This window comes from Marisediminitalea sp., from assembly GCF_984433645.1.
Genome location: NZ_CFIDRX010000008.1, coordinates 1 through 52148 on the forward strand (window position 1 = coordinate 1; position 52148 = coordinate 52148).

The 52148-nt window shown below is 44.0% G+C and carries 44 protein-coding genes and 1 tRNA gene; 29 read left to right on the plus strand and 16 right to left on the minus strand.

Going from position 1 to position 52148, the window contains the following annotated elements; genetic code table 11:
- The 3 genes from rpmG to mutM form a co-directional block, all read left to right on the plus strand.
- On the plus strand, positions 1–119 hold a 119-nt coding region (gene rpmG / locus AC4MRN_RS02265), incomplete at its 5' end, for a 50S ribosomal protein L33 (RefSeq protein ID WP_491202405.1).
- An 83-nt stretch (positions 120–202) separates the two neighbouring features.
- Positions 203–679: a hypothetical protein gene (locus AC4MRN_RS02270; RefSeq protein ID WP_491202375.1), complete on the plus strand. Its 477-nt coding sequence runs from the start codon at positions 203–205 to the stop codon at positions 677–679.
- A complete protein-coding gene (gene mutM, locus AC4MRN_RS02275; RefSeq protein ID WP_491202376.1) occupies positions 679–1494 on the plus strand; it encodes a bifunctional DNA-formamidopyrimidine glycosylase/DNA-(apurinic or apyrimidinic site) lyase in 816 nt (271 codons plus the stop codon). Before AC4MRN_RS02270 ends, mutM begins: the two co-directional genes overlap by 1 nt.
- Positions 1495–1513: 19 nt before the next feature.
- On the opposite strand, the gene coaD is transcribed toward mutM, so the two are convergent.
- Together coaD and AC4MRN_RS02285 are read right to left on the minus strand one after the other, a co-directional pair.
- Positions 1514–1999, minus strand: coding sequence for a pantetheine-phosphate adenylyltransferase (gene coaD, locus AC4MRN_RS02280; RefSeq protein WP_073323990.1), 486 nt, complete (start codon positions 1997–1999; stop codon positions 1514–1516).
- A 39-nt stretch (positions 2000–2038) separates the two neighbouring features.
- On the minus strand, positions 2039–2791 hold the full coding sequence (locus AC4MRN_RS02285; protein WP_491202377.1) for a 3-deoxy-D-manno-octulosonic acid kinase: 753 nt from the start codon (positions 2789–2791) through the stop codon (positions 2039–2041).
- Positions 2792–2878: 87 nt separating this feature from the next.
- Here AC4MRN_RS02285 and AC4MRN_RS02290 point away from each other — a divergent pair, with 87 nt between their 5' ends.
- From AC4MRN_RS02290 to glpG, 8 genes are all read left to right on the plus strand, one after another.
- Positions 2879–3937 (plus strand): glycosyltransferase family 9 protein, encoded by a 1059-nt coding sequence (locus tag AC4MRN_RS02290; protein WP_370241178.1) that lies wholly within the window; start codon positions 2879–2881, stop codon positions 3935–3937.
- Between the two features lie 135 nt (positions 3938–4072).
- Positions 4073–4516, plus strand: a complete 444-nt coding sequence (locus AC4MRN_RS02295; protein ID WP_084526591.1) for a hypothetical protein — start codon at positions 4073–4075, stop codon at positions 4514–4516.
- A complete protein-coding gene (locus AC4MRN_RS02300) occupies positions 4516–5703 on the plus strand; it encodes a hypothetical protein (RefSeq protein ID WP_490402214.1) in 1188 nt (395 codons plus the stop codon). The genes AC4MRN_RS02295 and AC4MRN_RS02300 overlap by 1 nt, the downstream gene beginning before the upstream one ends.
- Positions 5704–5705: 2 nt before the next feature.
- Entirely contained in the window at positions 5706–8156 is a 2451-nt protein-coding gene (locus AC4MRN_RS02305; protein WP_491202378.1) for a bifunctional diguanylate cyclase/phosphodiesterase, read from the plus strand.
- Positions 8157–8322: 166 nt separating this feature from the next.
- On the plus strand, positions 8323–9519 hold the full coding sequence (locus AC4MRN_RS02310) for a glycine C-acetyltransferase (protein WP_491202379.1): 1197 nt from the start codon (positions 8323–8325) through the stop codon (positions 9517–9519).
- Entirely contained in the window at positions 9516–10541 is a 1026-nt protein-coding gene (tdh, locus tag AC4MRN_RS02315) for an L-threonine 3-dehydrogenase (RefSeq protein ID WP_491202380.1), read from the plus strand. Before AC4MRN_RS02310 ends, tdh begins: the two co-directional genes overlap by 4 nt.
- 8 nt (positions 10542–10549) lie before the next feature.
- Complete coding sequence (glpE, locus tag AC4MRN_RS02320; RefSeq protein WP_155013262.1) at positions 10550–10861, plus strand: thiosulfate sulfurtransferase GlpE; 312 nt, start codon at positions 10550–10552, stop codon at positions 10859–10861.
- A gap of 2 nt (positions 10862–10863) precedes the next feature.
- On the plus strand, positions 10864–11733 hold the full coding sequence (glpG, locus tag AC4MRN_RS02325) for a rhomboid family intramembrane serine protease GlpG (protein ID WP_491202381.1): 870 nt from the start codon (positions 10864–10866) through the stop codon (positions 11731–11733).
- A gap of 70 nt (positions 11734–11803) precedes the next feature.
- Here glpG and AC4MRN_RS02330 read toward each other — a convergent pair whose 3' ends face one another.
- Entirely contained in the window at positions 11804–12211 is a 408-nt protein-coding gene (locus AC4MRN_RS02330; RefSeq protein ID WP_425435074.1) for a flagellar basal body-associated protein FliL, read from the minus strand.
- Between the two features lie 169 nt (positions 12212–12380).
- Between AC4MRN_RS02330 and ubiA the strand changes: the two genes are divergently transcribed.
- Positions 12381–13265 carry a 4-hydroxybenzoate octaprenyltransferase gene (ubiA, locus tag AC4MRN_RS02335; protein WP_491202382.1) on the plus strand — a complete coding sequence of 295 codons (885 nt, stop codon included), beginning with the start codon at positions 12381–12383 and terminating at the stop codon, positions 13263–13265.
- Between the two features lie 9 nt (positions 13266–13274).
- On the opposite strand, the gene ubiK is transcribed toward ubiA, so the two are convergent.
- Entirely contained in the window at positions 13275–13526 is a 252-nt protein-coding gene (gene ubiK, locus AC4MRN_RS02340; protein WP_491202383.1) for a ubiquinone biosynthesis accessory factor UbiK, read from the minus strand.
- 193 nt (positions 13527–13719) lie between these two features.
- On the opposite strand from ubiK, the gene rep reads away from it, so the two are divergent.
- A complete protein-coding gene (rep, locus tag AC4MRN_RS02345; protein WP_491202384.1) occupies positions 13720–15741 on the plus strand; it encodes a DNA helicase Rep in 2022 nt (673 codons plus the stop codon).
- A gap of 26 nt (positions 15742–15767) precedes the next feature.
- On the opposite strand, the gene AC4MRN_RS02350 is transcribed toward rep, so the two are convergent.
- The 3 genes from AC4MRN_RS02350 to AC4MRN_RS02360 all read right to left on the minus strand — a co-directional run bounded on the left by AC4MRN_RS02350 (position 15768) and on the right by AC4MRN_RS02360 (position 20435).
- Positions 15768–18398 (minus strand): sensor domain-containing diguanylate cyclase, encoded by a 2631-nt coding sequence (locus AC4MRN_RS02350; RefSeq protein WP_073324011.1) that lies wholly within the window; start codon positions 18396–18398, stop codon positions 15768–15770.
- 168 nt (positions 18399–18566) lie between these two features.
- A complete protein-coding gene (locus AC4MRN_RS02355; RefSeq protein WP_155013266.1) occupies positions 18567–18959 on the minus strand; it encodes a c-type cytochrome in 393 nt (130 codons plus the stop codon).
- Positions 18960–19163: 204 nt separating this feature from the next.
- Complete coding sequence (locus tag AC4MRN_RS02360) at positions 19164–20435, minus strand: hypothetical protein (RefSeq protein ID WP_491202385.1); 1272 nt, start codon at positions 20433–20435, stop codon at positions 19164–19166.
- Positions 20436–20593: 158 nt separating this feature from the next.
- On the opposite strand from AC4MRN_RS02360, the gene AC4MRN_RS02365 reads away from it, so the two are divergent.
- The 10 genes from AC4MRN_RS02365 to dpdD all read left to right on the plus strand — a co-directional run bounded on the left by AC4MRN_RS02365 (position 20594) and on the right by dpdD (position 39506).
- Positions 20594–20670, plus strand: a tRNA-Arg gene (locus AC4MRN_RS02365).
- 218 nt (positions 20671–20888) lie between these two features.
- Entirely contained in the window at positions 20889–21671 is a 783-nt protein-coding gene (locus AC4MRN_RS02370) for a hypothetical protein (protein ID WP_491202386.1), read from the plus strand.
- Positions 21672–21888: 217 nt separating this feature from the next.
- On the plus strand, positions 21889–24945 hold the full coding sequence (gene dpdE / locus AC4MRN_RS02375; protein ID WP_491202387.1) for a protein DpdE: 3057 nt from the start codon (positions 21889–21891) through the stop codon (positions 24943–24945).
- 5 nt (positions 24946–24950) lie between these two features.
- Positions 24951–27446, plus strand: a complete 2496-nt coding sequence (gene dpdF / locus AC4MRN_RS02380) for a protein DpdF (RefSeq protein WP_491202388.1) — start codon at positions 24951–24953, stop codon at positions 27444–27446.
- Positions 27446–28408: a protein DpdG gene (gene dpdG / locus AC4MRN_RS02385; RefSeq protein ID WP_491202389.1), complete on the plus strand. Its 963-nt coding sequence runs from the start codon at positions 27446–27448 to the stop codon at positions 28406–28408. Before dpdF ends, dpdG begins: the two co-directional genes overlap by 1 nt.
- Entirely contained in the window at positions 28405–31485 is a 3081-nt protein-coding gene (gene dpdH, locus AC4MRN_RS02390) for a protein DpdH (RefSeq protein ID WP_491202390.1), read from the plus strand. Before dpdG ends, dpdH begins: the two co-directional genes overlap by 4 nt.
- On the plus strand, positions 31482–32282 hold the full coding sequence (locus AC4MRN_RS02395; RefSeq protein ID WP_491202391.1) for a hypothetical protein: 801 nt from the start codon (positions 31482–31484) through the stop codon (positions 32280–32282). The genes dpdH and AC4MRN_RS02395 overlap by 4 nt, the downstream gene beginning before the upstream one ends.
- 18 nt (positions 32283–32300) lie before the next feature.
- Positions 32301–36710, plus strand: coding sequence for a protein DpdJ (gene dpdJ, locus AC4MRN_RS02400; RefSeq protein ID WP_491202392.1), 4410 nt, complete (start codon positions 32301–32303; stop codon positions 36708–36710).
- Positions 36707–37318, plus strand: a complete 612-nt coding sequence (gene dpdK / locus AC4MRN_RS02405; RefSeq protein ID WP_491202393.1) for a phospholipase D-like domain-containing protein DpdK — start codon at positions 36707–36709, stop codon at positions 37316–37318. Before dpdJ ends, dpdK begins: the two co-directional genes overlap by 4 nt.
- Positions 37305–39506 (plus strand): protein DpdD, encoded by a 2202-nt coding sequence (gene dpdD, locus AC4MRN_RS02410; RefSeq protein WP_491202394.1) that lies wholly within the window; start codon positions 37305–37307, stop codon positions 39504–39506. Before dpdK ends, dpdD begins: the two co-directional genes overlap by 14 nt.
- Positions 39507–39619: 113 nt before the next feature.
- On the opposite strand, the gene queC is transcribed toward dpdD, so the two are convergent.
- The 5 genes from queC to queD are packed head-to-tail and all read right to left on the minus strand — an operon-like array spanning position 39620 to position 43953.
- Positions 39620–40297, minus strand: coding sequence for a 7-cyano-7-deazaguanine synthase QueC (gene queC / locus AC4MRN_RS02415; RefSeq protein ID WP_491202395.1), 678 nt, complete (start codon positions 40295–40297; stop codon positions 39620–39622).
- Positions 40298–40300: 3 nt separating this feature from the next.
- The gene (gene dbpB, locus AC4MRN_RS02420; RefSeq protein WP_491202396.1) at positions 40301–41395 is read right to left on the minus strand and encodes a DGQHR domain-containing protein DpdB; all 1095 of its coding nucleotides are present in this window, start codon (positions 41393–41395) and stop codon (positions 40301–40303) included.
- A gap of 4 nt (positions 41396–41399) precedes the next feature.
- Positions 41400–42650 carry a tRNA-guanine transglycosylase DpdA gene (gene dpdA, locus AC4MRN_RS02425; protein ID WP_491202397.1) on the minus strand — a complete coding sequence of 417 codons (1251 nt, stop codon included), beginning with the start codon at positions 42648–42650 and terminating at the stop codon, positions 41400–41402.
- A gap of 3 nt (positions 42651–42653) precedes the next feature.
- Positions 42654–43616 (minus strand): DUF6884 domain-containing protein, encoded by a 963-nt coding sequence (locus tag AC4MRN_RS02430; protein WP_491202398.1) that lies wholly within the window; start codon positions 43614–43616, stop codon positions 42654–42656.
- Positions 43591–43953, minus strand: a complete 363-nt coding sequence (gene queD, locus AC4MRN_RS02435; RefSeq protein WP_119503237.1) for a 6-carboxytetrahydropterin synthase QueD — start codon at positions 43951–43953, stop codon at positions 43591–43593. Before queD ends, AC4MRN_RS02430 begins: the two co-directional genes overlap by 26 nt.
- Positions 43954–44146: 193 nt before the next feature.
- On the opposite strand from queD, the gene AC4MRN_RS02440 reads away from it, so the two are divergent.
- Positions 44147–44329 carry a hypothetical protein gene (locus tag AC4MRN_RS02440; RefSeq protein WP_491202399.1) on the plus strand — a complete coding sequence of 61 codons (183 nt, stop codon included), beginning with the start codon at positions 44147–44149 and terminating at the stop codon, positions 44327–44329.
- A 2-nt stretch (positions 44330–44331) separates the two neighbouring features.
- Here the strand turns inward: AC4MRN_RS02440 and AC4MRN_RS02445 are convergent, their stop codons facing one another.
- A complete protein-coding gene (locus AC4MRN_RS02445) occupies positions 44332–44532 on the minus strand; it encodes a helix-turn-helix domain-containing protein (protein WP_119499503.1) in 201 nt (66 codons plus the stop codon).
- Positions 44533–44694: 162 nt separating this feature from the next.
- Between AC4MRN_RS02445 and AC4MRN_RS02450 the strand changes: the two genes are divergently transcribed.
- Positions 44695–44889, plus strand: coding sequence for a hypothetical protein (locus AC4MRN_RS02450; protein WP_491202400.1), 195 nt, complete (start codon positions 44695–44697; stop codon positions 44887–44889).
- Between the two features lie 80 nt (positions 44890–44969).
- Here the strand turns inward: AC4MRN_RS02450 and AC4MRN_RS02455 are convergent, their stop codons facing one another.
- Positions 44970–45839 carry a hypothetical protein gene (locus AC4MRN_RS02455; protein WP_491202401.1) on the minus strand — a complete coding sequence of 290 codons (870 nt, stop codon included), beginning with the start codon at positions 45837–45839 and terminating at the stop codon, positions 44970–44972.
- A gap of 456 nt (positions 45840–46295) precedes the next feature.
- Here AC4MRN_RS02455 and AC4MRN_RS02460 point away from each other — a divergent pair, with 456 nt between their 5' ends.
- Complete coding sequence (locus AC4MRN_RS02460; RefSeq protein ID WP_491202402.1) at positions 46296–47303, plus strand: hypothetical protein; 1008 nt, start codon at positions 46296–46298, stop codon at positions 47301–47303.
- Positions 47304–47309: 6 nt separating this feature from the next.
- Here the strand turns inward: AC4MRN_RS02460 and AC4MRN_RS02465 are convergent, their stop codons facing one another.
- Entirely contained in the window at positions 47310–48158 is an 849-nt protein-coding gene (locus tag AC4MRN_RS02465) for an LOTUS domain-containing protein (protein WP_491202403.1), read from the minus strand.
- 292 nt (positions 48159–48450) lie between these two features.
- Here AC4MRN_RS02465 and AC4MRN_RS02470 point away from each other — a divergent pair, with 292 nt between their 5' ends.
- Entirely contained in the window at positions 48451–48822 is a 372-nt protein-coding gene (locus AC4MRN_RS02470; RefSeq protein WP_073324045.1) for a hypothetical protein, read from the plus strand.
- 127 nt (positions 48823–48949) lie between these two features.
- On the opposite strand, the gene AC4MRN_RS02475 is transcribed toward AC4MRN_RS02470, so the two are convergent.
- A complete protein-coding gene (locus AC4MRN_RS02475) occupies positions 48950–49651 on the minus strand; it encodes a GntR family transcriptional regulator (RefSeq protein ID WP_370243221.1) in 702 nt (233 codons plus the stop codon).
- A 268-nt stretch (positions 49652–49919) separates the two neighbouring features.
- Between AC4MRN_RS02475 and AC4MRN_RS02480 the strand changes: the two genes are divergently transcribed.
- The gene (locus tag AC4MRN_RS02480; protein WP_490402546.1) at positions 49920–51002 is read left to right on the plus strand and encodes a Rieske 2Fe-2S domain-containing protein; all 1083 of its coding nucleotides are present in this window, start codon (positions 49920–49922) and stop codon (positions 51000–51002) included.
- On the plus strand, positions 50990–51940 hold the full coding sequence (locus tag AC4MRN_RS02485) for a PDR/VanB family oxidoreductase (protein ID WP_491202404.1): 951 nt from the start codon (positions 50990–50992) through the stop codon (positions 51938–51940). The genes AC4MRN_RS02480 and AC4MRN_RS02485 overlap by 13 nt, the downstream gene beginning before the upstream one ends.
- The last annotated feature ends 208 nt before the right edge of the window (positions 51941–52148 follow it).

Genomic DNA, 52148 nt, shown 5'->3' on the forward strand with positions numbered 1-52148 from the left:
CTGGTTTCTTCTACACCACTGACAAAAACAAGCGTAACATGCCGGGCAAAATGGAAATCAAAAAGTATGATCCAGTTGTTCGTAAGCACGTTATGTTCAAAGAAGCCAAAATCAAGTAACAAAACTTGCTTTTGTCTCCACGAAAACCCGGCTTGTGCCGGGTTTTTTGCGTGAACAGAATTCAATGCGGTAGGTAGCGAACATGGCCAGAATGTCGAAGCGAGCATTTAATAACGTGGTAATTTTTGCCATGTTGGGCATGATTTTTTTGTTTAATATTAACAGCTTTCTGCCGTCGGCGACTGCGCCGGCCTCAATTCCACTACTGCCACAAGACGGCTATGTTCTGAAAATTGAACAAGGCAGCCATAAACTTGAGCGGGTGGGCCAGCAATGGCGTTGGAGCGGGGTAAGACAAACCCTGGCCAGTACCCCCGAGCAACATATCGACGTGTGGCGACAGGCCACCATGGACATGGCAAAGCCGCCCAGAAGCGTTTTGCAAACCGAACCCCTTATTACGGTTGTATGGCTGGCTGGTGCAACACAGGGCCGGGTGTACGCTATTGTGCCCGCTGCCAACAAAGTGTGGATCCAGTTTGACAGCGATTGGTACATGCTCAATCAGGTTACTATCGAAGAGTTGCTACCCTGGTTAGGTGATTCGGAGGAAATGTAGTGCCTGAGTTACCAGAAGTCGAAGTCTCCCGCCTGGGCATCGCACCGCACCTGGAAGGGCAAACCATTAGTCGGGTTATTGTACGTGACGCCCGATTGCGCTGGCCGGTGCCAGAGACTATTCAACAAGCCTCGGGCAGTGAAATCCTGGCGGTTAATCGCCGTGCAAAATACCTGCTCATTCAGTTGAGTAATCAGGCCGTCATCGTGCTTCATTTGGGCATGTCGGGCAAACTACGCGTACTACCAGCAACCACGCCGCCGGTGAAGCACGATCACATCGATATTGTTCTGGCTAACGGTATTTGCTTGCGCCTCAACGATCCTCGTCGATTTGGCGCCTGTCTGTATCAGCAGCCCGGTGACGCGCCAATTAAACTACTGGCGAATCTGGGGCCAGAGCCCCTCACCGAAGACTTCGATGCCCAGCGCTTGATCACGCTGTCAAAAGGCAAGCAGGTGGCAGTGAAGAATTTCATTATGGACAACGCCGTGGTGGTGGGGGTAGGGAATATCTACGCCAACGAAGCGCTATTCATGTCTGGCATCGATCCGCGTCGCAAGGCCGGAAGAGTGAGCGCTAAGCGCTATGAAGTGCTTACGGAAGCCATTAAGCAGGTGTTGGCGAAGGCCATCCGCCAAGGCGGCACCACGCTCAAAGACTTCACTCAAAGCGATGGCAACCCCGGGTACTTTGCCCAGTCATTAAATGTATATGGTCGCACCGGTGAGCCTTGCTTAACTTGTGAGACACCCATTAAAAGTGTGGTGATTGGGCAACGAAATACCTTTTACTGCCCAACCTGCCAGTCCTGAGCGCTCGGATAGTGCTGATCTAACGTTTGTGGAGCTTTTGCTCTAACGCGTCTTTTACTACCGGATCGCAAAACTGCCCGACATCGCCATGGTGTAACGCCACTTCCTTCACCAGAGTTGAAGAAATAAACGAGTTTTCTTCCGACGGCGTTAAAAACACACTTTCCAAATCGGGGTTAAGTCTGCGGTTCATGTTGGCCAACTGAAACTCGTATTCAAAATCCGCAACTGCCCGCAACCCCCTGATCAAAATAGTCGCTTGCTGCTGGCGAGCGAATTCTGCCAGCAGGCCGGTAAAGCCTACCACGGTAACATTGTCCAGATCCTGGGTGACGGTGGTAATTAACCGTACGCGCTCGTCCAGCGTAAACAAGGGCTGTTTACTGGGGTTGGCCGCAATGGCCACAATCACTTCATCAAACATACGGGCAGCACGCTCAATTAAGTCGGCGTGGCCATTGGTGATCGGGTCAAAGGTTCCGGGATAAATAGCTCGTGTTTGCATAGTGATTACCAAATGAATATGTAGGGTAGAGAGCCGACACTAGCGGGAATTGGGCGAACTTGCAATTGGCTGCTGATAGCCGTTCAAAAGCGCCTGCCAGTTGTCGTCGTTAAAGTAATACGTTGAGGCTGATTTTGCCTGTTCTTTTAGCAATGAGCGCTGCAGACGCTCCAGGTTGCCAGGTTTCCACTGATGACCACTTTTCTGACCGCACTTATCGAAGTCAATTAGCCAGAGGGCGTCTTCGTCATCAATGAGAATGTTATGGATATTCAAGTCATGGTGATACACCTGAATATCGTGCATGCGGCGGATGACCTCACCCATACCTTGCCACAGTGTATTGGGCATTGCATTGCGCTGAATGCGCTGGTGGACTTCCTGACAGCGCGGGATCTGTTGCATCAGGATGGCGGCTTCATATGCCAGTCCAAAACGACTGACTCTGCCAGCTAATCCCAATGGCACGGGTAATCCCGCCTGGTGCATGGTGTGCAGCAGTTGCAGTTCGCGGAACGGGCGGGTCGCGTCTAAGCCGTTATACATAAACCGGCGCTGAGAAAAATGCCTGACAAGCCCGCCTCGGCAATAGGTGCGAAGCACCATGGGAGCCGGTTCGTTAATAATGACCGCCTCGCCGCGCCCGCTGTCGGGCTTACCATGGGCGCGCTGTGTCCAGTAGTCGGTATGCAGCCACTGCGCATCTGGTGGCGATATACCCACTTCCTCGCATGCCTGCAGGTTGTAAAGTACGACATCGCGGCCTTGTTGTGTGGGTGCCAGATCAATCAAACGGGTTTTTCTCAGACATTAGACTTGTTTCTTGCCCCTGATTGTAATCAAATTACGGTGGTTTATCAGTGTTATGTGGAAGTTTATTTGTCTACCCTCAGTAAAATTACCATCCCGACAAACGGGTCGTTATGCCTGCTACGGCTTTCTGCCATAGGTGATGTCTGTCATGCGGCCGCCATGGTGCATCGCATCAGAACGCATCGCCCGGATATTCGAATAACCTGGATCATTGGCAAAATCGAATACCAGTTACTCAAGGGCATGGACGGGGTGGACTTTGTGGTATACGACAAAAAAACCGGCCGCCAGGGCATGAAAGCCATCAAGGCACAGTTCAAAGACACGCGCTTTGATGTGCTTTGCATCATGCAAATTGCACTGAGAGCGAATTTATTGTCACGGGCAATTCGGGCTAAAGTTCGGTTGGGTTTCGACAAAGCACGCAGCAAGGAAGGACACAGTTTATTCATTAATAAACGCATAGCTGCGCAACATCAGCCTCATGTGCTGGAGGGCTTTATGGCCTTTGCCGACGCCATGGGTATTCCGCCGGCTGAAGAGCTACAGTGGTCATTGCCATTGTCATCCGATGACCTTCAAGTCGGTGTGGCATTGGCCGATAACCTTGGGGACTATGCGGTTATCTGTCCGGCGGCGTCTAAAGCAGAACGCAATTGGACTGCGGAAGGATACGCAAGTATAGCTAACTGGCTTGTAAACCAAGGCCTTAAAGTATTATTGTGCGGAGGACCTGCACCTTTAGACAGGCAAATCGGCGACGCGATTCTGGCCGCAGGTGCAACAGTAGAGCAGGACCTGATTGGTAAAACCACACTAAAAGAGCTGGCGGGCGTGTTGGCCCGTGCAAAAGTGGTGGTTGCCCCTGACACCGGGCCTGCGCACATGGCAACGACGGTGGGCACGCCAGTAGTGGGTTTGTATGCCCACTCGAACCCTATTCGTACCGGGCCGTATTTGAATCGCGACGAGGTCGTGTCTGTTTACGCCGATTGCGTAGCGGAACAACACGGTAAACCGTGGCAGTCGCTGCCTTGGGGTACGCGTGCCAAAGGAGAATCACTGATGGCGCGAATTCAACCTGAACAAGTGGAAAACGTACTTGTAAAAGTACTTAATAAGTAGAATTTCGAAGGCGAGTGCTTTAATTATTGCTGTTCTTTTCTACACTTAGGAAAGTCATTCATCTTCAGCATGATCCGAAAGCCGAACAGGGGATTTTCCAGGCTAACGCAGAGGTCTGTTTGTTAAGGAGCAACATTGCAAAGCGGAGTGAGTCGAACGCTATTAATCGTATTGTTTATCCTGGTGTTTTGCCCGCTAAGGGCCGCCGAGGCGGCAATACATATTCTGGCGAATGAAGCGGTAAAAACGCAGACTCTCTCGCCGGCACAGGTGCGTTTGATTTTTGCTGGCAGAACCCAGTTCTGGCCCAATGGCGAACGGGTAAAAGTGTTCGTGCTACACGCATCAAACCCGATTCACACCGAGTTTTGCCGCAACGTATTACAGATTTACCCTTATCAGTTAGAGCGCATCTGGCAGCGGATCACTTATTCCGGTCAGGGCGATGCGCCTACCATCGTCAATTCAATTGAAGACATGGTGGCAAAGGTTGCCGCCACCCCCGGGTCTATTGGTTATGTGAACACAGAGACCCCTCCAGAAGGAACCTATTTACTGAATATTGGGGAGCGGGAATAATGCAGAAGCACGCAGTAAAAGGGTTTTTCGCTTCACTGGTGTTACTGGCATCCGGTGTTTATGCAGGCGACAATTTGTCCTGGCATGGATTCATTGCCCAAGGGGTAACGCGTTCTCAGGACAGTGCTTTTATTACCGACGACAATGCCTTTAGCCGTGAACTAACCGAAATCGGCATCAATGCCAAATACACGGTGAATTCATCGTTAAGTGTGGCCGGTCAACTGGTGTATCTGGACGGCGGAAATCGCTATCGTCAGGGCTCACGGGTGGACTACTTATTCCTGGACTGGCGGGTTGCCCAGTATTTTGACTGGCAAATGAATCTGCACATTGGACGCTATAAAAACCGTCACTGGCTGTATTCCGCCACCCAGGATGTGCCGCAAACCCGGCCTTCCATTATTTTGCCGCAATCGGTGTATTACGATGGTAACCGCGATATGGCGCTCAGCAGCGACGGTATAGCACTGCAAAGTATTAAAGTCGGTGATACCGGTACCTGGGAAGTGCGCTGGAGCCTGGGGCGTTCACCGTTAGCCAAAGAAGAAACAAAGAAATTCCTGAGCCCGTTGGCGCAGGGACGGGTAAAGCAGGACTTCGTGCATCAGTTCAGCACCTACTGGCAACCCGATTTTTCGCAGTGGGAGCTGGGGTTTAGCCTGCTGCAATCCGACTTTTCTTACAAGCCAGCCGAGCAGGATATTCTGCTAAACGGTTCGTCTTCAGTAGACCGCCTGACTCTGGCGATCCGTTACGACAGCGAAAACTGGGAGTTTAGCTCCGAATTGCTTCGCGACCGCTTGCGCTACAAAGGCGACTTTACACAGGGCGTCACGTTGGACATCGACAAAACCGGCGAAGGCGGTTACGCCCAGTTTCGCTATTTCCTGTCAGATGCTATTACCGGTCTGGTTCGCATTGACACCTACGACGTAGATCGCGACGACCGCAAAGGTACGTTGCTGGACTTAAACCCTTTAGGGCCTATTCCCCGGTATTACGGTTTTATGGACACCGCCACCGTTGGTGTCAGTTGGGATTTTGCTAAACAAATGCGTCTTAGCGGCGAATTCTCCCGCACCCACGGTGCGGGGCGATTGTCTGCGGTACTGTTTCCAAATTCACTGATTCAGGCTGATCCGTACTGGAATACCTGGTCGGTGCAATTGATGTATTGGTTTTAAGTATGCGACATCTGTCCATAAGCTACAAAGTGCTGTTCGTCATGCTGATCATGGTCAGCGTGGTGTGTACTGTAGTGGTTGGGCTACTGTTAAAACAATCCGCATCCCAGGAAACCGAGCTAAACCAGGCTTTGTTTGCCCGGGATGTGACCCGCTATCACCAAATCACCTCGCTACTGGGGGACAGGCTTTCGGTATGGGTTGAGAGTCTGAAACATCAAAGTGAAGGCGCAACGTTAACCGAAGCGCAATTGCTTGAACGCCTTAAGCTCAGTGGTGATTTTCTGTTGCTGCAATGGGATGTTTCCAGCGTCTGGCTTATCGACCACCAGGGGGAAGTGACGTTCAGCGACGGGGTTGTGCTGCCTGACGCTCTGCAGCCTATGGTGGCGCAAACCCTGCAGCAGGGCCGCCCGCAACAAGGTGTGCACTGCCAGACCTATTGCGAAATGGTAGTCAGCACACCGGTTATGTTACCCGGCGGGAAGACCTATGCGGTGGTGATGACCACCTCATTACAGGAAGTACTGGCCTTGCTAAGCGAAGCTTCACAGGCGGAACTGGTGTTGGTTCGTCAGCCCGATACGGAAGTGAAACACCAATCCAGCCGACTGTATTTGAATAGCTCGTTAAGCGAGAAGCAGGCTACAATGATGCGCAGTATTCTGGGCGACATTCCACAGCAAACCACCATAAAGCGCCTGATAACCCGCGGTGTGGAAGTTACCAGCAGCGACAACGCTTACTATGTCATGCTCCTGCCCTTATTTAACAACAGTGCCAACGGACACTACGTGATGTTCGTGCATGATATCGACGACCGCAAGCGCACCTTTCAGATTCAGAAATTAATTATTTTCCTGGGCGGCCTGGGGTTGGTACTGACGTTTGTGATGAGTATGTTTGTATTGCTCAGGCGCTACGCACAAAAGCTGAATGCATTGTCGAATATGCTCCCACTGCTGGCTCAACAGCGCTTTGATGAGTTTAAAGAGCAGAACAAACGCAGCTTCTTTCGAAACCAGTGGTTATCAGACGAATTGGATGTACTGGGCAGTGCGGCAGAAGAATTAGCCGAAAAGCTGGAAACCTTGGATCGCCAGATGAACGTGAACACGGCCAAATTAGAAAAAATGGCCATGTTCGATAACCTGACCGGCCTGCCGAATCGCAATATGATGACCTTCCAGCTAAACAAGCTACTGGCTTCGGTTAATCGCGAAAAAGGCGGCATTGCCTTAATGTTCATCGATTTGGACAACTTTAAAAAGGTGAACGACAGCCACGGTCACCACTTCGGCGATGAGGTTGTCAAAGTAGCCAGTGAGCGCCTGTCCGGCGTACTACGGGAAACCGATCTGATCGCCCGCTTTGGGGGCGACGAATTTGTTATCCTGCTAAATCATGTCGAAACGACCGACCAGGTTGAAAACGTAGCGCAAAAGCTCACTGCAGAGTTCATTGAGCCTATGCGTATCACCGAGCAAACATTCTATATCACCATCAGTATTGGTATTGCCTTCACCGCTGACGCGAAGAGCAGCACCCTTGAGATGATGCGCCAGGCCGACACGGCTATGTACGAAGCCAAGCTGCAGCGAGGCTCTAGCTACCGGTTCTTCGACTCCACCATGAATCAAAAAGTCGTTCGTCAGGTGGAATTAGAAAGTGAAGCGCGTATTGCCATAAAAGAACAACAGTTCTTCCTTGCGGTACAACCACAGATATCCCTTGAAACCCTGAAGCTGGTGGGATTTGAAGCCTTGCTACGCTGGCGTCATCCCGAGCGGGGTCTGGTGTCTCCGGGTGAATTCCTGCCGCTGCTGGAGAATACCCCTATGATGGCCGAACTGGACTTTTGGGTAATGGAGCAGGCTATTATGCTGTTATCCGAAATGCGAAACCAGGGCTACCCCGGGGTGAAAATGGCGATCAATCTGTCGGCAGCGCAGTTTGCCAACGAGTTGCTACAGCCTTACTTAACCGAACTCATCACCAAGTATTCCGTAGACGCGAGTCTGGTTGAACTGGAGTTGACCGAAACCGTACTGGTAGCGGATACCGAACGCGCGGTAGAAACGATCCATCAAATTCGATCGCTGGGCTGTCAGATTGCAGTGGATGATTTTGGTACGGGCTACTCTTCGTTAACCTACCTGCGTACGATCCCCAGCGATATTATTAAGATTGACCGTTCTTTTATAAACGGCATGATGGAAACCGACTCCGACCGAAACATTGTTGATTCAACCATATCCATGGTGCGCAACATGGGTCAGCAAGTGATTGCCGAAGGCATAGAAACCGGCGAACAGCTCAATCAACTTCGCAATATGCAATGTCAGTACGGCCAGGGATACTTCATCAGTAAACCCATCGAGCAGCATGTTCTCTGGCAGGTGCTAAAATCACAGGTAGTAAACGGGCGCTGGGTACTGTTACAAAAAAATTGATCCACCCGAGGTTGAATACGCGATACCGTTCAGCAACGCCAACGTGCGTGCTAAAAAGTTTACACCCTTACCGTTTACGTAAAGTACACAAACCAGTCGCCTTAGGGCATAACCTCAGGCACTTAGGTACAATACGCCGCATATTTTAATCGTTGGGAGTCGCGCTATGTCTGCGTCATTTATTTCTCATATCGAAGCACAACTTACGGCCACAAAAGAAGAAGGGCTGTACAAGGTTGAGCGTGTCATTTCATCGCAACAGCAGGCCGATATTGAAACGCAGGACGGCTCGCACGTAATTAACTTCTGCGCCAATAACTACCTGGGTCTGGCGAATCATCCGGACCTCATCGAAGCGGCCAAAAGCGGTTTGGACAGTCACGGTTTCGGCATGGCGTCAGTTCGCTTTATCTGTGGTACGCAGGACATCCATAAATCTCTGGAAACCAAAATCAGTGATTTCCTGGGTACAGAAGACACCATTTTGTATCCGTCTTGTTTTGATGCCAACGGCGGTCTGTTTGAAACTATTTTGGGGCCGGAAGATGCGATTGTGTCTGACGCGCTGAATCACGCCAGCATTATCGACGGTGTGCGCCTGAGCAAAGCCAAACGCTACCGTTACGCCAACAACGACATGCAGGCGCTAGAAGAACAGCTTAAGCAAGCCAGAGCCGACGGCGCGCGCTTTATTCTGATCGCCACTGACGGCGTGTTCTCCATGGACGGCATTATTGCCAATCTGAAAGGCGTGTGTGATCTGGCTGACAAATACGACGCCATGGTCATGGTAGACGACTGCCACGCTACGGGCTTTCTGGGCGACAACGGCCGCGGTAGCCATGAGTACTGCGACGTAATGGGTCGTGTAGACATCATTACCGGCACCCTGGGTAAAGCCTTAGGCGGGGCGTCTGGCGGTTACACTTCAGGTAAAAAGGCGGTGATCGACTGGCTGCGTCAGCGTTCACGTCCGTATTTGTTCTCTAACTCTATTGCACCACCAATTGTGGCAGCGTCACTGAAAGTGTTCGACATGATGGCCAACGGCCACGAGTTGCGAGAGCAGCTTTGGCGTAACGCGGCGCACTTCCGTATGCGTATGGAAGAAGCCGGCTTTACCCTTGCCGGTAAAGACCACCCGATTATTCCGGTCATGCTGGGCGACGCCAAACTGGCCAACGACATGGCAAATAAACTGATGTCCAAAGGCGTTTACGTGATTGGCTTCTCATACCCGGTGGTACCCAAAGGCCAGGCGCGTATTCGTACCCAGATGTCAGCGGCGCATACCATTGAACACGTCGACAAAGCGGTAGATGCCTTTATTGAAGTGGGCCGTGAATTAGGAGTGATTGCATGAAGTCGCTGGTAAAAAGCCACTCGCAGCAGGGCATTTGGCTGGAAGATACCGCCAAGCCGGTAGTGGGCCACAACGACCTGTTAATCAAAATTCGCAAAACCGCTATTTGTGGTACCGACATGCACATTTACAACTGGGACGACTGGGCTCAGAAAACCATTCCTGTGCCTATGGTTGTTGGTCACGAGTACGTGGGCGAAGTGGTTGATATGGGCCAGGAAGTGCAGGGCTTTAAAGTCGGCGACCGGGTATCGGGTGAGGGCCACATTACCTGTGGACACTGCCGTAACTGCCGTGCCGGACGCCGCCATTTATGCCGTAATACCGAAGGTGTGGGAGTTAACCGCGCTGGTGCATTTGCCGAGTACCTGGTTATTCCTGCGTTTAATGCATTTAAGATTCCCGACAACATCAGCGACGACCTGGCGTCTATCTTTGACCCGTTTGGTAATGCGGTTCACACTGCGCTGTCGTTCGACTTAGTCGGTGAAGACGTACTGATCACCGGTGCTGGCCCTATTGGCATTATGGCCGCTGCCGTAGCACGCCACGTAGGGGCGCGTCATGTGGTGATCACCGACGTTAACCCATACCGCCTGGCGCTTGCCGAGAAAATGGGCGTAACCCGCGCAGTTAACGTTGCCGAAGAAAACCTGAAAGACGTGATGAACCAGCTGGGCATGACCGAAGGGTTCGATATTGGCTTGGAAATGTCGGGCGTACCGGTAGCGTTCCGCGACATGCTAAACAACATGAACAACGGCGGCAAAATCGCCATGTTGGGTATTCCGCCTCAGGATGTCGCCATCGACTGGAACCAGGTTATTTTCAAAGGCCTGGTGATAAAAGGCATCTACGGCCGCGAAATGTTTGAAACCTGGTACAAAATGGCAAGTCTGATCCAAAGCGGTCTGGATATTTCGCCTATTATCACACACCAGTTTTCAATAGATGAATTCCAACAGGGATTTGATACTATGGGCTCAGGACATTCCGGAAAAGTTATTCTTAACTGGCAGTAGCACATATTATGCAAGCGTTTGAACATATCTCTGTGGCACAAGTTGCCGAACAACTCGGCGACGTAGTGGTCGCTGATATCCGTGATGCCGGCTCATTTCAGGCTGGCCACATCGAAGGGGCAGTCAACCTGTCTAACGACAACCTGGCTGAGTTTATGGAAAACACCCCGAAAGCCAAGCCGGTGGTTGTGGTGTGTTATCACGGCGTAAGCAGCCAGCAAGCCGCACAGTTTTTAGTGGGCCAGGGCTATGAGCAGGTCTACAGCATGGACGGTGGATTTGAAGGCTGGCGGTTAGGTCAGCCGGTGGTTACTGACTAACAGTGGCCAAACCCCTGATAGCGATTCGCCAGTTGCGGTATGCCGACCTGCTGGCGAGCTATTTAACCTCTCAACATATCGATGTCAGTGTTGTTCACGATGCTGTGCAAGATCAGTACATTGTGCAGCTAAATAATGAAGCAGACTTCGATAAGGCATTATCCATTTGTCAGGCGTTTGTGCAGTCGCCGAATGATCCCAAGTATCAACAGGCAGCATGGCAGCATTCCGAACGCACCGACATAAAATCGCCTTCAAAGCCGAATCTGGACGTGAAGCGCTGGCTTATCTGGTTGCGTCGCGCGCCGTTTTGCGGCGCCATTTTGTTTACCTGTACGCTGGTTTTTCTGCTGTCGCTAGTCGGCTTATTTCAACCCATTGCCGAGCAACTGATGATCCAGCCGCTAGGCCAATTGCTCGACAATAACCAGTGGTGGCGTTTGCTAGGCCCGGCGCTCATTCATTTCAGCATGGTGCACTTTGTGTTTAACCTGCTGTGGTGGTGTATGTTGGGCGGGCGAATTGAGCATAAGCTGGGCACCAGCTTTCTCATTTTACTGTTTGTGATCACTGCGGTGGTCAGTAACCTGGCGCAACTGATTGCGGCCGGCCCGAACTTTGGCGGGCTTTCGGGCGTAGTGTACGGTGTACTGGGTTTTGTATGGTTTATTGGCTGGCTGCGCCCAAGCTGGGGAATAGACCTGCCTAAGCCGGTGATTGGTTTTATGTTGTTGTGGCTGATATTGGGCTACGCCGACATTCTCTGGGTGAACATGGCCAACGCCGCGCATACCGCTGGTTTGGTGAGTGGGTGTGCGATAGCCTGGTTCCTGCATCTGGGGGCAGGTTCAAAAGACCGTCACCGCGAGTAGACAACAAAAAACGGCAATACCTGGTATTGCCGTTTTGTTATTCGCACACTGCACATCGCCAACCGCGTTGTTAGCTTTGGTGCAGGTATTTGGTAAAGATAATTTCTTTGATGACCGGCGCGCCGGTTTCCTTCGACATTAAATCCTGAAAAGCGGCTAAAATAGCGCGGCGAATATCTTCACGCCCTGTCAGCGACTTCACTTTTTCTTCAGGCTGACGGCCAAAAATTTCAATCGCAGTAGAGCGCAGCAATGGCATATGGTGCTCAACTAATTCCAATTGATCGACATCGCTTACCATGACTTCAATCATCACCCGTACGTAACCGAGTTTAATCGCACTGGTGCCCAGGTAGTTGGTTACAATTTCAGGCTCAATACCAATGTAGGCATAAGACGGCTTGTCTTGGGCAAGCGTTGGGGCAGCGAAGAGTCCGGTACCCAATAACATGACCAGCAGAACGAATTGCTTCATCAAGAAGATTTCCAGAAAATTTAATTGCTTAAATTCTAGTTGAGAGAGCCAGCCCGCACAACCTACTTTAGATTAATGTCGTAGGGCAGAAAGGGTGTTACACTGCGTTTTTTTCGGATTTTGATTTGGTAACCGGCACGGGCCAGCCCCTTGACCGCTTACTAACAGAGTAATGCCTTTACCCAAAATGCAGTTGTCGCTACAAAACATTCCTCATTACAAGCGTCTGATGCGGCTGGATAAGCCCATTGGAATTTACCTGCTGTTCTGGCCCACGTTATGGGCGCTGATGCTGGCTGCGCAAGGTATGCCGCCGGTACTTGAATTGGTTGTGTTTACCCTCGGCGTTGTTGTAATGCGCTCGGCTGGCTGCGTAATAAACGACTACGCAGACAGGCATTTCGACGGCAGCGTAAAGCGCACCAACTCGCGTCCGCTGGTGGCTGGGGATGTGACTGAGAAAGAAGCGTTGCAGCTATTTGCACTGCTGGTTGGCGTAGCGTTTGTGCTGGTTCTGCAGCTTAGCTGGCAAACCATTCTGCTGTCAGTAGTGGCGCTAGGGTTGGCGGCCTGTTACCCCTTCATGAAGCGCTATACCTATTTACCACAAGCGGTACTGGGCGCAGCCTACGGCTGGTCGATCCCCATGGCCATCATGGCGGTATACGGCGACATCCCCGCCTGGGGCTGGCTGCTGTTCATAGCTAACCTGTTATGGACCATTGCTTACGATACGTTGTACGCCATGGTCGACCGAGACGACGACGTGATCATTGGCATTAAATCCAGCGCCATTCTATTTGGCCGCTTCGACAAGCTTATTGTGGGTACGTTAGAAGTGATTGTGCTGGCTATGCTGGCAGTGGTGTTTGAGTTAACAGGGCGAGGAATACTGGCTTATGTAGGGCTCGCGGCCGCTGCAGCGCTGTTTATTCATCAGCACTACAACATTCGCTTCCGCGACCGGGACGCGTGTTTTAAAGCCTTCCTCGACAACCACTATGTAGGCATGGTGGTTGCCTTAGGCTTAGCGGCCGATTACGCCTTCGCGCTATAGCAGCTAGGGTTACTTGTCGGCTTGCTGGGCTTCCAGAGCGGCTATACGGCTTTCCATGGCTTCCAGCTTTTCACGGGTGCGAATTAACACCTGGGTTTGAATGTCGAACTCTTCACGAGTCACCAGATCCAGCTTAGTCAGCTGTGCCTGAAGGACTTGTTTGATTTTCCCTTCCGCTTCTTCCGCCATGTTTTTTACGCCTGGCGGCACTGAATCGGCAATTTGACGGGCAATCTCTTCCAGTTTCTTCGGATCTAACATGTGGGTGTCCTGATATCGCAGTTAGGTTTACCGCTATTCTAGATTGATTACCCCGCGATGCAATACAATCAACACTCGGATTATGTCGCGCGGTCGATTACAATAGCGCCCCTGCGTATTCACCTGCAACAACGGTGAGTGCGATGAACACGAATCCTGAATACACCAAGCCTTTAACGAGCCAATAGCGTACATGAAATTAAATCCTGCCCAAGAATCCGCTGTAACTTATGTGTCTGGCCCCTGTCTGGTGCTGGCCGGTGCGGGCAGTGGTAAAACCCGGGTGATCACCAACAAAATTGCTCACCTGGTGCGTAATTGCGATATGCCGGCGCGCTATATTGCCGCGGTAACCTTTACCAATAAAGCCGCGCGTGAAATGAAAGAGCGTGTGGCACAAACGTTGGGCAAGCCAGAAGCCAAAGGCCTGAAAGTGTCTACCTTTCACACCCTGGGCTTAAATATTATTAAGTCCGAAGTGAAAGCGCTGGGGCTGAAATCGGGATTCTCGTTGTTTGACGACAAAGACACCATGGCGCTGTTAAACGACTTAACCGAACAGACATTAGACGGCGACAAAGACCAGCTAAAACTGCTGCAGTCGTGTATTTCCAACTGGAAGAACGACCTGTTAACCCCGGATGTGCTGCTGAAGAAAGCAACCAGCCAGGGCGAAAAAGAATTTGCGGGTTTCTACCAGCAATACCAGAATCACCTGAAAGCATACAATGCGCTAGACTTTGATGACCTGATCATGTTGCCCACCTTGTTGCTGAAAGCCAATGAGGCAGCGCGCACCAAGTGGCAGTCGCGCATTCGCTATTTACTGGTGGATGAGTATCAGGACACCAACACCAGTCAGTACGAGCTGGTAAAACTGTTAGTAGGTGAGCGAGCACGCTTTACCGTGGTAGGCGACGACGACCAGTCTATTTACTCGTGGCGGGGTGCCCGACCGCAAAACCTGAACCTGTTGCAGGAAGACTTCCCACGCCTGAAAGTCATTAAGCTGGAACAAAACTACCGTTCTTCAGGGCGCATTCTGCATTGCGCCAACATCCTTATTCAGAATAACCCGCATATCTTCGACAAAACCCTGTTCTCGGCATTGGGTTACGGTGATCACCTGCGTGTGCTGGTGGCCAAAAACGAAGAAGACGAAGCCGAGCGGGTAGTAGCAGAACTGCTGGCACACAAGTTTACCAATCGCACCCAGTTTAAAGATTACGCCATTTTGTACCGGGGGAATCACCAAAGCCGCTTGTTTGAAAAGCTGCTTATGAGCAACCGTATTCCCTACAAAATCAGTGGCGGTATGTCGTTCTTTGGGCGCGCTGAAATCAAAGACATTATGTCTTACCTACGCCTGCTGGTGAATCAGGACGACGACAACGCGCTACTGCGGATCATTAACACACCAAGCCGGGGTATTGGCCGTGCCACCCTGGAAAAGCTGGGTAATTTTGCTAACCAGCTTGGCGTGTCGATGTTTGAAGCCGCGTGTCACGACAGCTTAAGCAGCGTATTAACCGGTAAAGGCTATTTGGCCGTGCACAACTTTGCGCGCTGGATTGTGACGCTGTCAGACGAAGCCGTGCGCGGCGACACGGCCGCCACGCTTAGAAGCATGATCCGCGCAATGGGTTACGAAGAATGGTTGTACGAACACAGCCCCAGCCCGAAAGCCGCTGAAATGGCCATGGCTAACGTCAGTACCTTGTTTGGCTGGGTAACCGACATGCTGGAAGGCAACGAGCTGGACGCCCCAATGACGCTGCAGGAAGTGGTAAACCGCTTAATACTGCGTGACATGATGGAGCGCGGCGAGGAAGATGGCGAAGCCGATCAGGTTCAGCTAATGACCCTGCACGCGTCTAAAGGACTGGAATTCCCCATTGTGTTTCTGGTGGGCATGGAAGAAGGCCTGTTGCCTCACCAAAGCAGCATAGACGAAGACAACGTAGAAGAAGAACGCAGGCTCGCTTACGTAGGTATTACCCGGGCGCAGCGCGAGCTGATTTTTACGCTGTCGAAAGAACGCCGCCAGTTTGGTGAAGTCATCCAGCCCGAGCCCAGCCGGTTCTTATACGAACTGCCACCCGATGACCTGCAATGGGAAGAAAAGAAGAAAAAGGCAACAGCCGAAGAGCGTCAGCAAAAAGGGCAGGCCAGTATTGCCAATTTACGCAGTATGTTAGGGCAGTCGAAGAGCTAACAAATAGCCGGTTCAGCGCAGGTAGGTTATTCGGCTTCTGCGCTGTCTGTTTCGGTGTTTATTTGCATGCTGGGCAATAACTGAGGTGGCTCCAGGAAGCGGCCTTGCCCATAGATACATTCAATCTCTTTCAGCGATTCCAGCTGTGAATTGGAATCAATCCCCTCGGCAATCACTTCAAATTTCAGGTGACCTGAAATTAACATCACCGACTGAATCAGCTTCAGGTTACGCAGCGAACGCGGCAGTGACTTAATGAAGCGGTGGTCAATTTTAATGAAGTCGAAAGGATACGAGAACAAGTAGCTGAGTGAAGCCAACCCGCTACCAAAGTTATCCAGCACCAGCGTCACTCCGGCGCGTTTCAACTTCTTAATGGCTGGCAATATGTACTGAGAGCGGCGATTCAGATCGTTCTCATCAAACTCAAATATGAGCTGCGAGGGCTTCACGCCAGACTCGTTAATGATGTCCAGAATCTTATTAACCAGCGACGCCTGCAACAAGTGATTTATAGACACGTTGACGCCAATGCGCGGTTCGTACTCAAGGTTGTCGACCTTGGGCCAGCTTGCCAACAACTGACAGGCAGAGCGCAACTGATACAAATCCAGGTCCAGGGTTAAGCCACTGTGTTCGGCCACCTGACGGAACTGTTCGCGCGCCACTTTACCCAGGGTTGGATGCACCCAGCGAACATATATCTCATGATATAGCGGTTGCTGTGTACGCAGGTCAAAAATGGGCTGCAGGTAGCACTCAAATTCTGACTCACGTAGCGACCGGCGAAACTCGTTTTCCAGCTCCAACTCTTCCAGTAACCGTTCGCGCATGCTTTTATCAAACATAACAAACCGGCCGCGGCCCAGTGACTTGGCCTGATACATGGCGGCATCGGCATCGCGAATGACTTCGTCGGCTGTGCGGTAGTAGGTTTCAAGGTGAGCAATACCAATACTCGCACCCGAATACATTTCTTTGCCGTCTAAAATAAACGGCTCAGAAATAGACTCGATTATGCGTGCGGAGACCTCTTCTACATCGGCTGAATCGGCAAAGGCATCCAGCAATAACACAAACTCGTCGCCACCCAGACGTGCCAGCAGGTCGTGCCCACGAATACACTGCGCAATGCGCTTCGATACTTCGATCAGGAATTCGTCGCCGGCATGGTGGCCGAGGGTGTCGTTAATAATTTTAAAGCGGTCTAAGTCGATAAACAGCACCGCAAACATGTTTTCCGGGTGGCGCTGCTTGTTAGCGATGGCTAGCTCAAGGCGGCTGGTAAACATAGAACGGTTGGGTAAGTCGGTAAGGGCGTCGTGGTGGGCGTCGTGAATTAATTTGCGCTCTATCTCTTTACGCTCTTCAATTTGCTGGCGTAGCACCTCGTTGGCCTCGTTGAGCTCCTGAGTACGGGCCTCAACGCGTTCTTCCAACTGCTCGTTATAGGCCTGAATGGCATCGGCCCGAAACTTACGCTCCAGTGCTACCGCAATGTGGTGCGACACAAAACGAAGCAATTCCAGATCGCGCGGCGTGTACTTGGCAGATTTACCGTAGGTTTGCACCGCAATAACCCCGTACACCTCGCCGTCGATGATCAGCGGCGAACCCAGCCAGGAGTTAGCCTGCTGCAGGATTTCCTGCGCAACCGACACATCAATTTCGCCCGACTCTGTGAGCGACAATATCCGCGACGGGTCAATCAGCTCTGCCTGGCCGCGGCGAATAACAAATTCCGTTAAACCCAGGCCTAACGCACGTCTGTTTGGGGTGTCTGCATGGGTGTCGCTGAAGTAGGGAAAGTCTAGGTACTCGCGGCTTTCATCAAGCGTGGCAATATAACAGTTCGGAGCGCTGATCAGGCGGGCCAGAATGTCGTGTAGCGCCGCGTAGAATGAGTCCATGTCTTTGCCGGCGGTGGCCGACAATTCAGAAATTTCAAACAGCGCCTGTTGTAATGACTCAACTTTCTGACGCTCCAGAATTTCTTCTTGCAGGTCGTCGTTGATCTGGCGTAACTGACGTGTGCGTTCGCGAATAGTGCGTTCGGTTAACTCGCGGTTTTTCACCCGGTCTACCGTGGTAACAATGTGCTGCGACACGAACAGCAACACTTCTAAATCTTCATGGGTATAGGCCACATTCGGGTCGTACGTTTGTACAACCATGGCACCAATCACCTGATTCCCGCGCTTCAGCGGCACGCCCAATAACTCGTGGGGCTGACTGCCAATGAGCTCAACCTTTACGTTTTTGTTGAATTCTTCTTTGTCTTCGGAGCGGTAGAAAATGTGATTGCCGGAATTGAGGATATAACCGGTGAGGCCTTGTTTGAGCTTTTCTGCAGGCAGTTGCTTAATAACCTGCTCGTCGAATTCGTCAACAAAATAAGCCATGTTCACGAATTCACTGTCGGCGTCACAAAACGCAACAAAGAAGTTCTCGGCTTCCATAAAGTCGCCGATAATCTCGTGAATAGCCGGATACAGGTGGGAGAGGTTGCTAACCGAGCTGGCTAATTCTGAAATATTAAACAGTGCCTTTTGAACGCGTTCGGCACGTTTATATTTATCTGTAAGTTGCTGAAGTTGCGGAATAAGCTCCCTTAATTCCTCTTCGGACAACTCGTATTTTGACGAATCGGTCGACATGAAATTTGCTGCCAGCGCTCCTGCACACGATAAACGATTAACCTACCTTATTCGCAGCAAAAATTCTAGCGCTTATTAAAGCACCAGAATTTTGGCAAAACGGTAAATTTTGAAGCGGAGAGAAGCGCTTACCTGAACAGCGTGGCTGCTCAGGCAGGCAGAATCAGCTTAAACGCCTTCGATCATGTATTCGATGGCGGCTTTAATATCGTCATCGCTACAGGTGCCGCATGTACCACGAGGAGGCATTGCGTTGAAGCCGTTAATAGCGTGAGACAATACGGTGTCGAAACCTTGTTCCAGACGCGGTTTCCAGTCTGCTGCGTTTTGTAAACGAGGCGCACCCAGTACACCCGCGCCGTGACACGCTACACAGGCTTTGTTGTATACGTCTTCACCAGACAGTGCGCCTGCAGGGGCAGCGGCAGCCGCGCCAGCAATGTGAACTGCGCCAACTGGCTTAATGCGATCTTTAATCGCGTCGTTTGACATTTGTTGTGCATTTACTGCGAAAACTGCAAAAAAAGCAGCGCCCATAGCTAACAAAGTTTTTAATTTCACTTTTTGTCTCCAGGCATTACGGTCTTAGGAATATTAATCCGCATGATTATAATGGTTAATTGTGCGGCGACAACTGTTTGAGACTAATTGATTAGCCAAACTACATCAAAATAAGTAGAAAACTGTTATTTTTTATTGCTCACACTGCAATTTAGATCACCGCGGCTGTAATCTCCACTCAGCGAATAACCCTCACTGTAAACACTAATGCGCAAGCAGTTGCGCCATACTGGTATTCAATGTGGCTTGCATGGCCTTGGCGGCTCTGCCCACAGCAGCATCGTTGTTTCCCGGTACCTCTGATTGCACAGCCAGGGTAAATTCACGTCCACCCTGAACGTTCGGCAGGCAAACGTGCGCCAGCAATACCGTTTCACCCTGCTGTCGGGTTTCGCTGGGGCCGGCCCCAATTTTCTGGAATAAGCGCCACTTGCCCGATGTGAGCTCATCCAATACCACATTAGGTTCACGTTTATCATTTGGCGCAAGGGCTGTAGCAATTGAACGTGCCAGCATAAGCCCAATGCCCGACATCATACCGCCCACGTTGCCAGCAGTGCTGCTATGGCCCGGCGCATACAACAACATGGTGAGATCGCTGTTATCAAACCCCGGTAACTGCGTAAGCGGTTCGCGCTCGCCCGATACCAGGCGCTTTAAAAACTCCGCCTCTGCCAGCGTAGACATAGGTTTGTTGCCGGTTAACCCACATTGCTCACAGCGATAGGTTTGATAACCCGGATCGTCTGGCCCTTCCGCATAGTGCGCAACGGCTTGGCTGTAGTCTAGCGAGGCAGAAGTCCATAGATTAGACTCCGGCATAAACGCAACCGGGCCATAAGCCCCGCGAAAACGCACGTTGGCATTGGGTGTATGAATCCAGCCAGCGTGAAACAGCTGCGTTAAATAATCGCGACTCGCCACATTGGCAAAGTAAGTCGCAATAGCGTTGGAATTACCATCGGCCAGCCCAGCCTCGGCATAACTGTGCACACTGGTCACTAAATCGGCCAGGCGCGCATTGCCAACCAGGGTGTCTGCAGCCACGTTTGGCTCGAACTTGCTAAGCGCCCCCACAATGGCCATCACCTTAGACGAACTCCACGGCTCATACACCACAGACTGCGTATTGGCATTGGCCAGGTAGCGATACCCTAACCCTGAAGGTGTTTGCGCGTAGTCGATAGCGGTAATTTTGCTTTGTGTGGCGGGTACATCAAAAAAGGTCCAGTCGTGGGCAATACGATTCTGCCAGCCCGCGCCCAACCCAGACTCGGCGACGGTTTTATAGGCATCTGAATCCAGCGTTCGCGCACAAGACGGCAAGTAATGCGAGGTATCGGAAGGTTCATAGGGTGCCGCGCTAAATACGTCTTCATAAAAGGCTAAATCACTTTGCTCATCGGCATAACACACGCCAATACCCGTCACGAAACAGGTTAAAAGTAACCAGAGAAAACCGCAGAATTTACGCATAAAAAAGGCCCAACATTGAACGAGTTAACCAGCCTAGGGTATTCAAATGGAATAAGCAAAACCTGAATAAAACGAGCAAAAACCAATCAACCCAAAGCACAGTTTTAATTTTTACTGTAATTCTTGCAGCCGACCTCTTATAATGCGCCACTCATTACGCACCCGTAGCTCAGCTGGATAGAGCGTTGCCCTCCGGAGGCAAAGGTCATAGGTTCGAATCCTATCGGGTGCGCCATTCAAATCAATAAGTTATGCCAAATCCTAATTTTCCCAAATCGCTCTGTGCCCAAATTGTGCCCATTCTGTGCCTTTGGCGAAAAAGGATTAGTTCAAAATTCAATCATTATGACGGTTGCTCTAATTCTTTCTTGATGCTAGTTCTTTACTGAAAGGCTGCTCTTATATAAGGTGCTTGTTATCTTTGTTAGTTAGCAAAAAGTATAAGGCAAAGTAATGGATTACGAAAATTACTATGAGCGACTATCAGCAGTTCATTCGGTTGACTTCAATAAATGCTTTTACTGCGGTTGCGAAGCATCAGAGTTAGATTTTATTCCTCCCATTTCCTTCATACAAGAATGGAAGAGTGCTAGTCGAAATGCAGATTTCATAACCGTACCATCTTGTTTCGAGTGCTTTGATTTACTTAAAAAAAATAACAGTGCAACGCTTGATACCAGAGTCAATGCTCTTAAAATTCTTCTCGGCTCAAAATACGATAAAGTCATAAATATATATAATTTGTGGAAGAAAAATGAGTTGGAACAGATGGATGAGTCATTCCAAAAAAGCCTGAACGCTGGCATAAAGTTGGGCGCAGAAAGCATTGAGCGACTTCGATTCAGAGGTTATGACTACGAGATCAATGGCAGCGTTACTAGGCTCGAAAGCGCACAGCGACACACAATAACTGTTTTTGGTGAGGAGTTCTCAGATTATAAAGACGCCTTGGAGTATGCTTCTAGTTCATATCGAATTCATAAAGCACGATTGAGCGAATTATATTTTGAACATGGAAAGTCCTTCGATAAAGCAATATCTGCTTTTCATCGTTCTGTTGAAGGTCGAAATTTTGAAAAGAACATGAAAAAGCTTTGCCGAGATTTTGCTAAAAAGCATTCGCAAAATACTAACTTTGTAGAAAGGACTGTCAAAAGATATATAGAGGACAATCCGGAACTGTCTGTAGAGGGAGCTTTAGAAAAATTGTATATAGAACGTATCTCGCCACTATAGAGTAAACACTCTAAGGATGGCTGAATAATGAAAAGAATGTACAGCAACATTCACCCAATTTTACTACAACAACTGAATAATTCTTTGGGATTGCTAAAAGTAAAAACTGAAAAAGAAAAGAGCTTGATGGAGTGGGTAGTTGTTTGAAGTTAAGGACTTTTTGTTGAGTGATATTATTATCTTGTTTCAAATGGATTGCTGAAGTTAAGGAGAAAGAATGAGGTTAGTAGAAGGTTCCCTGGTTGAAGGTTCTCCCTACTTTGATGGTATAGGTAAAATTCTATCTATTTCAACTGTCGACCAAAGCGCAACCGTTGGTTTTTTTACCTCTCCACTAACTCCCTACGATAGAAAGTTAGAAGTGAAAGGAACAGACTTAATTGGAAAGAAGAAGCTATTCGAAAAAACCATCGTGTACGTCAAATTTGGGCCGACTCGACGATGGAGAATGGGGTTTTATGATGGCGAAAGACCGGGTGACAAACATTTAATATATTTTAATCGAGGTGAATCAGAGATATTTGATATTGAAGAGCTATTTGTCCCTAATTTGCTAAAAGACCACTCGTTCCCAGTTGCGAGGTTCCTGGCTTCGCAGGCTACAACTGCTTATAAGCATTATGTAAATAGAACAAACTTTATTACCTCATATATTGAACAAAGAGCAGCATGTAAATCAATATCTTCTTTAACCAGTAGTGCAGTTAACCTCGAAACCCATCAATTATCAGTCGTACTACAAGTTCTGAAAGACTCAAATCAAAAATACTTATTAGGTGATGAAGTTGGCTTAGGTAAGACTATTGAAGCTGGTTTCTTGATCCGCGAACACATACTTGAGCTTAAAGATAATGCTTGTGTATTGGTTATCACTCCTGCTTCCCTAATTAGCCAATGGAAAGAGGAGTTAACATTAAAATTTCATTTAGAAGATGTCCTTGGCGATGAGTTAGAGGAAGATCAAAAAGTCTTTGTCTGTGATTATTTTGATTTGCCGTTGTTTGATTTAAATGAAAATAAACCAACTATGGTTGTGGTTGATGAAGGGCATAACCTCGCTGACTTGGCATGGGATAGCGACAGTTTTGTACATTACCAAAAAATAGTCACCTTTTGTTCAAATGCACGTTCCACAGTTATTTTATCGGGTACGCCTATTGCTGGGAATGCGAAAAGTTTCTTGGCTATGTTGCATTGTCTTAACCCGGAAAGCTACAAAATTACTGAGGCAGGTATTGATGAATTCAACAAAAAGGTAAGTGAAAGGGAGCGCTTTTCAGGGATTTATTCCGCAATTTCACCAGAGTCTGACGACTTTACATTGGCTGGGATAATAGATGAATTAGAAAGTTTGGGCTTGGGGGATGCGGAATTAACAGCACTGATTGAGCGTCTAAAGCCTGAGATTGATTACTTCAATAAGAATAAGGATGAGGATAAAAGAAATTCGGTAATTCATGAGCTTAAGATGCATTTTGGTGAAAAATATAGATTGTTTCAACGCTTTATCCGTAATAGGAGAGGTAGCAAAAACAGCTCGATAGAACTACTTTTTCCGGGCCTTGGTGATTGCGCACTGTATAAATGGGAAACTGCTAAACAATTACCCTCATTAGATCAGCAATTAGATGACTATAGAGACTACCTGATTTGTGAAGGCTTTGAGCAAAAAATACCAAGCGTGATAACTCTTTTGGACGCACTTTTAGATTCTCCAAAGAGTTTTTCGCATGAACTCGATAAGTTAATTAATACTGGTGATTATCAGCAGTTTTCTGAAACATTCATGATTATGAAGGAGTCGGCGCTCGTTGAACAAAACAACAAGGATGAACTTACAAGAAATGTACTTGAAGAATGGTTGGCAAAAAATGTAGATGGCAAAGTAGTTATTTTCTGCGGAAATAAAGCCTCGGCGGATCACCTTTATGCATTTTTGCAAAAAAATAGAGGCGATGTAGAAAGGCATTCTCCAGATTTTAGGCCGCTTTTTGTTGCAGACCCCTCAATAAAAGTACTTATTACCGATGAAAAAGGTGAGGATGGATTAAATTTACAAGGAACTTCTCGACTCGCGATTCATTACAGCATACCACGCTCTTTGGTAAGAATTGAGCAACGTATTGGTAGGTTAAATAGGTATAGTGCGACGTCGAAAAGCATGAAACCGATTGAGAACTATGTTCTTGTTCCAAATTATGAAGGTTTCATCCAAAACTGGGCTCTTCTTTTAAAAGACACCATAGGCGTATTTGATGAAACAACGGCAAGTATCCAATTAGTTGTAGAAGAAGCTATCCAAGTTGAAGAGGCTAACCTGTTAACAAATGGTTTTGGACACTTGACTTGTCTTAGAGATAAGTTAGGGGGGGAAAAAGGCTTAATTGCAAAAGAGCGGAAGAAGGTAGCTGATCAGGAAGTTTGGAATGAAATGCAGATTGATCTCGCTTCTATCAAAAAGTTTGCCGAGAACATTCAGAACGTTGACCTAGATGCTGAATCTTTGCATAACTCATTACAAAGCTGGATAAAACGGAGTTTAAAATTTGGTGCAACTCGTAATGAGGATTCCTCAATTGTTTATCAATATAGACTTGGAATAACTCGTTTAAATATAGACGATTTTTTACACCACTGTATTTTAGGAATGGACTTTAATAGTGGGTTACGGAACCCCTCTACAAAACCAATGACCCCTGACAGGGAAATTACCGCCAAAACTGGTGCTTATCCTTTGCGGTATGGCCAACCTTTCATCGATACGATCTACAATTTCACTCATGCGAGCACTTTAGGACTTGTTAGCTCAATTTTGAGACAAATAAAGATAAAACTCGAAAAGCCTAAGACTTTTTTTAAGTTGAATTGGCTAGTTTCCTGTGAGTCAAATGAAGGTTCAGTTGTGGAACAGAGAAATCTTGATGCAATGTTCGAACCCCTCGTAGTAACTGAGTGGATAGATGACTCCGGGAACCTAGTCAACAATGAAGCGATACTGAAGTTGCTAGAGAAGCCGGTAAAAGCATCGAACGGTGAGCATGATAGTGGTTATAGAGATTTTGAAATTCAAGTATCTGCAGAGCAGGATATGTGGGAATTATTTGATTCGTTTTGTTCGAAAGATGAGTGGGAGAGAGTAATTGAGAGTGCTATCACACATAGAGAGTCTCAAATCAAAGAAAGTGAAGTGACTAAAAATGAACATTTAGACTTAATAAATAAATTATCTGTGACGCTGGTTTCCGCTTTGAGCATGACATTAGTAGGTGGATGATAATAATGCCTGAAATAAATTCATTGCGATTAACTGAGTTTGAGTCCCAGTTTTTTATTGAAAAATTGTCAAATTTTCAAACTTCGTTTAACGGTAACTTTTTCTTTGACAGACTTCTTTCAGTCGTTAAATCCGAGAATGCTAGTTCAGTAGATGTTCTGCTGGCAATAAAGGATTTGTTAGTCTCAATTCATCAAACGGCCAATCAAAATTACATTAGTTTTCCATTTCCCCGAGAATTAAAGGGACCTGAGTTGGATGTTGCAAAAAAGGCTGGGGTGACTCAAAGGCAAGGGACTAATTTACTACAACTTGATCAAAGCAGCCTCCAAAAACACGATTTCGATGTTTATACCCTGAAGAACAAAAGAAAAACCGTACCTGTAAAGCTAGATGAGTGTTTAAAGAATAAGCTTGATGGACTTGGGTACAGCAAATACCAAACGGCAGGGCAAAGATTAGCTGTCCGTGCATGCCTCACCGCTAAAAAAGGTTCTACTATCTTTGTTAATTTGCCCACCGGGTGTGGTAAGACTCTGATTTCACACGCTTCGATAATTTTCCAAAAAGAATTTGCTAATACCATTGTTATTCTTCCTACCGTAGGCTTGGCAATCGAGCAAGCTGCAAGAGCTAGAGAAATAATTCAACATTGTGGCATTCCTGTTGTTTCCAATTACTGTTGGCATGCAAGTTTAACTCAGGAAGAGAGAAAAGAAATAAAGTTAAACATGCAATCAGGCCGTCAGAAAGTTCTCTTTACATCACCAGAGTCGCTTACTGGCAGTTTACTTCATTTACTGTTTTCATTATCGAAAAGCGATCAAATAGCAGAAATTATTGTTGATGAGGCCCATCTAATTGATAGTTGGGGCACTAATTTCAGGCCCGACTTTCAAAAATTTGGAGCGTTGCTTGCAACACTTAGACAGGTTTCAAAAAGTAAGTTTAACACTGTCCTGATGTCGGCAACGTTTACCCAATCGAATATAGAGGCTATCAATAAAGTTTATGGCGATGGGGTGAACGAACCAATTATCGTCAACGGTAATTTTCTTCGCCCAGAAATTAAAAGCTCAGTGTTAAAAGTTGATAGGCATGAGCATCTGACTTCAGTATGCAAATATGCCTTTTTACTACCGAAACCATTGATTTTGTACACGACAATAAAGTCTGAAGCCGAAGACGTTTATAATAAGTTAAAGGGTTATGGGTGTACCAGGATTGCTAAGTTTGTGGGCGACACAAAATATGAAGAACGAAATAAGATAATAGAAAAATGGAAGAGTAACCAGTACGACATTATCGTTGCAACTTCTGCTTTTGGTGTCGGTATGGATAAATCTGATGTTAAAACAGTTTTACATGCTAGTGTTCCAGATAACATCGATAGGTATTATCAGGAAATTGGAAGGGCTGGCCGTAATGGTGACTCTGCAATAGCATTAATGGTTTATCATCATGATCAGTTATCCATTGCTCAAAATATTAACAGAGAGAATATCATATCGATCGAACTAGGATTTGAACGCTGGATGGATATGTTTGCGCGAAGGCAGACTGTTGATAGTGATTTGTTTGAAAGTGACGATTTTTACAAGCTAGACACTTCCATTTTTCGAAAGGATTTAGAAAAAAAAACAGAAACGAATAGCGAGTGGAATTGGTTGACTTTGCTGTTCATGCAGCGTGCTGGCGCTATCAAAATATATTATGAAGTTCCTAAGCCACCTTCAACGTTAGATGAAATTCATGACCAACTAAAATTTCAAAAGTTCTGGGAAGATTATTCTGAATCAATATTAATAGAGTTGTTAGAGCCAAGAGCACTGAAAAAGGATTATTGGGAAACTGAAATTAATGAATACAGAGAAAGTGAGTTAACTGTCCAAAATGAGCGATTCAACGTTCTGAGGCATTACCTAGAACATAACTCAAAGCCACTCTGTAAAACGCTTTCTAAGTACTACTCGATTAATCATATTCCCGCACAGCGCACTTGCAGAGGGTGTGTCAATTGTGAAGGCTTTTCCCCGACCGTTGGAGAGTCTGCTTATCTGGATAATTACAACTCCCAGGCAACATCAACCTCCAGTTTAAAAACGCTCATTTCTAACCGGAATATGTGCATGGTTTATTTTGAGAATTACGATAGTTTCGATTGGAGAGGATTACTGAAATCAATGCTAGAGAAAAACATTATTTCGGGAATTCAAGCATCTGAACGATTTTTAGCTGAATTCCAAAAATCCATGCCCGTTGGCTTTGATAGGTTCTGGATTTCTCAAGAGTTTGACGATGATGCAAGCTACTGGCCAACTGCATTAATTACTGATGAAAGCGCGAAAGTGATTGATGTGCCAAGGTTTAGAGAAAATGTAACGTATTTCTTTGCAGAACGGTCAAAAAAAGAGTCGGGCAAGGAATATCGAAATTGGTACGAAAATTATTCAACATCATTATCAATAAGTAACTTTAGAAATCTGCTAGGACAAAATTGATGTCAGTTATAAATAATGCGAACCCAGGCAGCCATATACCTTTACTACATTTTATTGATCGGTTAGTGAACCGTCATTTCTTCAAAAAGAATAAAAGTTCAGATTTTTTAGCTATATCAGACATATTCTCGGCGAACATGCCAGAGTATCTTTTTCGTAAAGAGGAAAAAGATGAGCAGGAACAATTTGAAATAAATAAGAATTCAGAAAAGAAGCTTAGAGAAACCCTGCATTTTTGGAAGGAGTATGGGTTGTGGGAAGAAAATGGCGATAGCATAAAAGCTTGGTCAGAATTTTCGAATGATGAAAACCTAGGAGAGAGAATTTCCCAAACTCTATTCAAAGAGAGGCTTGATATCGTGGATGGAACTGCAGTAGAACCATTGATTCGAGGCATGGCTCTTTTTTTATGTTTGGACTCATTTACATTTGCAGGCGGTAGCTTTTTTAAGTCTACAGAAGTCGAAACCATCGTTGGAAGGTATTTACCAGCAAGGACGGAGAATGGAACTCGCCTTACCATTAACCCTTATGAAACTTCTATTTTTGCCAATTATGGTCTTCTTTTAGGTTTTCTAGAAAAAGTAACGAAAGATCAGTTTGTGGTTGACCCAACTCGCTTAATTAGACCTGCCATTAATAAGATTTTCAAAAATGCAGATAATGGTAGTGAATTGCCAGTAGAAGAGTTTTTAACTCAACTTAGGGACATGCTTCCTGTAATTGATGGTGGAGAATATCGCATTAAAATCGAGCAACTTATTCGCACTAAGGTAAAAGATTGGAAAGCTATGCCTGAGCACGAATTATCTACAAGCCTTTCGCAAGCATTGTACCGACTCAACCTTGAAGGGGTTATATTTCTTATACCCAAATCTGATGCTGAAAATACCGTGCAATTAAACCTACCTGGAAATAAAAGAAGGCCAGTTAGTCACATAAGATTTGGGGGAGAAAAATGAGTTTAGAAAGATACTGGCCCTCCGTACAGAACGTTATAGATTGCATCAAAACTGAAGCTGAAGAGCTCTCTGATGAGACATTGCTTGCTGTACATGAACCCATGAGGCTTACGAAATATAGTAGCAATACATCTGAAGAAGAGGCCACTGAGAACGACCTCTTAGAGCACTTTTTAAAGATTGACAGGCCAATTCCTATCGTTGCAGATGCAGGCCTCGGTAAATCACACCTTATAAGGTGGCTACATGCGAAGCTTAAAACAGAGAAAATAGTTCAGGAAGAGAACTGGCAGATAGTTCGAATCCCTAAGAATGCGAGTTTAAGGCAGACACTTCATCTACTTCTTGATGGTTTGGAAGGAGATGTTTTCGAAAGCGCGAGGAAACAAGTAGACGAAGTCGGGAGCACTCTTGTCGCCCGGAAAATAGCGGACCTTTTTGGTACTCATCTTAAGCATGGTATTCAGGATATTGGTGAAGAGAGTATACAACTTCTGGAAAACTGCCAACGTGGATCCCCTGATGCCAAAGAATTATTGGAAAGGATACAGTTTGCTAAACAACTCCCTAATTTAGTAGATGATATTGAGTTTAAATCGAGACTCATTGGTGATGATAGCTATATTTACAATATAGCAACCAGGTGGATTAAAGGGGCAACAGAGGAAGAGTTGCGCCAAAAAGAATTTGCATTATCACAAAAAGATTTCGACTCGATGATTGAGGAGATTGAAATAGATGATTTGTCTTTACCCGGTCGAAGAGCTCTAAGCACACTTAGATTAGACAGTAATCCCGAGCAAAGTAAAAAGGCTTTAGAGGTAATAAATGAAGGGGTTGGCCGCGCCTCACAAACCGCTTTCCAACAGTTATTTCAATTTGGTAGTGGTAACTTTCAGGATTTATTTAAGGAAATAAGAAAGCACCTAAAAGTTCGCAATCAAACACTTGTTATTTTAGTTGAGGATCTCGCTGCAATTTCGGCTATCGAAGATGTCCTGATAGATTGCCTGTTAGAGGAGGCTAAAGATGAATTATGTACTCTGAAATCAGTACTCGCAGTCACAAGTGGCTATAGTGGTTATACAAGAAGACAAAACACTATTAGGACGAGAGCAAGATTTGAATGGCAGATCAAAAATAATCAGGATAGTCAGGAAGAGATCTCTACAAAAATAGTCGACTTCTGTAGTCGGTACTTAAATGCGGCGCGCTATGGGAAATCCCAGTTGCGGGAAGTAATTAGCCTTGAGAGTTGGGATGATAACACTCCTATATGGAATGACGAATTAGATGAGAGCGATAGCCTGTGTTTGGATGCATTCGGTAAATCTTCCTTAAAGATCCCACTTTTCCCGTTTAATAAAGAGGCCATAGTAAATCTTGCGAAATGGTATTGTTCCGACGATTCAGGTTCGTTAATCTTTAATCCTCGAGATGTGTTGAATGATATTTTGCTTAATATTTTAAGATATCAACGAAACGACTATGAATCTGGCATATTTCCGAAGAATGTTGAACTTAAAGAGCGCAAACCAACTCTTCTAGCTGAATTGAGCAATTTGGGGCTGTCAACTCCGCAACAAGCTATAACACTTTGTTCAATCTGGTCAGATAAATCTAGCATGGATGCTTTGAAATCAGCTTTACCCAAAGAAGTTGCTATTTCATTCCATTTACCAGAACTTGCTCCCTACTTAGGAAGCGAAATTCATATCCCTACACCAAGCCCTATTGTTGTACCACCACAAAAACCGATTGAACCTGTACCTCTTCCTACTCCCAATAAGTCGGATTTATTGGAGGAGCAACTTGGAAAATGGTTCAACAAAGAGGCACCAATCGATTCTAAGTTGGCGAATGATTTTAGAAGTCAACTCTATAAAATGATTGAAGAATCCCAATTTTCTGAATGGATGGGGTTTAAGAATAGTAAAGTATTTGAAGTCGGAAAAACTAAAAGAACAGCACTAGAAGCAATTCTGAAACAGGGAGATCGTTTCCTAATTTATATACCAGGTTCCAACAACAATATAAGAGACGCGCTGATTGAATTTTGTTCGGAAGATGACTTTTTTGCTACTCAAGAATCTTCCAATGTACTTCACAGAACTGCACTAGCGATAATCCGCTATCACAGAACTAATAAAGCTAATCCAGATACGGGGTGGAATTATGAAAAAGGATATGAAGATTTTGCCTATTACCAAAGTTTCGCTGAAAAATGGGTTCCAGATGTTTTAAAGATCGCTCTCAAAGCGTTACGTAAGAAATATTTAGTACGCTCAGTAGATAAGCAGTTGATGTTGCTAAATGGTTTGGGACTAAAAGAGCAAGGTAGTCTCGAAAATACGCTTTTCATGAAAAGTGTACACATTAAATCGATTCTAAAGGAACCGTTAAATTCTGGCTTCGAAAAATTAAGGACTGCTTTGTTAGATCAATGGGACGATACGCAAAAAGTTTGGTCCAGTCTTGTTCTTATTGACAATGTTGCTATCGACTCAGACATACTAAAGGCGGCAATCAAAGAAGCGAGGAAAAATGGCGAGGAGAAGCTTGATCCAGAATTGCGGCGACTTAAGAAAGCAGCAATCGATGAAATAAAGCCTAACCTCCTTAAAATAAAGATGGTTATTGGCGATTGTGATAGCAAAGAGGAATTTCAAAATCTACTCGAAGAGATAAGAGAAGTTTATAAATCTATTCAAGATTTGGGATTTTATCCAGATGAAATCCCGAAGCGTAAAACGGCCAATCAAGATATAAAAACGTTGCTAGAAACTTTAAGTTGGATTGACGTTAAAAATGCCATCAAGCTAATAACCGTTGAAGATGAGCAAAAAGAGATGGAGATACTTGCCAACCTTGATGGAAAGCTCATCACTCTATTGTCAAAAGTTCTTTCCCAGTGGGAAGCTTTTGAAAAGTTAGCATTGCCGAAAATACAATTGGTCAATAACACTGTGGGAGCAAACCAGTTAGATTCACTCAACAAAAGCATCAAAAATACTAATTTTAGTTTAAGCCAAACACTTTCGGACTTAACCTCGTTTATGGAGTCAGATAGTAAATGAATAGTTTGAAGGAAAGAGTTGCTACTTTTAAATCAGAAATCATGTTGGCAGATAACTCCCAACAGAATGAAGTGATTATTGAAGGTAATCAGATTATTTACGATGAACTGCGTCCCTTAAGTGACAAACTCAAAACGCAGTTTGAATTTTTGCAAGCTTTGAACTATGTGAACAAAAAATTAGAGGAAACGCCAGACTACACCACCGTTTTCTCTGATGATGGTATATATCGAAATGGCATTAGTACTATTGTTTTCAATCGGGAGGTGGCAGAACTAATTAGTAGCGCTATAACAAAGTTTGATGAGTTTGAGCGCGCTTGGGGAGACGAAAATTATAAGGTGCAACAAAAGGATTCCTATATTCATGCCCGAGATATGTTGAAAGAACTATCAGAAAAAATAAAAGCGGCCAATGAAGACTGTTGGCGAAAGTGGTTAGCATTGATAGATAAAAGAGTTTTTATTGAAGAACAGGTATTAGAAAGCCAGAAATACAACCCAACTCAAAAAGATAACTATGAAAAATTTAATAGTGAAATTTCTACTTTAGAAGCGTTGAAGCGAAATAGAACTGTTACAAAGGATAATGCAATCCGAATTCAGGAGTTACGTGACTCTTTGGAGAACTTGAAAGCACAATTTGATCTTTCGGATTTCCCCAAAGATGTTGCAAGATTTTTTAAGGCTGTAAACTCTCGATTTGAATCTGCGACTTTAGATTTGCTGACCCCTCAAGTCCTAGACTGGCTTAATTCCAACAGTCAATTAACGAACTTCAAGGTAGAAAGAAAATAATTGGGGAAGTAGTCGTTTATGATAGATGAGAAAGTACTGCGGCATTGTTTGGAGAGTTGTCTAGACATACTTGAGCAGAGAGAGTTTAAACTGTTGGCGTGGGGCGATACAGAGGTTCGCCATACAAAGGGTGAGATACTTGAAATTATAAAGTCTCAAACTTCTCAAAATGCTCAAGATGTATTTAGAGAATTAATAAAGAGATGTTTAATCTTTTCTGTCGCTGATATTTTCTTTCCCGATGCTTACCGAAGCCGAATGGCTCAGTCGGTTTATTTTTCTAAAAAGTTGCGACAGTGGTTCCACGGACAAACACTCCAGAATACGAAGACTCTGGTCTCAGACTTCAGATTTATACGTAGGGCTAGAAAATACCCCCAGAGGGATATCGAACCTAATTTAGTTGTTGATGAAGTATGTAAATCGAACCAGTTGGGCGAGAACCACAGAGACGCGCTCTTTTCTATGCTTGATGGTAACCAAGAGTTAAAGCTTTCTGGATTTCAAAAAAGAGCGACTACAAGAATTCTGAATAAACTGACTAAAAAGAGTAATGTCGCTTCTGCAACTATAGTGTGTGCAGGAACTGGTAGTGGTAAAACGCTCTCATTTTACTTACCAGCACTAGCTAATTTGGCTACGGAACTCACTCAAAACCAAGAGATCAAAGTTAGAATCTTAGCAATTTATCCTAGAAAAGAGTTGCTTAAAGACCAATTTCAAGAAACATTTTTCCAAGCGAGGAAGCTAGACTCTTACTTGCAGAGACATCACGCTCGAAAAATTAGAATTGGCACGTTTTTCGGCGATACTTGGAGTAGAAACGACTCAGAACTAGCGAATGGAAACCTTTCTTATAATATGTTGAGTTGTAAATGCTCGGGCGTATTAAAGTGGAAGTACGAAGATTTTGTCGCTAATAATGAAGTGCTAATTTGTGGTTCTTGCGGTGAAAGAATAAATGGAGATGAGATTGCGTTAACACGAGAGTCTCCCGCGCCTGATATTTTATTTACGACAACCGAAATGCTGAACCAGCATTTAGGAAACAGCTTCTCAAACCATCTGTTTGGTGCTCGTAAAAATCAATCTATTCCTTTGGTCCTTCTAGATGAAGTGCATACTTATGAAGGTTCTACTGGGGCGCAAACGTCTTATTTACTAAAGCGATGGATGAAATACACGAATTCTTCACCACACTTTGTGGGGCTGTCAGCTACGTTAAATAATGCTTCCAAGTTTTTTGCCTCATTCACCGGTGTTTCTGATTATCAGGTTGAAGCTATTGAACCGTTAGAATCCGAAATGTTAGAGGAAGGGGCCGAGTACTTGTTGGCTTTGCGAGGGGATCCCGTATCTCAAACTGCGTTACTTTCTACTACGATTCAGACCACTATGCTGTTTCAGAGAATGATGGATACTAAAAACGATTCTGTTTCAAAAGGTACTTATGGAAGCAAACTGTTTGTATTTACAGATGACTTGGATGTGAATAACCGATTATTTGAGATGATGGCCGATGCTGAAGGTTGGGATCATGCGTTCAAAAATCTCAAACCGACTAAAGTTCCCTTAGCATTTCTAAGAAGCGGCAAACACCCCGAATATGACGTTCAAAAAGAGCAAATGAACGCACTAGGCCAGGATTGGTCTAATTGTGAATACATCGGCCATGCTATGAATGAGCATGATAGAGCCAGAGTTTCTAGAACCTCTAGTCAAGACGGAGGGGTTGATCGCGACGCAGATATTACAGTCGCAACTGCATCACTTGAAGTTGGATTTAATGATCCAGAAGTAGGGGTTGTTATTCAACATAAAGCTCCTAGAGGAATGGCATCGTATGTTCAGCGTAAAGGGCGAGCCGGGAGGGCTAGGGGAATGCGCCCCTGGATGGTAACGGTCTTATCTGACTATGGTAGGGATAGAGTTGCATTTCAGCGGTATGAGGGCTTGGTAGACCCTCAGATAAAATCTAGCAGGCTTCCCATCGAAAATAGCCACATTCAAAAGATGCAAGCATGTATGGCAACACTGGATTGGCTTAGTAGGAAAGTGGGTAAATCGCACTTGTGGTCTAGCCTTAAGAATCCTGAAGGGAAAACTAGTAAATTTTATTTTAAAACTCTTAAAAATGAACTTGAAGCTCTTAACCGTGATGAACAAAATATAAAAGAGTTGAAGAAATATCTGACGGCAGCATTGAGGTTGTCGGATGAAAAAATCAACCAACTCTTTTGGCAAAGCCCTCGTTCGCTAAGAATGGACTTCATACCAAATTTATTACATAAAATTGAAACTGATTGGTCCATAGATGGAACCAAGTGGAAGGGGGTTACTAAAAGCGGGTCGCCTATGCCTGAGTTCTTCCCTGCTACTTTATTTAGCGAATTGGTTTTACCCTCCCTTAATATTTGTATATTGAGAGGGAAAAAAGAAGACAGGAAACAAGAGTGGCACGAGTTACCTTTGTTTCAAGGCTTAAAGGAATTTGCTCCTGGTAGGATATCTAAAAGATACAGTGTCAATAACAAGTCCGAAAGCGATTGGTTGGTATCTGACAGTTTTTCACCCATACCAGAAAAAGACATGAAGTGTGGGATTGAGGTTTATGACGCATTTGGAAAAAGTGCAGAGCCAATTAAACGGGTTGTTTTAGACTCGAATAATAGTATCGAAATATTTAACCCGACTGAGTTATATACAAAGAGAGTTGAAAACAAAAACATAACAGACACTAGTAATGCATTCTTAAATTGGGAGTCAGACTTTTATGTTGATTCTGATTCTCATAAATTGAATATTCCACATAGTTCTGATTGGCTCGAACTTCTGAAGAGCGTCTGCTTTTTCAGCCACGCCCAAATGACCCCGATTGAGTTAACTCGATATACAACAGGATCAGAGGCTACTATAAAATTTAAGACAGGTGAGTCGTCCAAGGTTGACTTTTACTGGGAGAATGACGGTTCACCGGTGGGTGTAGGAACTGTACTTTTTGTTGATGGAGTTTGTTGGGATTTTCATTTTACCGAAAAGTGCTTGATTCAACTGCTAAAAGATCCTGTTCTCATAAGTAGCCTTCGGGCTGCTTATGTTGAAGCATTATTCAAAGAATCATCATTGTTTAAAAACCAGTTCCAAGGTGGTTGGGTTTTCGATTGCATCACAACAGCAATATATTATTTAGCTTGCTCACTAAATCGAACAATTAAGTCTGTTGTAGAATCTATTTCAGAACCCGATATTAAGAGCGCAATTTGTTCAATTCCACTGGAGGTCTTTCAGATGAAAGACTTAGATGGTGAGAATACTGAAGAGCAAGTTTTGCAGAAGTATATTATTGAATTTCTGCACAATGAAAATAACTTAGTTGCCTTGAAGCCTTTGCTTCGTTTTTTATATGAAGAAAAATTAACCACAAAACACTTCATATCATGGTTCAGAAATATACTCGCAAATACATTGTGCGGTGGGATATCTGCAACGCTCCATAGTCTTCTTCCGGATGTTAGTGAATCTGATATTAATGTTGACCACGTGTGGGCGGGGGATAATTTGAAAGTTTGGTTAACAGAAAATGAAGCTGGCGGTGTTGGTATTGTGTCTCGCTTTGAAGAGTTGTATGTCAATGACCCATTGAGCGTGCTAAATCATTTATCAAGAAGCTTTGACATTGGAGAATACGAACAAGTTAACTACGATATCCATCAGTTATTGATTCAGTTACAAAAGAACAAAGAATTGTCAGATGCAATAGAGAGATTTAGGCAATCTAACTGCTACCGCGATAGGTTGGAGGCTTTAAGAGAACTTAGAACCGCTATTTCTAAGCTTGGAGTGACCCAAACACATAGTTTCAACAGTCTACTTCATACCAGATTGTTAAAAGCTGGGAGTACATCAAAGAATGATAAAGAACTCTTAGAATGGTTAAATCAATGGGAAAATATAGAAAGTAAATTTCAGTTAGAAATACCCTTGGTTTCTATGGCCTATCTGATTGCTAAAAATAATGCAATTGATGGAAAGGTCAATGAAGCAAAAGATAAAATTCTGGCACTTCTTTGGCCGAAAGGGAGTGCTATTAGGCAAGGTTCTATTCAATTCTATAACCGATTTGCTAGAGGCATAAAAGTTTTTGAAAGACTTGCTGTAAGTCGATTGTTTGTAGACAAGGTCAAGTCTGTCGTGTACTCAACAAACTGGAAGCAAGAAGTGTCTGATGTTTTAACTTCGAAAAAACAAGGCAAAGTTGAACTACGGATAAGTTTTGAAGATGTGGATAAGCTAAATAGCATTATTTACGAAATTAACACGTCAGCGATTGAGTACTTAGGGATGTTGTTTCACACTCGAATCATCAAAATAGCTCGACAAAGAAATTATTTATCAATTCACTTGGAAATAGCAGAAACAATACAATGATTGAGTTAACGTCTAGGGACATAATGACGAAATCTCTTCTTGGCAAGAGAGAGTTAAGAGAAGTTTTATCGAGCATTTTTGCTGGCGTAATCATTGTGCCTCAGAATTTATGGTTGGTAACTGCATGGTTAACTGATTTTGACGTTTTGGACAATAGGTCAGGTAATTGGAGTTATTTAAACCCTGAATGGGGGGCTAGGCAGGTAAGTTTTCTTGATTTGTTAGAAACTGCAGTCAAGAGCGGATGTCACCTAAATATAGTAGTCAAGGAGGACATTATTAACGATGCAGCTCTGTATCGACTTCGGACTAATCTTGGTAAAGAGGTTGGCTTCGGAATATGTGAAAGCCAAGAAGTTCATATAAAAGGTTTTCTTACAGAGTCATGTTTTTTAAAGGGATCTATGAACTTCACCTATTCAGGCGCTAACAAAAATGAAGAGATGCTTTCACTCACTGGAGATGAGCATCAACTTTCAAGTGCGAGGATAGAATTTAAAGAATCCTATCACTTTGAACCTAGGGTAATCGAGCCTAACAACCCAATTAATAATGATAAACATGTTTCAAACATAGAAGATGACGAAGATTATCATGACTTCTTTTAGGCAGGGTATTTGGCTGAAAACATTCTTCAGTTATGAGAACTTTATCGAAGTTGATAAACCTAACAGTGATGATCTGCTGAACACAGTCTATCCGTTGATAATAGATGCTAAGGACAAGCTACAGGGTAGTCGCCCCTTCTTTTTGGCATCATATAGTGACAATGTTCTTTACTTCTATGGATTTAGTGACGGCCGCAAAAGTCTAATGGAGTTAAGGAATAGTTTACATTTTGCCTTGGGTACTTCCGATACGAGTCATTGTCGTATAATTCGGCATCCCTCCTTTGAATACGAAAAAGACGCCTTACAGGCTTTTCCGCATGGAATCGTTAGATTTGAACTCCTTGAGTACTCAAGCAAAGCTCAACAACTTGAAAGTGTGAAATATGTAATTGCGAAATTACTTCAGATATCTAAAAGATTCGAAATTAAGCCTGCTTTTAGGTCTGGTAGATCACGGCCTGTAGGCCGTATGCTAAGGGATTTCTTTGTTGCCTGCAGACATAAAGATTCAGAATTAATCACTGACTATTTAGCTGAGATTAAAAACTCTGGAAAGCTTAGTCACAGAAACATTATCAGTCTTGAATTGCAGTCTCTTTATGCGCAGTCAAAATGGGAAGAAGTACTTAGCCATGACTCCTTAATAGACTACGTAAGCGGAATAATTCCTAGTCGTATCTATCACATATTAGTTAGAGCCATTGCAAAAACTTTGGCAATAAACGAAGTCCGTATTGAAGAGATGGATTTTATGTTAGTTAGGGCTAAGTTAGACAAGTTCCAGCCCTTTTTAACGAATAAGCTTGCATTAAAGAGGGATTCGAGGTTCCAAGACGATTGGAAATCTTGGGTTTTGCTGAATATTGTATTGGGCGTGGAAAATATAGTTGATGTAATCCCTGACTTTATAGAAAAGTCTTGGATTGAAAATATAGAGTCTTTAATAAAGAAGACAGCGCTAACACTAAAAGTGAAGCAATCTTTCAGCGAAGAGTTCAAATCTTTATTAGCAGGCCCTAAAGACGTAAATACAGCCAGTGCTTTATTTCGCTATGCTGAAAATTGCTCGTCCAGTGAGATACCCGAAATTCTTGACTGGCTTGATAATCTGCCGCTAGAAATTAGAAAAGAAATAAAATCGTGCATTCCTCTGAGAAAAAAATGGAATGAATACGAAGACTATGTTTATGGTGCTAATGAAGAATCTAAGGATGTCCAGGAAGAAGACGTAACAAATGGCTTGCCTCATTCTGATATACATCCTACTTTGGATTGGAACACTTGGTTTTCTAATGGGTATAAACGTTCAGTAAACATCGACCTTCTTATGGAATCAAAATCGGAAGGTTTCGATTTAGAAATGGTCACTAATAAGATAAAGGAATGTAGTGATCCTGAGAAAATTAGAAACATATCACCGCACCTCCTAAGGTGGATTGAAGAACGAGAAGTTAAAACGGATTCAGAATTTTGGTTATCTTTAATTGAACTAATCTCAGTCGACGACCAGACATCATTAACGACAATTCTTCTACTTAAGGACCTGATTAATCACTTTTTGCAAACGCCCCACTCTGAATCTCAATACAAGGAAGCTTTGGATGCATTTGACTTGGTGCTTTCTGTCGAGTTAAGCCGAAGGTCTCTAGGAGTGGTAATTGATTTCATTGAGTCACTATTTGACTACGCAATAAAAGACGAAAATTATTTGAAATTTGGAATATGGCCCAAAATAAGGTCGTTTGCAGCAGACCATTGGGATGAGTATGAAGTTGATACACAAAGTGTGCTGATTTGGCTAGAAAAGCAACTTTCCCCCGAGTCCCTGTTATTCGAGAAACTTCGCTCTCAAAATAACAATGCATCTTTCAATGCGAATTTTGAACAATTAAAGGGCAAAAGAATTGGTATTTCTACTCTTACGGAGAAAGCAGGAAAACGAGCAGCAGAAATCCTGAGAACTTTGTTTCCCTCCGTTGAGGTCATTTTAAACCATGACAAGGTTGCCACAGATAAGTTAAAGAATTTGGTAAAAACAGCTGATTATTTTGTTTTTTGTAACAAAAGTGCTGCTCATCAATCATATTATGCGGTTAAAGATATAAATAAGAATATTATTTATCCAGATGGTAAGGGGAGTTCTTCAATTGTGAGAGCTCTAATAGCGAAATTGGGAAATATATAAAGTTTTAGCGTTGCAATACAAAGCTTAAACTTGGATGAATTATTCAGTGTAATTGTGTGCGGATTATCTGACGGTGAATGTTCCGGGAGTCCTTAGAACACTCATTTTTTAATTCAGATGTTTAAATCTACAGCAGATACATAAGGTAAAGGGTCAAGTTGATTATGAACTTCGAATGCCTCCAATCTTTCAACACACGAGCCACATTTGCCGCACGCTTTCTCGAGGCCTTTATAACAGGTCCAAGTTTTAGAGTAGTCTAACTCCATTGCAAGGCCATCTTTTAATATGCCAATTTTATTTGAGTTGAGATATGGGGCGTACACTTTGACTGGCTCAAAGTTAGCTATTTTGGATGCCTTGTCCATGATTTCAACAAATTCTGGCCTGCAGTCAGGGTAGATCACATGGTCACCAGAATGCGCTCCATACCATACTTCTGAGGCCTCGATGTTTACTGCGTACCCAATAGCCAGAGACAGTAAAATCATATTCCGGTTGGGTACTACGGTCGATTTCATATTGTCGGCCTCGTAGTGCCCTTCTGGTATGTCGATTTGGTCAGAAACCAACGATGAGTTGGTGAACAAGGAACTTATGCTTTGGATATCTAGTATTTTATGAGGAATAGAATGTTCTTCTGTTACCTCTTGGGCACAAATGAGTTCCTTGCTGTGCTTTTGGCCGTAATTAAATGATAAGGCATATACCTCATGACCGGCACTAAGAGCTTTGTGAAGAACGGTAAAAGAATCCATACCGCCTGAATAGACCACGACTAATTTACTCATTTTTTATCTCCACACTTCATTACGATACTTGCGTAACAGGTGATTAGTGAGAGTTTGCAAATCTTTTGAAATATTTTGCAGTTCATTCCATTTTACTTTGTGATCAACTCCAAAATCCCAGTATCCATTTGTCCATTTGCAGTATGGTTTAAGTAATTCTAAATCTTGTTTAAATTGTTCTTTTGATACGAGTTCGTCATGAGTTTCTGAGTGATAACGGTCGTATATAGCATCCATTACATGCCCCATGGCGGAAATGCCCGCACCGTGCATTAAACGTGAATCTTTAGGATTTACATTCCATGCGTCAGGGAATACTTCACTGATAGCTCCCCAATAATTACACAAGAGAGTAAACATTGACTCAATATCACCTTCACCAGTTTCTGGATCACGGAATCTATACAATGCTCCTTCAGAGAGGCTACTTTCAATCAATTTTAAAATTGAATTATCCTTAATCTTTCCGTCAGGGTTTGTAGCTGTTTTAATCATCTGATACATAGGAGATGATGGTTGGTAATTTAGTTCATCCAATAACTTCGCTGGAAATCGTTTCTTCTGCAAGGGGCGTGCGAGCTTAGTATCAGTAAAAGGTAGTAACTCGTAGATCAACCCCTTCGGCAATGGCTTAGTTGAATTTACTAAAATAAACTGTTCTCTTTGTTCTTGAGAGTCATTAGTGATAAATGCTGAAACAGGCATTTGGAACTCACCACAATCAGCTTCTCTCAGCGCCGCGGATCTTTGTTGGCCATCTACAACCCAGCCAGGTTTGGGGGCGTCGCCTTCAACAAGTGGGATATTCAGTTCTCCGAAGGTTCCATCTTCAGTTAATGCGGTAAAAGATACTCTGTCATCAAATGCAATTACGATTGCATTTGGGATCATCGGATTCTCTGATTCTAAGTACCGGGCAATTTCATTAATGTGTGAAGAAACTTCCGGTCTTTGGTATCCAGCTAAATTATTTTGTTCTCGTTTTACCCGCGAAATTGCAGCAATATCTTGGATTGCTTTTCCTTTGATTGCGAAACTATATAGTTCACGTTTAGGGCCTTGTTTAATTTTTAAGGCTGGAATTTTCAACATCGTCATAGTGTTAATCCGGAATTTTCTCTAATTCTTTACGTATGGTGTTATAGGCATTAAATAAGTTATGAAAGCCACGACGGCGGTTTCTAGCAGCTGCGCGCTTTAGAATGACATGTATGCCAATCTCCTGACATATTTCGCAAGGACAGTTTTTCCATGGTTTATCGGTTAATACTTTATCCATTAGTTCTCGTCTGCTTTTTAAGTGCGCATCTTTCAAATAAAGCTTTTCGTATTCGCATAGTGAGTGGAGAACCGATTCTTTTGAAACTAATCCTTTGTCATATTTGATTACAAGGTCTAAGCATTGCTTTTCTAACTTTAATGCATCGTCCTGGTTAACTGTCCCACTGGCCACCAACTTTCTCATTGTATTGTTAGCATCTACCTGAGGGATAGCGATTGATGTGTACTTATGATTGGGTAGGTGGTAATTAAATTTATCATCCTTTAATCCTTGCATAAGAGGCGATGTTGAATCAAAGCTAGTTACTCCATATTTATGGAATTCCGCAATATATTCGAGTCTATTCACGCCTAATAGGTGGAATTGCGTCTTAGTATTTCTAACATCCTTAACACATTCGAGAATCTCTAAAATATCTTTTGTTTTTAGCGGAATCATTCCTCCCAGAGCGATTCTTGTATAGCCCATGGCCTGCAGATTGTATACGGAGTCTGCAAATGACGAAGGGTTCCATCCGTGCGCAACACCATAAGGAGTAAAAGGTTCGCTTTTGGATACATGAAGAAACTTAGAGGCATTTTCTAAATTAAGCTCTGCTCTTCTCAGGCACTCCTCTAGACGCTCATTAACGATCTTGGGCGCTTTAACATTGTCGCTTTCATAGTCAAAGATGATGTGGTCCATTGCGATGCCATAAGTAACGCCGGAATTGGTATAAAACTCCGCAACATCTTCTACTTTGTATGGCGGCACCTCTTCCTTCACATAACTGAAGGCACCACAATCGCCGATGGTTTCATAAGACCTTGGAAGTCTAAAAAAGCGGTAGATGCCCTCCCTGAAAAAGCGCTGCCGTTGCGCAACTGAGTACCTTCCTTTTACGCCGCTTAAGCCCTCAACAATGGCTTTTGACACGAGTATTCCGTCATAAACTGGTGACGAAAATATTTCATGAGCATACTTGTCATCTCTTTGAATAACACGGTGCTCGTTGTTCGTTTCCTTTTCAAAGTCAAAACTTGGATCTACAAAGTCATGACTATCAGGGAAGTAGAATTTAACTTTCTTCATATTCTATTCAACTACAAACCTAATCGCGGTTTTGAATAACCGAGAAAACCTTTTTTGCTCGCAAGAATAACCTTTCTCTCTAAATTTTCTTAAGACCACAGATGCTGCAAGTTTTACATCGGGTAACTCAACGAGTAGATCTTCAATAATTTTTAAAACCTCATCATCCGATAGTTTTTTTATTGGTTTTTTTTCAATGTCGGACGATTGCTTCTCGAGCGCTTGGTATTCCTCTTTCATATTCGCTATGGAATAGTTAGATTTCTTGCTGGACTTCAATAAATGCCTTGCAACTCTTGTATGAAGGGAGACCATAGAACCTCCGATGGCTTTGTGGGTTCTAACTTTTTCTCTAGTTACTACTGAGAAATCTTGCAGGTCTTTATCAATTAAACTGGTAATAACAAGCAGGTTATCTTTACTTAATAGCCTGGATGAAATGCTTTCTTTTATGTCCTGCTTTACAACATTGATGTAAGTGGGGGCCGCAGCAATTATAAATATATCATTTTGAAAGTTTTCAAAAAGTTCGGTTAAGGAGAATGAATTATCATTTGATACTGTAAGCCCTTTCCACCATATTCTGTTTTGTTCTTGTGGAAGCAAATCTAGACCAAGATTGTTGCAAACTGAGTTTATATTGCCAGTAGAAAATGTAGCGTCATATGATGCTATTTCATTTCGAGCATTTATTAGGCCATAACCTGCAGAAAGAACCCATAACTCAGCAGCGTAGTTTTCTAGAATATCCTTAGATACCGACCAATGATCACCTGTATAAACTTCCAAAGCGGGGCCTTTTTCCGCTCTTTGTGAAAGCGCACTTAGCCATTTTGCAGCGCTAAACTCCGGATGCTCTGAACACTCCGATAAGGGTAATGCATTGCCATACTTTACTGCTTTAGACTGTGTGCAACTGGTAATAAAATGAACAGTTCGCTTACTGTCCACGATAAATGGCACCACAAGTACAAGTTTCCTTAACTTCAACTGCGCTAATTTGCGGGAGTTCAGGTTTTAAGCGGTCCCAAATCCACTTAGAAATAACTTCTGCTGTTGGATTTTCTAATCCTTCTATATCGTTTAGATAGTTATGATCAACTTGGGATAATATAGGTTTAAATGCTTTCTTGACGTCCGCAAAGTCAATAAACCAACCTGTAGTGGCGTCTATTTGGTCGGTTAGGTGAATTCTGACTTTGTAAGAATGTCCATGCAGCCTTCCGCATTTATGACCTTCTGGAACATTAGGTAAGAAGTGCGCTGCTTCAAACGTAAAATCTTTATAAATCTCAACAGTCATATTAAGACCTCCCTTAATTTTTGTATTGTATCCAATCATTCGCTAGACAGCTACTGTGGATTTTGTCTAAACGGGGTTAATAGGTGTTATCCAACCGTAAATGTTTTTAAAAGATGGCATCTCTTGTTTGTATTGACATAAAACTGCATTAGTACTTTACTGTGATTAGAACCTATTAATGGAGTCTCACGGTATGAAAGAGCAAGAGTTAATTCATTCACTAGAAAGAGTCGTAGAGGTTTTGTCGCAAAACAGGAATGGTTGCAAGCAAGAGGCAATTAATATTGCGCTAGATGCTTTAGGCGTTCATGTTGAGCATAACCCCGTAAGAGAGTTTCTTAATTCAACTCAGAGTGATTACAGAGAAAGCGCATAGTCTTAATCTACTTTTTCAAATAAGTCGCTTACTTCACACTCGAAAAGATTACAAAGTTTGTCTATAGCTTCTAAGTCTACGCGAAGGGCAGTTTCTTTGTAGAGCAAGGTTATGGTGTTTCTATTGAGGCCTGTCTCTCTTGCAACGTCTGTTATTTTCATTTTCTTTTCACCCATCAATCTAGCTAAGTGACACTTTATCACTTTTTAACCTCCTGATTGAAAAAATGCCATTTAGAATGAAAAAAAGCTATTGAAGGCGGCATTGAAAATGTGTAATTTATCATTCTGGATGGCAAGTTTGTTTTTAGTATGAATATTTGCCTTGTAAAGTAACACTAAAGTTGATTTATAGCGACTAAAGCCATGGCAAATTATGTAACGACAGAAGAGTTGTCTCAATTGATAAAGTACGATTGTCGTACCATTCGTGAACAACTAAAGGATAATGTATTAATTCACGGAGTTCACTATATCCGCCCATTCGGAGGTAGGAAAATCCTATATGATTGGGATGAGATAAAGAAAGACATGTGTTTATTTTCTAAGGGCCAAAATTAACTCTGTATTAGTAAAAAGAACTCGTAAGACGTAGTTGTCCTACAAGTCCTATATTACCAATAATGGTATGTTAAATGTTTTCAATCAAATTGGTTTGTTACTTCGCTCCGCTTTACTCGACGCCATTCGACTGCGCTGACTAGGCCGTAATTTCCTGCATTGTTAGGTCGGCGCCATTTGGCATGAGGCATACTAATTAAGTATTTCAAAGCTTCATCAAATGAATCGACTTTTATTTCATCACCCTTTTCTCCCACAGAAAATCCTCCACGTTTATACTCACATTCGAAACTAAACGTAGTTCCGTCTGCGGCAACTGGAACATTCACATAGTCAGTATGTAAATCATCCATCCCAGATAGGTTTTTGGTAGGTTTATAGTCTTTTCGTGATTTTAACCATTCTTGAGCAAAAACTACGTCTATACGTTGCTGTCCAATGTTTGATTTATATACCTTGCCTTTTGGAGCGTTGAGTAAGTCGTTGCGAATGGAACGCTCAGACATATTGGCCAAAGCTGCCAACTCGGTAATTGTGAGGTCTAGACCTACAATTGACTGGAAGTTATCGAAGAGATAATCCAAATCATAAATTTCACCTAATGGTATACCATCACTTAAACAAAGCTTAATTCGGCCGTTAACGGCTTCATTGAGCAGTGTACAAAGAGAATCTTCTTCATAAATACCGACTAATTGCTCCATTTTAGAAAACCTGGAAATATCCTCCAGATCTGACGGAAGCATTTCGCCGTCCATGATCTTTCCTTTTACTCCTAACTCATAAAGTCGTTCAAGTAGACTTATCAAGCGATCTGTACCGACCTGGTTAATAGATAGTCCAACAAAAGTTTCGCCTGAATACTCATTCAACAATTCGAGAAGAAAATTGATGTAACGATCCGCGATATCTACAAAAAGTTTCTCGCTGATTAATTCATGTCTTATCATTTTAAACCTAAATGTGTTTTCCTGTGGACATGTTAAGGTTAAATTAATTGGGCTTATTGTCAATCTGTTTGTGTTTTAATTTTATCATTGTTGGGTTTTTTGTGTTCGTCGGGGAAACCAACAAGATACTTATTGATAATCTTCAAATCATTCTTGTGCCAACACAAGGAATGATGGGCATCAGGATATCTGGTAGTGATATTTAGTCCTTCGTTAGTTAATTGATATTGCTAGAAATATGTATCACCAAAGAATCTTTTTAGATTCCCTAAACATCACAATTTTACTCGATCACAAAGTCCAATGAAGTTTTTGCTGTTTATTGAGTATGCAAAACGGGCAGCATACTATGAGAGATTTCATCGAGAGATTGCTGCTATTTAAGAGCAAAAGGGCGTACCGATGCCATAAAACAGTGGCTGTTTTAATGAAAGAGCAATCTACTACACCAAGCAAATGACAACAGAGAAAAATAACCCAATCATCAGGCGCAGTGTTAGGTTATTACATGCCGTGCAAGAACTTCACAAGCAAGGGTTTCATAATCTGGCCTGCATCTGTGCAATGAGTCCGTCAGGTACGGACTGGCGTATCCGTTTACATCCATTTCAAAACTTATATTTTGATGAAGATGGCTTTGTTCAAAGCACAAAGATGCTTAAGCATGAACGAGCAAACCATTCTTCAGCTAAAGAGGGAAATTGTTATTTCGGCTGGGTGGACGCAAAAGATTTAACCGCTAAAGAACTCGCCGAACGAATTAAAGAGCGTTTCCCTGAATTAATAGCCGCAAGTGTTGGGGAGAATTACGCTTTCGTTGGTTGGTTCACTCATATGCTTGGTATAGCTGAAAGGGGCGCTTTACCGGTATTTTCAAGTGAATTTGGAGGGCTTGCTGGTGGGATGGTCTTTACTTCTGTGTCTGACCTGCGGTTACCCGCTCCGCCTTATCCGGTTATTATGTCTTCTGGAAAAATCCGCTTTTTATGGGCAGAAGAGCCAACGTTAAAACATGATTGGCACACTGCCTATCAACCCATCATAAACGCTTTGAAAGATAGCCGGGTTCCAAGGTTTCCAAAGTATCCATCGTATTCAAACGATTTGTTTGTCCACGGTGCTTACTGGGAAGGTGTCGTTTACTATTTGCATGCAATTCTGGGTTTCGAATCTGAAACTGAGTACATCGAATCCAAAGCCAGTCAGGCGGAGCGATTATCTGTTTTTTCGACAATTTTTGATTCGGAAGGGCAGTTAGATTTGTTGGATGCATATTTTAGCCGGGTTGTACTGAAAGAATCGCGATCTCGTTTAAATCACAAAGCCCAGCAGTTCTGTCAGCAGACAATCGAACGTGTTGAAGCAACCTACAGGTTAAAGCCTTGTCGTTTCCCGAATCCCTATTTCGGAGGGAATAATCCTTTGCATTTAACGCGATTGGAGTATTTTACTGGCTCCACATAACAATAGTTACTGGCGCTCATCAGGATGTGGTTTTAACCGATATAACCAAATAACGCCGTTTTTAGTCGGCTGAGTATTAAGCTCAAAAATAGGCGATTGCTCAATAAGCGTTTTTAAAGCAGGAAGTGTTGAAAACGCTTGCTCCTCACATACTTTTTCAATGATATCTTCAGGCTGATTTTTTATAAATTGACCAGCGAGGTTGAGTGATGACCAACCATCGTCTCTGATTGAAAATGATGCGGCATCTCTCAGTAATTTGTCTAATCGGGTTTCACCGGGGTAGATACCTTCTACAAGAAACCTGCGGCCCGCCTCGGACTGAAAAAAGTCAGCTATTTGCTGACGAATGTTTTGCTGTGTTTCGCAAAGAGTGGTTAGGTTTTTCAGAGCCGGTAAGAATCTCTCTCGTTGCTTTTCGAGTGATTCGCTGAGTTCCTCAATACTTTGCAGTGAGGTCGGGTCGTATTTGGGGAGTAAATGATGGACTAACTCATTACGCTCCTTTACCAACTCAGAAAAATACTGTTTCTCTGCATTGATTCTTTCTTCGGAGCGCTGCACAGAATATTTGAAAGATAGATAGTGTTGAGATGGATCTTCATGAGGAGGCATTTCATTTTCTGATGTATCGAAGATCGTGTTGAAATATTCTTTCGATAATTGGCCCATCGTCATCGACGAGATATCGGATGCCCGTTTAGCTTTTATGCTCTGTAGCTCATTCCCATAGCCCTCCAGAGAGCTGTTTGCCAGTAAAAACTTAAGTAGCTGCTCCATATGCTGAAACATGATCATGTTTCTACCAATTCGTCGCATGCATTCATTTCTTGCCGTTTCTACTTGTTCATCCATGATTGTCACCGGAATAACGAAATTCATTGGCTATTTTAAAGTCTATAACGACTATGTGGCAGCAAAAATATTTTGCTGTGGTTGCCACTCGTGTCATCCGTGTGACCCGTGTACACGTTTTGTAATGACGGACATTTTGTAAAAGGTATAGCTGCCACTAAGTTGATGGGATAGTTTCACAGTCCTGGTTGGTAAAATAGGCTTGCAAAGAATGACGTGAAGTATAATGCTCTAACCAGTCGTCAGTGAAAGCTGACTAGAACTTACTTAAAAACTACCAATAGGTCAGAATGTGAGTAATAAAAAAAGTATGCCCAAAAAACCGGTTACTGCTATACATCCTGATTACACAGCAACCGCGGTTGAACTTCAATTTGAGCTTTTAAAGCAGTTTGCTTGGTTGGGTTCAGCGATAATTGGCGGCATCGTAATTTTACTTCAGCTCGACCAAATTACTATAGGAAAGCATGTGTATGCCGCTTTGTCGTGTTTTGCTATTTCTATTGTGGTCTCTGTTCAAGGGCAGGATTACCTAGTCAATAAGCTGGCTGAAGGAAAGGTATTAGAAGAGCTAGCATCTAGAATGAAATTGATTCGTATGACTGCTTTTAGCTTGATATGCTTCGGTGCTGGTATAATTGTTTCTTACTTTTGGAAGCAATGAGCAGCTCCCTCATAGGGCATTGAAGTGAAATTTTTATTCATGAACACTTTTGCTCATCACTCTATTCAAGGCTAAATCTTTCACAGTGAGCTATAACGATTTATTTCGTTTATTTTGGATGTTGTTCTTACTTAGAAGGATTGCACGTACGAGAATCAGGGCTCTCGCACAAATCTACCTGACTTAACGTAGCATGTGCATGCTCTTTCATTACGGCTTCAGCTCGGGCCCCTTGCTGTTTTAACAGAGCGTCAAATACAACATGATGTTGCATGTTGGCAAAGTTGAACCGTCTGAACTCTCGATCTAATTGTTTAGGGTTAAATACTAATGCGTTCACTGATGCGAAAGGTAAATGTTCATTTAGTTGCATTGCCGATTGGATTGCCGGATTGCCACTGGCGTTGATAATCAAATCATGAAACTGCTTGTTGATTACGTTGTATTGTTCAATATCCTCTTCAGTTAAATAGCCCTTTTCGAATATAGCGTCGGCATTTTTTAAGCACTCTGCAAGTTGCACCCGGGTATCTTCGGTTAATCCTTTTTCTGCTGCTTGCCTTGCTGCCAGACCTTCCAACACACCACGTACTTCAACCGCACCCAATATTTCGTCATTGGTTACCTTTCTGACCTGGTATCCGCGTCGCGGTAACTTAATTAGCAGGCCTTCTTGTGCAAGGGCTCTGAATGCAATGCGAACCGGAGTTCGTGACACGCCCAATAGTTCTGCCGTCGGAATCTCAGCCAGGCGCTCACCTGCCGGAAAGACACCGGAGACAATCTTATCGCGCAAAATACTAATTACTGCCTGACCTTCACGTGGCATAACACCTCCATTACAAAAAGGGCAATACGCTACCGCATTCTGAGAGTTAATTGGATCCAATAATTTATATTATGCTGGTTTGGTCAACATATTGAAATAGCGTATTTATAGGCAGCTCAGATGAGTGATAGTGAGCAAAGAGGCTGCGTTTTGCGTCTTCTGATACGTATGAGTAATTAATTATTGGATCCAAAAAATGGGGTTTTATGTTGTTAATGCGTAAAAAAGATCATAAAGTGGATCCAATAGTTAACAAAAGGTTAAACTCATGCATCCACAAAGTTACCCATTGAATACTTGGTACGTAGCTGCAACACCAGACGAAATTTCAGACAAACCGTTTGCTCGCCAGATCTGCAGTATCAAGCTTGTTTTCTTTCGAAATCCACAGCAAAAAATTGTAGCGGTAGAAGATTTCTGTCCTCATCGTGGTGCGCCCTTGTCGTTGGGGTTTGTAGAAAACGGGCAGCTGGTGTGTGGGTATCACGGTTTGCGCATGGGAGATGATGGCAAAACCCAATCTATGCCCAATCAACGGGTTGCGCACTTTCCCTGTATAAAGCATTTTGCGGTGATTGAGCGTCATGGTTTTGTGTGGATATGGCCGGGCGATCAAACCTTGGCCGATGACAGTCTAATCCCTGAATTACATTGGGCTAATAACCCTGATTGGGGATATGGGGGCGGCCTTTATCATATTAAGTGTGATTATCGGCTGATGATCGACAACTTAATGGATTTAACGCATGAAACCTATGTTCACGCTAGCAGTATTGGACAAAAAGAAATAGATGAGTCACCGGTTTCCACCAAAATGGAAGGCCAAACGGTGGTTACAAGCCGATTTATGGACAACGTAATGGCCCCACCTTTTTGGCAAGCTGCTCTGCGTGCCAATGACTTAGCAGACGATGTAGCAGTAGATCGCTGGCAAATATGCCGTTTTTCACTTCCCAGCCACATTATGATTGAAGTGGGTGTTGCTCATGCCGGAAAGGGCGGATATGACGCACCTAAGTCACATAAAGCCAGTAGTATCGTTGTGGACTTTATTACGCCGGAAACTGAGCATTCAATTTGGTATTTCTGGGGGATGGCACGTGATTTTAAACCAGAAGATCAGGCACTGACGCAAACCATTCAACAAGGTCAAGGCGCCATTTTTGCGGAAGACCTGGAAGTATTGGAGCGTCAGCAACGAAACTTATTGGATTACCCTGACCGGTCTCTTTTGAAGCTGGATATTGACGCCGGTGGCGTACAGGCACGCAGAATGATTGAGCGTGTTATAAAGCAAGAGCAAGCGGCTTCCGCATCCACGAACGCCGGAGAAAAACAATGTTCGAAGTGATCGTCACCAACAAACAGCCACTTACGGCGTCTGTGTGCCGTTTACAACTGGCGGCGGTCGATGGCAGTGCTTTGCCTGCCTGGCAAGCCGGGGCTCATATCGACGTACATTTACCAAATGGCATTATTCGCCAATATTCATTATGTGGTGGGGTAGATACCAAGCATTATGAAATCGCTATCTTAAATGAGCCTAATAGCCGGGGTGGTTCAAAATACATCCATGATCAACTTCAACAAGGCGATGTGTTAACCATTAGTGCGCCTAAAAACTTGTTTCCACTAGTACAAGGCACCCATAAAACGTTATTGATTGCGGCTGGCATTGGAATCACTCCGGTGTTGGCTATGGCCGAGCAACTGCATGCTGAAGACACACCTTTTGAGTTACATTATTGTGCCCGGGAACAGCAACATGCTGCCTACTACGATCGTATTTCAAACTCAGATTATGCGCGCAATTGTCATTTTCATTTTAGTTTAGGTAACAGCCAAAACCGGCTTAATCCGTATCGGTTGTTGGCTGACTACAACCAAGATACTCAGTTATATATCTGTGGGCCGAATCTCTTTATTCAGGACGTTATCAGTGCTGCTGAGCAACATGGCTGGCCAACAGAAAATATCCATCGGGAATTTTTTGCGGCTGAAGCAATAGACCATAGTCAGGATCAACGTTTCGAGGTAGTTATTAATAGCACCGGGCAGGTTTTGCAGGTTGCTGAAGACGTCTCTATTTTGAATGTTTTGGAAGACAACGGTATGTTTATTCCGGTGGCTTGTGAAGAAGGCGTTTGTGGTACCTGCCTTACCGGTCTGCTCGAGGGTGAAGCCGACCATAAAGACGTGTTTTTGAGTGCAGATGAAAAACAGAAAATGAATCAGATTACGCCGTGCTGTTCCCGTGCAAAAAGCAAACGGCTGGTATTGGATTTGTAATTAGCCAGGTCTATGTAAGCAGTTAACCTGTGTTCTTCCAAATCATAATAAGCAGGCTTGTGCTGCAAGCCTGCTTCTTCTTACTAATCGTTGATTATTGGCAACTAAAACTCTCAGCAGATTCTACATCCCCATTTCCGGCATCCGCATTGTATCGGGCTACCGTCGGATAGGCACATAACGGGCGAGTTCGGTCTGCGGCCCATGA

What these genes read in the sequence shown, in the direction of transcription:
- AC4MRN_RS02270 (WP_491202375.1), top strand. Translation starts at nt 203, where the DNA reads ATGGCCAGAATGTCGAAGCGAGCATTTAATAACGTGGTAATTTTTGCC.
- coaD (WP_073323990.1), bottom strand. Translation starts at nt 1,999, where the DNA reads ATGCAAACACGAGCTATTTATCCCGGAACCTTTGACCCGATCACCAAT.
- AC4MRN_RS02300 (WP_490402214.1), top strand. Translation starts at nt 4,516, where the DNA reads ATGCAGAAGCACGCAGTAAAAGGGTTTTTCGCTTCACTGGTGTTACTG.
- AC4MRN_RS02305 (WP_491202378.1), top strand. Translation starts at nt 5,706, where the DNA reads ATGCGACATCTGTCCATAAGCTACAAAGTGCTGTTCGTCATGCTGATC.
- AC4MRN_RS02310 (WP_491202379.1), top strand. Translation starts at nt 8,323, where the DNA reads ATGTCTGCGTCATTTATTTCTCATATCGAAGCACAACTTACGGCCACA.
- tdh (WP_491202380.1), top strand. Translation starts at nt 9,516, where the DNA reads ATGAAGTCGCTGGTAAAAAGCCACTCGCAGCAGGGCATTTGGCTGGAA.
- glpE (WP_155013262.1), top strand. Translation starts at nt 10,550, where the DNA reads ATGCAAGCGTTTGAACATATCTCTGTGGCACAAGTTGCCGAACAACTC.
- ubiA (WP_491202382.1), top strand. Translation starts at nt 12,381, where the DNA reads ATGCCTTTACCCAAAATGCAGTTGTCGCTACAAAACATTCCTCATTAC.
- ubiK (WP_491202383.1), bottom strand. Translation starts at nt 13,526, where the DNA reads ATGTTAGATCCGAAGAAACTGGAAGAGATTGCCCGTCAAATTGCCGAT.
- rep (WP_491202384.1), top strand. Translation starts at nt 13,720, where the DNA reads ATGAAATTAAATCCTGCCCAAGAATCCGCTGTAACTTATGTGTCTGGC.
- AC4MRN_RS02350 (WP_073324011.1), bottom strand. Translation starts at nt 18,398, where the DNA reads ATGTCGACCGATTCGTCAAAATACGAGTTGTCCGAAGAGGAATTAAGG.
- AC4MRN_RS02360 (WP_491202385.1), bottom strand. Translation starts at nt 20,435, where the DNA reads ATGCGTAAATTCTGCGGTTTTCTCTGGTTACTTTTAACCTGTTTCGTG.
- AC4MRN_RS02370 (WP_491202386.1), top strand. Translation starts at nt 20,889, where the DNA reads ATGGATTACGAAAATTACTATGAGCGACTATCAGCAGTTCATTCGGTT.
- dpdE (WP_491202387.1), top strand. Translation starts at nt 21,889, where the DNA reads ATGAGGTTAGTAGAAGGTTCCCTGGTTGAAGGTTCTCCCTACTTTGAT.
- dpdF (WP_491202388.1), top strand. Translation starts at nt 24,951, where the DNA reads ATGCCTGAAATAAATTCATTGCGATTAACTGAGTTTGAGTCCCAGTTT.
- dpdG (WP_491202389.1), top strand. Translation starts at nt 27,446, where the DNA reads ATGTCAGTTATAAATAATGCGAACCCAGGCAGCCATATACCTTTACTA.
- dpdH (WP_491202390.1), top strand. Translation starts at nt 28,405, where the DNA reads ATGAGTTTAGAAAGATACTGGCCCTCCGTACAGAACGTTATAGATTGC.
- AC4MRN_RS02395 (WP_491202391.1), top strand. Translation starts at nt 31,482, where the DNA reads ATGAATAGTTTGAAGGAAAGAGTTGCTACTTTTAAATCAGAAATCATG.
- dpdJ (WP_491202392.1), top strand. Translation starts at nt 32,301, where the DNA reads ATGATAGATGAGAAAGTACTGCGGCATTGTTTGGAGAGTTGTCTAGAC.
- dpdK (WP_491202393.1), top strand. Translation starts at nt 36,707, where the DNA reads ATGATTGAGTTAACGTCTAGGGACATAATGACGAAATCTCTTCTTGGC.
- dpdD (WP_491202394.1), top strand. Translation starts at nt 37,305, where the DNA reads ATGACTTCTTTTAGGCAGGGTATTTGGCTGAAAACATTCTTCAGTTAT.
- queC (WP_491202395.1), bottom strand. Translation starts at nt 40,297, where the DNA reads ATGAGTAAATTAGTCGTGGTCTATTCAGGCGGTATGGATTCTTTTACC.
- dbpB (WP_491202396.1), bottom strand. Translation starts at nt 41,395, where the DNA reads ATGACGATGTTGAAAATTCCAGCCTTAAAAATTAAACAAGGCCCTAAA.
- dpdA (WP_491202397.1), bottom strand. Translation starts at nt 42,650, where the DNA reads ATGAAGAAAGTTAAATTCTACTTCCCTGATAGTCATGACTTTGTAGAT.
- queD (WP_119503237.1), bottom strand. Translation starts at nt 43,953, where the DNA reads ATGACTGTTGAGATTTATAAAGATTTTACGTTTGAAGCAGCGCACTTC.
- AC4MRN_RS02440 (WP_491202399.1), top strand. Translation starts at nt 44,147, where the DNA reads ATGAAAGAGCAAGAGTTAATTCATTCACTAGAAAGAGTCGTAGAGGTT.
- AC4MRN_RS02450 (WP_491202400.1), top strand. Translation starts at nt 44,695, where the DNA reads ATGGCAAATTATGTAACGACAGAAGAGTTGTCTCAATTGATAAAGTAC.
- AC4MRN_RS02455 (WP_491202401.1), bottom strand. Translation starts at nt 45,839, where the DNA reads ATGATAAGACATGAATTAATCAGCGAGAAACTTTTTGTAGATATCGCG.
- AC4MRN_RS02460 (WP_491202402.1), top strand. Translation starts at nt 46,296, where the DNA reads ATGACAACAGAGAAAAATAACCCAATCATCAGGCGCAGTGTTAGGTTA.
- AC4MRN_RS02465 (WP_491202403.1), bottom strand. Translation starts at nt 48,158, where the DNA reads ATGGATGAACAAGTAGAAACGGCAAGAAATGAATGCATGCGACGAATT.
- AC4MRN_RS02475 (WP_370243221.1), bottom strand. Translation starts at nt 49,651, where the DNA reads ATGCCACGTGAAGGTCAGGCAGTAATTAGTATTTTGCGCGATAAGATT.
- AC4MRN_RS02480 (WP_490402546.1), top strand. Translation starts at nt 49,920, where the DNA reads ATGCATCCACAAAGTTACCCATTGAATACTTGGTACGTAGCTGCAACA.
- AC4MRN_RS02485 (WP_491202404.1), top strand. Translation starts at nt 50,990, where the DNA reads ATGTTCGAAGTGATCGTCACCAACAAACAGCCACTTACGGCGTCTGTG.